Raw genomic sequence first — 45,866 nt, 5'->3', positions numbered from 1 at the left:
CCTCCGACCGCTCGGTTCGTAGCCGAGTACTCTATCCAGCTGAGCTACGGATGCAAAAATGGCGGTGAGGCGGGGATTCGAACCCCGGATGCAGCTTTTGACCGCATACTCCCTTAGCAGGGGAGCGCCTTCAGCCTCTCGGCCACCTCACCACACAACGCCTCTTTCGAGTGCTTCGAGTAACTTGTTGAAAGCTTCTCGTCGCTGCGTGGCGCATATATTACTTTCTGGGACTTATAAGTCAAACAATTTTCCACGAGCTTTTATCGTTTGCACAAATCACAGGCAATTCGCATGTAAAAGCTGCAAAGAGGGTGTTTTATAAGCGGATTTTGCAGGGTTCTGCGCAGTAATGTTGAGAACGAAAGGTGGTATTGCGATGAGAAAAGACAAAGAGAGTGACGAAAAAGCGCGCGATTGAAATCGAATGGTAACTTTATGCAGGAAGAATGTCGGGAGGGTTGCGTCTCGCAGAGCGCGAGACGCGATAATATCAGTAACTGGACTGCTGGGATTTTTCAGCCTGGATACGCTGGTAGATCTCTTCACGATGGACAGAGACTTCTTTAGGGGCGTTTACGCCGATGCGTACCTGGTTGCCCTTCACCCCTAAAACTGTCACGGTGACCTCATCCCCAATCATGAGGGTCTCACCAACTCGACGAGTCAGAATCAGCATTCTTTGCTCCTTGAAAGATTAAAAGAGTCGGGTCTCTTGTATCCCGGCATTATCCATCATATAACGCCAAAAAGTAAGCGATGACAAACACGTAAAGTGTAAGCAGTCACGGCATCACATTCTGTTAAACGTAAGTTTAGCCGATATACACAAACTCAACCTGACTTTATCGTTATCGATAGCGCAGTGAACAAGACGCCATAACGTTACCGCTATGGCGTCTGCTTGTGCTTTGTTGTTATTACAGTTTCGCGCTTACCCAGCTTTCAACGCTGGCTAATGCTGCTGGAAGCGCCGCCGCATCCGTACCGCCGGCTTGCGCCATGTCAGGACGACCACCACCTTTGCCCCCCACCTGCTGGGCAACCATGCCAATCAGTTCCCCTGCTTTTACGCGATCGGTCACATCCTTAGAGACCCCCGCAATCAGAGAAACCTTACCCTCTGCTACCGTCGCCAGAACGATAACCGTTGAACCGAGCTGGTTCTTCAGATCGTCGACCATAGTACGCAGCATCTTAGGCTCAACGCCAGCCAGGTCGCTGACAAGCAGTTTGACGCCCTTAATCTCTACCGCTTTGCTGGAAAGGTTTGCACTTTCCTGCGCGGCGGCCTGTTCTTTCAGCTGTTGCAGCTCTTTTTCCAGAGCGCGGGTACGATCCAGCGCGACGCGCACTTTCTCACCCAGGTTCTGGCTATCGCCTTTCAGCAGCTGGGCGATATCGTGCAGCTGATCGCTTTGTGCGTGCAGGCTGGCGATTGCGCCTTCGCCGGTAACGGCTTCGATACGACGAACGCCTGACGCCGTACCCGATTCAGAAACGATGCGGAACAGACCGATGTCACCGGTGCGCGAGGCGTGAGTGCCGCCGCACAGTTCGGTAGAGAAATCGCCCATGCTCAGCACGCGAACACGTTCGTCATATTTCTCGCCAAACAGCGCCATAGCGCCCTTCTGCTTCGCTGCCTCAAGATCCATGATATGGGTTTCGATTGGCAGGTTACGACGGATCTGCGCGTTCACCAGATCTTCCACCGCGCGGATTTCAGACGGTTTCATCGCTTCAAAATGCGAGAAGTCGAAACGCAGCACTTTATCGTTAACCAGAGAGCCTTTCTGCGCAACGTGCGTACCCAGAACTTCACGCAGTGCAGCATGCATCAGGTGCGTTGCGGAGTGGTTCAGACGGATGCGCGCGCGGCGTGCTTCATCAACGTTAGCCTGAACACCCTCGCCCACTTTCAGAGAACCGGAAACCAGTTTGCCCTGGTGACCAATTGCCTGGCCGTATTTCTGGGTGTCGCTGACGCTGAAGCTGAAACCGTTGCCTTTCAGTTCGCCTTTATCGCCAACCTGGCCGCCGGATTCTGCGTAGAACGGCGTTTTGTCCAGAATCACAACCGCTTCCTGACCCGCGCTGATGCTGTCTACGGATTTACCGTCAACAAACAGAGCCGTCACGTTACCGGTCAGTTCCAGTTCTTCGTAACCTTTGAATTCTGATGCGCTATCAACACGGATCATCGCGTTGTAGTCTGCGCCAAAACCGCTGGATTCACGCGCGCGACGGCGCTGTTCTTCCATTGCGGCTTCGAAGCCTGCTTCGTCAACTTTGATGTTGCGCTCGCGGCAAACGTCTGCCGTCAGGTCAACCGGGAAGCCGTAGGTGTCGTACAGACGGAACGCGGTTTCACCATCCAGCGTATCGCCTTCCAGTTTACCCAGCTCTTCGTCCAGCAGCGCCAGACCGCGCTCCAGAGTACGTGCAAACTGCTCTTCTTCGGTTTTCAGAACCTGCTCTACCTGCGCCTGCTGGCGTTTCAGTTCGTCGCCCGCAGAGCCCATTACGCCAATCAGTGGACCCACCAGCTTATAGAAGAAGGTGTCCTTCGCGCCCAGCATGTTGCCGTGACGGACGGCACGACGAATGATACGACGCAGCACGTAGCCACGGTTTTCATTCGACGGGATCACGCCGTCAGCAATCAGGAAAGCACAGGAACGAATGTGGTCTGCGATAACGCGCAGAGATTTGTTGCTAAGATCGGTCGCACCGGTCACTTCCGCGACGGACTGGATCAGCGTGCGGAACAGGTCGATGTCGTAGTTGGAGTTAACGTGTTGCAGCACAGCGGCAATACGCTCCAGACCCATACCGGTATCCACAGACGGCTTCGGCAGCGGTTCCATGGTGCCGTCGGCCTGACGGTTGAACTGCATGAAGACGATGTTCCAGATCTCAATGTAGCGATCGCCATCTTCTTCCGCGCTGCCCGGAGGGCCGCCCCAGATGTGGTCGCCGTGATCGTAGAAGATTTCAGTACATGGGCCGCAAGGACCGGTGTCGCCCATCTGCCAGAAGTTGTCAGACGCGTACGGTGCGCCTTTATTGTCGCCGATGCGGATAATGCGCTCGCGAGGAATACCAACCTCTTTTTCCCAGATTTCGAACGCTTCGTCATCGGTTTCATATACGGTGACCCACAGACGCTCTTTCGGCAGGTTGAACCAGTTTTCACCGGTCAGCAGTTCCCACGCGAACTGGATAGCGTCGTGTTTGAAGTAGTCGCCGAAGCTGAAGTTACCCAGCATTTCAAAGAAGGTGTGGTGGCGCGCGGTGTAACCGACGTTTTCCAGGTCGTTATGTTTACCGCCCGCACGTACGCAACGCTGTGACGTGGTTGCGCGGGAATAATTACGCTTGTCGAGACCAAGGAAAACATCCTTGAACTGGTTCATCCCGGCGTTGGTAAACAGTAAAGTCGGGTCGTTATTCGGTACCAGGGAGCTGCTGGCAACAACCTGGTGTCCCTTACTATGGAAAAAATCGAGAAACGCCTGACGGATCTCAGCGGTGCTCTTGCTCATAATTATCCTGAAATCAAGCTAACGAAATGTCGCAGCCAGCCTGTACCTCTAAACAGTTGGACAGACCAGCTACTGGAAAAAGTGGGAATAAGATAAGTTTTCTTGGGAGGGAAGTAAAATCCAGGATGCGTTCAATCCGTAAAATTGCGCCAGATATCCTGAATATCCTCCATCAGAAAGCCGCGGTAGAGCAAAAAGCGCTGGATTTTAACTTTTTCTGAAAATTCACGCGGTAAGGGTTCACCGTATTTGCGCACCACCTGATCTTTCGCGATGTCACACCAGTCAATGTTGCATTCGCGCATCGCTTTTTCTGTCGCTTCGCGCGCGATGCCCTTTTGGTTCAGCTCCTGGCGAATACGCGCGGGGCCATAACCTTTACGGCTGCGGCTGGCGATAAACCGCGAGACAAAGCGTTCATCATCCAGATACTGATGTTCATAGCACCAGGCCACAACGCGGTCATAATCTTCCGCGGTGGCGTCGATCTCTTCCGGCCCATTTTTGCTCATGACGGGCGCGGCGAGCTTACGTCTTAGCTCCTGTTCGCTGTGATCGCGAACGGCCAGAATGCGCACCGCGCGATCCAGTAAACGCGCGTATGCCGGGCGACGAGAGGTGGATTCGGACATATAAAACCTGCTGATTCAGAAATGCAAAAAGGGCCGCATTCGCAGCCCTTCATTTTTAAACGAGAGAATTAAAAGTCTTCGTTGGTTTCTTCAGCATCAGCGCCGTCAACCACGAAATCCGGTTTGGAGTCCTGGTTGTTCAGCAGAAGCTCACGCACTTTCTTCTCAATTTCTTTCGCCGCAGCCGGGTTATCTTTCAGCCAGGAGATCGCATTCGCTTTACCCTGACCAATCTTGTCGCCGTTGTAGCTGTACCATGCGCCCGCTTTTTCAATCAGCTTCTCTTTCACGCCCAGGTCAACCAGCTCGCCGAAGAAGTTAATCCCTTCGCCGTAGAGGATCTGGAATTCAGCCTGTTTGAACGGTGCAGCGATTTTGTTTTTCACCACTTTAACGCGGGTTTCGCTACCGATGACGGTATCGCCCTCTTTCACCGCACCGATACGGCGGATATCAAGACGTACAGAGGCGTAGAATTTCAGCGCGTTACCACCGGTGGTGGTTTCCGGGTTACCGAACATCACGCCAATTTTCATACGGATCTGGTTGATGAAGATCAGCAGGGTGTTGGACTGTTTCAGGTTACCGGCCAGCTTACGCATCGCCTGGCTCATCATACGTGCCGCGAGGCCCATGTGAGAGTCACCGATTTCGCCTTCGATTTCCGCTTTTGGCGTCAGCGCAGCCACGGAGTCGACAACGATAACGTCAACCGCACCCGAGCGTGCCAGCGCGTCACAGATTTCCAGCGCCTGCTCACCGGTGTCCGGCTGAGAACACAGCAGGTTGTCGATATCAACGCCCAGCTTGCGAGCATAAACCGGGTCAAGCGCGTGCTCGGCATCGATAAACGCACAGGTTTTGCCTTCGCGCTGAGCGGCGGCGATAACCTGCAACGTCAGGGTTGTTTTACCGGAAGATTCTGGACCGTAGATCTCTACGACACGACCCATTGGCAGGCCGCCCGCACCCAGTGCGATATCCAGAGAAAGCGAACCGGTGGAGATAGTTTCCACGTCCATGGAACGGTCTTCACCCAGGCGCATGATGGAGCCTTTACCGAATTGTTTTTCGATTTGGCCCAGTGCTGCCGCCAACGCTTTCTGTTTGTTTTCGTCGATAGCCATTATTACTCCTGTCATACGGTAAATACGTTACGTATTTACTGGGGTGAATTCTGTTCTGTTGAAGCAATTATACTGTATGGTCATACAGTATCAAGTGTTTTGTAGAAAATGTTGCCAGAGCGTTTTTAACGCATATTCCGTTGCCTGACGGCGCACGCTTTCGCGGTCACCGCTAAAGCACTCCCGGCGGGTGATGCCTTCGCCTTTTGAGGTCGCAAAGCCAAACCAGACGGTGCCAACGGGCTTCACGTCGCTGCCGCCATCAGGCCCTGCGATGCCGCTAATGGAGATGGCATAATCCGCGCGCGCCGCTTTGAGCGCGCCGATAGCCATTTCAATCACCACGGGTTCACTGACCGCGCCGTGCTGCTCAAGGGTGGATTCATGCACGCCAATCATCTGCGCTTTTGCTTCATTACTGTAGGTGACAAAGCTGCGCTCAAACCAGGCGGAACTGCCCGCGATGTCCGTTATCACTTTGGCAACCCAGCCGCCCGTACAGGACTCGGCGGTGGTGAGGGTCGCACCGCGCTGCTTTAACGCCAGCCCTACCACTTCGCTAAGTTGCATCAATTCATGGTCAGTCATTCTTGCCCCCGGCTTCGGAAAACGTGCTGCACAAGATAGCACTTTCTCGTCAGATATGGGGATGAGGTGCAGCTTTTACGAGGCTGCTTCAGAAAAAAGCCGACGCGGGTGCGTCGGCTGTTATTTCAGGGGGTTATTTCATGCTCTGCGCGAGAGTCTGGACGTTATGACGGAAGGCTTTTACATAGGTATCGGCCACGCCGCCTTTGGCCGATAAGGCCTCAGGATAAAGCTCGCCTCCCGGCTGCGCGCCCGTGGCGCTGGCGATCTGCTTAACCAGCCGCGGGTCAAGCTGGTTTTCCACAAACCAGGTTTTCACGCCGTCGGCTTTAATTTGATTGATGATCTCAGCCACCTGCGCCGCGCTCGCTTCGCTCTCCGAAGAGAGCCCCTGCGGAGCCATAAAGGTCACGCCGTAGGCGCGGCTGAAATAACCGAAGGCGTCATGGCTGGTCAGCACCTTGCGCTTATCCTGCGGGATCTGGCTAAAGCGGGTTTTCGCCCAGCTGTCCAGCCCGGTAAGCTGCGCGATGTAAGGTTTGCCGGAAGCCTCCAGCGCGGCTTTGTCCTGCGGATCGGCCTTTACCAGCCCCGCGAGAATATTTTGCGCATACAGCGCACCGTTGGCCGCGCTGTTCCAGGCGTGAGGATCGGTCACGGTTTTGCCATCCTCTTCCAGGGTGTGGGTTTTCACCCCTTCTGATGCCACGACCAGCTGGCCTTTAAAACCGGACGCTTTCACCAGCCGGTCAAGCCAGCCCTCCAGGCCCAGGCCGTTCACCACCACCACATCGGCCTTGCTCAGCGCCGCGCTGTCTTTCGGCGAAGGCTCAAAGGTATGCGGGTCGCCGTCTGGCCCCACCAGCGTGGTCACCTTCACATGCTCGCCGCCGACCTCCTGGGTAATGTCGCCCAGTATTGAAAAGCTGGTCACCACGTTGAGCGTTTTTGCCAGGACGCCCTGCGACATGAATCCGAGCGCGAGAGCGATCGCTAATCCTGTACGTTTCATTATTTTCCCCTTGCGTTAAAAAAGCGCACGCAGGCTGCCAGCCAGCCTGCTGCGCGTGCCAAATAAAATAGAAATAAAGAACAGCGCGCTGGCGGTCAGCACGATAGAGGGACCCGCAGGCAGGCTTACCGCCCAGGAGAGGCTTAGCCCCAGCCACGCGCAGAAAATACCGCTGATGCCTGCCATCAGGAGCAGGCCGGGTAAGGTACGCACCCAGCACCGGGCCGCCACGGCCGGGAGCATCATCAGCCCAACCGCCATCAGCGTGCCCAGCACCTGAAAACCGGCCACAAGATTGAGCACCAGCAGGGCGAGAAACAGACCGTGCAGTAGACCCGGCAGCCAGCGGGCGTTTACCTGCAACCACGCGGTATCAAAGGCCTCGGTGACCAGCCCGCGATAGAAAATCGCCAGCGTGAGGAGCGTAAAGACACACACGCCGGCCACAAACAGTGCCGCGTCGTTGTCCACCGCGAGAATGGAGCCAAAAAGCAGATGCAGGAGGTCGACGTTCGAGCCGCGCAGCGACACCAGCGTGACGCCCAGCGCCAGCGATCCGAGGTAAAACCCGGCAAAGCTGGCATCCTCTTTAAGCGGCGTACGACGACTGACCAGCCCGGCCACCAGCGCCACGGCGATCCCGGCGATAAATCCGCCGATGCTCATCGCCAGCAGGGACATTCCGCTCAGGAGATAGCCCACGGCGACGCCGGGCAAAATGGCGTGCGAGAGCGCATCCCCCATCAGGCTCATCCGGCGCAGCAGCAGGAAGACTCCAAGCGCCGTAGTGCTGACGGAAAGCGCCAGGCAGACCACCAGCGCGCGGCGCATAAAGCCGTATTCGATAAACGGCTGGAAAAAGAGATGCCAGATCATGCCACCCTCACCCGGTCGGTTTTCCAGTGCACCACGTCCGCGTCCAGCCGCAGGGTCTGCGGGAAGTGGCGCGCCACGCGTTCGCTGTCGTGCAGCACCGCCAGCACCGTTTGCCCTTGCAGATACATCTCCAGCATCAGCTCCATCAGGACGTTACTGGTTGATTCATCAACGCCGGTGAAAGGCTCGTCGAGCATCACCAGCGGAGCCTGCTGCACTAACACGCGGGCAAACAACATGCGCTGAAACTGGCCGCCGGAGAGTTCATCGATGGTTGAGCGCGCCATTGACGCCAGCCCTACGCGCTCAAGGGCGCTGGCAACGCGCAGACGAGCGTCCCGGCGCAATCCTGCCAGCAGCGACACGCGTGGCCAGCATCCCATGCTCACCACGTCCTGCACGGTGAGCGGAAACTGCGCTTCAAGGGCGTGGCGCTGCGCCAGCCAGCCGAGGGTCGGGCGTTTGCCCTGCCAGCGGAAATTGCCGCTCACCGGGGGAATAAACCCGGCGAGGGTTTTCAGCAGCGTGGATTTACCGCATCCGTTCGCGCCGATGATGGCGGTCATGCTGCCGCGTTCGATGACGCCAGAAATGGCGCGGGTGACGGGCTGGCGATCGTAACCGGCGATCAGCTGATTCATGACGATCATGGCAGCATCACCGCCCAGCGCACGGCCAGCCCGATCAGAAGAGTAAGCGCCAGCGCCAGTAAAAAGCGCTTCAGCGCGGAAAGCGAGAAAAGGGAAGTTGACATCCGAACACCATATTAAATGTTATAACATAACAATAATGAAAGGCGATGCGGATGTAAATGGACGCGAGGAAATGGGAGTGTGGCGAAATGTTTCTGAGAAACCGGGACGGGCGCACATGCCCTCCCCCACTGGGAGAGGGCTGAATAAAACGGCTTACTGGCTAAACGGTGACGCCGCGGGAACGCGCGCCTGAGACACCGCCAGGCCAAGCTGCCACACGGCCATCGCATAGTGGGTGCTGTGGTTATAGCGGGTGATGGTGTAGAAGTTCGGCATGCCGTACCAGTACTGATAGCCCGTACCAACGTCCAGGCGCAGAAGGCTCACCTGATCCACATTGCCCAGCGGCTGGGTCGGCGTTAATCCTGCCGCCGTCAGCTGCGCAACGCTGTATTTGGTTTTGAAGCCATTTTCCAGACCGAACGCGTCGCCGTTTGCCTGCACCGCAACTTGTCCACCCGGCGTCCAGCCGTGGGCTTTGAAGTAGTTCGCCACGCTGCCGATGGCATCGACCGGATCCCACAGGTTGATGTGCCCGTCGCCGTTAAAGTCGACGGCGTACTGTTTATAGGAAGACGGCATAAACTGGCCGTAACCCATCGCCCCGGCAAACGAGCCTTTCAGATCCAGCGGATCGTCCTGTTCGTTACGCGCCATCAGCAGGAAGGTTTCGAGCTCGGAGGAGAAGTATTCCGCGCGACGCGGATAGTTAAAGGAGAGCGTCGCCAGCGCGTCGAGGATGCGGGTTTTACCCATCACCCGGCCCCAGCGGGTTTCAACGCCAATAATCCCGACGATAATTTCCGGCGGCACGCCGTATACCTGCCACGCGCGGTTCAGGGCGTCTTCATATTGATTCCAGAACGCCACGCCGTTTTGCACGTTGTCCGGGGTAATAAACTGTTTGCGATAGCGCAGCCATGCGCCGTTTGGCCCGCTCGGCACCTGCGCCGTGGGTGCCTGTCGGTCCATCAGGCGCAGCACGTAGTCCAGACGTTTTGCCTGCGAGAGGATCTCGTGAAGCTGCTGTCTGTCAAAACCGTGTTTGCTGACCATTTTATCGATGAACTGCTCGGCAGCCGGGTTATTCGCAAAGTCGCCGCCCATCTGCATCATGTTGTGCTGAGGCTCCAGCAGGAATCCCCCTGACGGCGCGCCCGCAGTGGGCTGTGCGGTTTCAGATTTCGGTTTGCTACTACAGGCTGAAAGCAGAATAAGTGCAGGGAGTAACGCTGCATAACGACGCTTGAACATGAGACATCCATTTAACGAGTTCGGGAAGAACCCATTATGGTAAAGCATCCTTCACACCACAAGGAAGCGGTAGTCGCCACCACCGCAAAATCTTTACGCGCCCTCTCGCAAACCCGCCCTTTTATTAACCGGTGCGGCAATGGCTAGCCTTTCAGACCCAGACGTTTCGCCAGCCGGTGCAGGTTGGCGACGTCCATCTCCAGCGCCCGGGCGCACGCCGCCCAGCTGCGGTTATTCTGCTCCAGCGCGCGGACGATACGCTGGCGCTGAAATTCTTCCGTCGCCTCGCGCAGGTTTTCGTTCACAACAGCAGGCGCTTCCTGAACCATCGCGGGCGCGGCGTCATCGTGCAGGGCGAAATGGCGGGCGTGGATCACCACCTCATCGCCGGAACGCGTCGCCCGCGCCAGCACTACCGCCCGGTGAATGGCGTGTTCCAGCTCGCGCACGTTCCCCGGCCAGCCGTAGCTCAGCAGATGCGTTCTTGCGCCGGGGCTGAGCACCACACGGGACAGCCCCATTTTGAGCCGGCACTGCTCGCAGAAATAGCCCGCCAGCAGAATCACATCCTCACCGCGCTCGCGCAGGGGCGGCACGGTGAGCGGAAACACGCTCAGGCGATGGAACAGGTCGGCGCGGAAGTTCCCGGCCAGCACCTCTTCGCGCAGGTCGCGGTTGGTCGCCGCCAGCACGCGCACGTCGACCCGCAGGCTGCGATCGTCTCCTACGCGCTGAATATCGCCGTACTGCAACACGCGCAGCAGTTTGGCCTGCAACGAAAGAGACAGCTCGCCGATTTCATCGAGAAACAGCGTGCCGTTGTCCGCCATTTCAAACTTGCCGCTGCGGTTGCTGATGGCCCCGGTGAAGGCGCCTTTGACGTGCCCGAACAGCTCGCTCTCCGCCACGCTCTCCGGCAGCGCGGCGCAGTTGAGGTACACCAGCGGGTTCACCGCGCGCGGCGAGGCTTCGTGAATGGATTTCGCCACCAGCTCTTTACCGGTCCCGGTTTCCCCGAAGATCAGCACGTTGAGATCCGATGCCGCCACGATGTCGATCTCTTTTTTGAGCTGCTCCATCCCCGGCGACAGGCCGATTATTTCGGTGTGCGCCACCTGCTCAAACGCCGCCGGGTTGCCGGGAAGGATATTCTGGCTCTCAAGCTGCTCAATCAGCAGCGCATTGTTCAGCGCCCCGGCGGCCAGCGCCGCAATCAGCCGCAGCTCTTCGTCGCTGAAGGTATCGAACTGATCCGGCGACATGCCGTCCAGCGTTAACGCCCCAATCAGGTTTTGCCCGGCAAATAGCGGCAGGCCGATGCAGGCGTGGACCTTCAGGCTCTCCTGACCGGGGATCAGGCCGTCGTACGGGTCGGGCAGATCGCTGTCCGCCGGGAAGCGCACCACGTCCCCCGCGCGGGCGATGGTTTCGAGGCGCGGATGGCCCTCAAGGGTAAAGCGCCGCCCGAGGACGTCCTGCGCCAGCCCGTCGATAGCCAGCGGAATAAACTGCCGTCCTTCATAGCGCAGCAGCGCCGAGGCGTCGCACGCCAGCACGTGGCGCAGCGTGGAGATCAGACGCTGGAAGCGGTCCTGATGCCCGATACCGGTTTGCAGTTCAATGGCGATTTTCGCCAGCACGTCTACGGAAAAGCTCATCTTCGCCTCACTGTCATTTTGACAATGCATACTGTCATATAGACAACAAACAGCATAGTCATAATGACTACCCATTACGGAGCATAATTTTAAATACAGATAAAAATCAATAAGTTAAAAACTGGCACGCAACTTGATATAGCTAACCCATCTTGTTTTGAAACGCAGTAAAAAATTGAGGTTGCTATGTCTATTCTGGTTAAAAATAACATTCATTGGGTTGGCCAACGTGACTGGGAAGTGCGTGATTTCCACGGGACGGAATACAAAACGCTGCGCGGCAGCAGCTACAACAGCTATCTCATCCGTGAAGGGAAAAACGTGCTGATCGATACCGTCGATCACAAGTTTAGCCGCGAGTTTGTGCAGAACCTGCGTAGCGAAATCGATCTGGACGCTATCGACTACATCATCATCAACCATGCGGAAGAGGATCACGCCGGGGCGCTGACCGAGCTGATGTCTTACATCCCGAACACGCCGATTTACTGCACGACTAACGCCATCGACTCCATTAACGGCCATCACCACCATCCGGAGTGGAATTTCCACACCGTTAAGACCGGCGACTCGCTGGATATCGGCAACGGCAAACGGCTAATCTTCGTTGAAACCCCGATGCTCCACTGGCCGGACAGCATGATGACCTACATGACCGGCGACGCGGTGCTGTTCAGCAACGACGCCTTCGGCCAGCACTACTGCGACGAGCGTCTGTTCAACGACGAAGTGGATCAGACTGAACTGTTCGAGCAGTGCCAGCGCTACTACGCCAACATCCTGACCCCGTTCAGCCGTCTGGTGACGCCAAAAATCACCGAGATCCTCGGCTTTAACCTGCCGGTAGATATGATTGCCACCTCTCACGGCGTGGTGTGGCGGGAAAATCCAACGCAGATCGTTGAGCTGTACCTGAAGTGGGCGGCAGATTATCAGGAAGATCGCATTACGATTTTCTACGACACCATGTCCAACAACACCCGCATGATGGCGGACGCGATTGCCCAGGGCATTAACGAAGTCGACCCGAACGTGGCGGTGAAAATCTTCAACGTGGCGCGCAGCGATAAAAACGAAATCCTCACCAACGTTTTCCGCTCCAAAGGGGTGCTGGTGGGCACGTCCACCATGAACAACGTGATGATGCCGAAAATTGCCGGTCTGGTAGAGGAGATGACCGGCCTGCGCTTCCGTAACAAACGCGCCAGCGCCTTTGGCTCTCACGGCTGGAGCGGCGGCGCGGTGGATCGCCTGTCTACCCGTTTGCAGGACGCCGGCTTTGAGATGTCCATGAGCCTGAAGGCCAAATGGCGCCCGGATATCGACGCGCTGGAAATCTGCCGCCAGCACGGGCGTGATATTGCACGTCAGTGGGCGCTCGCTCCGCTTCCAGAGGCGGCCCCCGCCGCAGCCCCAGCGCCTGAAGCTACCGCCTGTGGTTCTGCCGCCGCCGATCTCGGCCCGCGTATGCAGTGCAGCGTCTGTCAGTGGATTTACGATCCTGAACTGGGCGAGCCGTTGCAGGACGTGGCGCCAGGCACGCCGTGGAGCGAGGTGCCGGATAACTTCCTCTGCCCGGAATGTTCGCTTGGCAAAGACGTCTTCGACGAACTGGGCACGGAGGCAAAATGAATAACGGTATCGTTATCATCGGCTCGGGCTTTGCGGCCCGCCAGCTGGTAAAAAATATCCGCAAGCAGGACGCGAACGTGCCGCTGACGCTGATCGCCGCCGACAGCATGGACGAATACAACAAGCCGGATTTGAGCCACGTCATCAGCCAGAATCAGCGCGCCGACGATCTCACCCGCCAGACGGCGGGGGAGTTTGCCGAACAGTTTAATTTGCGCCTGTTTCCCTACACCTGTGTGACGGATATCGACGCCGCCGCCCGTGTGGTGAAGGCAAAAGAGAAAAGCTGGCAGTACGACAGGCTGGTGCTGGCAACGGGTGCCGCCGCGTTTGTGCCGCCGGTTGAGGGACGCGAGCTGATGGTGACGCTCAACAGCCAGCAGGAGTATCAGGCCAGCGAAACCCTGCTACGCGATGCCGCCAGAGTCATGATTGTGGGCGGCGGGCTGATTGGCACCGAGCTGGCGATGGACTTTTGCCGCGCCGGAAAAGCGGTCACGCTGGTGGATCACGCGGCGAGCATCCTTTCCGCGCTGATGCCCGCAGAAGTAAGCAGTCGCTTACAGCATCGCCTGACCGATATGGGCGTGCATTTGCTGCTGAAATCGCAGCTGCAAAGCCTGAGCAAAACCGACGGCGGCATTCGCGCCTCGCTTGACGGCAACCGCAGCGTTGAGGTCGACGTGGTGATTGCCGCCACAGGCCTGCGCCCGGAAACGGCCCTCGCCCAGCGTGCGGGTGCCGAGGTTAACCGTGGCGTGAAGGTCGACAGCTATCTGCAAACCAGCCAGCCGGACGTTTACGCCCTGGGCGACTGCGCGGAGATTAACGGCCAGGTGCTGCCGTTCCTGCAACCTATTCAGCTTAGCGCCATGTATCTGGCGAAAAATCTGCTCGGCAGCAGCGCGCCGCTTAAACTGCCCGCCATGCTGGTGAAGGTGAAAACGCCGGCGCTTCCGCTGCACCTGGCAGGCGAAACCCAGCGTCAGGATCTGAACTGGCAGCTGACGATTGAGCCGCAGGGAATGGTAGCGCGCGGTTCCGATGCTGACGGCCAGCTCCGCGCCTTTGTCGTTAGCGAAGACCGGATGAAGGAGGCTTTCGCGCTGCTGAAGTCGCTTCCCGTTTAACCCGTAGTCCCTTACCACGCTTACTTAACCTTAGGATTTTATTATCCGCAGCCCCGATGTCCCGGGGCTTTTTTTTACGGATCTTATTCACCACATAAATACAGAAAAGATAAATCATTATATTAATCCTTTAATTATAACCTTCATCAATATTTAAATACGGAACAGCTGAAAAACCGCACCCTGTTTTATTCCCCGTTCCCGGCCTACCCTAAAAAGCATATTCATCCGCCGGAGAAAATCCATGACCGCATTCAGCAAAGAACTCAACGACCTTTACGCTTATTTCAAACAGGTAAAGAGTAAAGAGCGCGTTTTATTCCGCTGGCTCTACCTCAGCCCGGAGGCCCGTATTGAGCGCCTGCGCGAACTCATGATGCCGGTGAGCGACACGAAAAAATGACAACCACGCATCCGGCAAAAAAACGGCATTCACGCCGTTTTTTATTGTGCGAAAACCGGAACGATTGACTTATTACATCATTGTTTAAATGCATAACAATTCGCTGACTGAATATAAATAAAATTTATTTATTGCGCATCACATTTTTATTCAGCGCACTTTCGCGAAAAAATAAAAGGTGTTATTTTTCGCCGTGAATTAAGTCATCTTCGGAATCAAACCATGAACGCATTTAGCTATTTACAGCGTCTGGGCAAAGCCCTGATGTTGCCTATCGCGACCTTACCGGTGGCGGCGATATTATTACGTCTGGGCCAGCCCGACGTGTTCAACATTCCTTTCATCGCCAGCGCCGGGGGCGGTATTTTTGATAGCCTGCCGCTATTGTTTGCGCTGGGTATCGCCATTGGTCTGGCAAAAGATAACGCCGGGGCGGCAGCGCTGGCCGGGGCCGTCGGCTTCCTGGTACTGACCAAAGCCACGGCGGTGATCAACTCGTCGATTAACATGTCGTTTTTTGCCGGGATCATCGCCGGCGTGGTCGCGGGCCACTGCTACAACCGCTTCTCAAACACTAAACTGCCTGACTTCCTCGCCTTCTTCGCGGGCAAGCGTCTGGTGCCGATTATGACCGGGCTTATCTGCCTGTTCATCGCCTGGATTTGCGGCTACGTGTGGCCTTCCGTGCAGCACGGCATTGATACCTTCAGCCTGCTGGTGTCGCGCAGCGGCGAGCCGGGCTGGTTTATCTACGGCGTGCTCAACCGCGCGTTGATTCCGTTTGGCCTGCATTACATTCTGCACTCGGTCTTCTGGTTTAGCCTCGGGGACTGCCTCAAAGTCACCTACGATGCCGCCAGCGCCGTTCACAACATCTGCCTGGCGCCGGACGTGGTGAAGGGGCTGGTGGTAGGCGGTGCGGTGCCGGGCATTGAGGGCTCCAGCATTACCCAGATTGCTGCCGACCTGACCCGTGGCGATTTGAACCGCTTCTTCGCCGGCGATCCGCATGCGGGCGTGTACATGGCGTGGGCCTATCCGATCTTTATGGGCGGTCTGCCGGGCGCTGCGCTGGCGATGTATTTCGCTGCGCCGAAAGCCCGTCGCGCGGCCGTAGGCGGGATGCTGCTCTCGGTTGCCCTGACGGCGTTCCTGACCGGAATCACCGAGCCAATCGAGTTCTCCTTCCTGTTCCTGGCCCCTGCCCTGTATGCCCTTCATGCGGTGCTGGCGGGCGTGAGCATGGTGATTGCGAACAGCCTGGGCGTGCTGCACGGCTTTGGCTTCTCGGCGGGTCTTATCGACTTTGTACTGAACTGGGGCCTTGCCACGAAGCCCTGGATCCTTATCCCGCTGATTGCCCTGTTCTTCGTGATTTACTTTGTGGTATTCAGCGTTGCTATTCGGGTCTTTAAACTCAAAACGCCGGGCCGTGAGGACGACGACACGGTGACCGGCGAGTCTGACGATCAGAGCGAAGCCATTGCGCAGTACATCGCCGCGCTGGGCGGTAAGGAAAACCTGAAGATTGTCGATGCGTGTATCACCCGCCTGCGTTTAACGCTCGCGGATAATAGCGTGCTGGATGAACCGGCGCTGAAGGCGCTGGGCGCAAAAGGGATCCTGAGAATGGGGCCCCAGAATGCGCAGGTGATCCTGGGGCCGCAGGCGGAGAGTATTGCGCTGAAGATCAGGGCGCAGCTTGATAGCCGATCCCTGTAAAGCGATCTAAATATTCGCATCAGATTACAAGAGTTTCAGCGACGCCCTGGTCCGGCTGTAAATCGCCGAAGCGTTTCCGTAGGGCCGGGGCGAGGCGCAGGGAGGCGGCGGTGAGCCTCCCTGACACGTTCACAAGTAGTGTGGTGACAGAAAAGCAAGGAACCTGAGGTGAACAGAAGGACCACCAGAGCCGTATGTTCCCCTCACCCTGACCCTCTCCCACAGGGAGAGGGAATGGTTCCGTGCCAGCCTTTAGCATGCAAGAAAGCCAAAAACCGGAACACATCCCTCAACCCACCCTTATTTATTCCGCAAAACGCCTTACACTCTCAGCATCCTTTTCCGAACGGACTGCTCCCATGCGCCAGCTGCAAAAAATCCGCCAGTATCAACGGCTTTACCAGCACTACGGTGCCGACCCCAAACTCACCACCATTGCCGAGGTCGCCGAGGTGGCGCTGTGCAGCGAACGCCATGCGCGTACTCTGCTGCGCCAGCTTGCCCAGAGCGGATGGCTCAGCTGGAGCGCGCAGCCGGGGCGCGGGCATCGCGCTACCCTGCACTGTATCGCCACTACCAGCGAGCTCAGCGCACCGCTGATGCACAGCTGTCTGGAGAAAGGAGATTACCAGAGCGCGTTGCAGCTGGCGGATGGCGATCCGGCGAGCCTGCATCACATCATCACCCCTTTTCTCGGCGGTAAGTGGCTCAAACACCAGCCGACCCTGCGTATTCCCTGGTATCGACCGCTGACCTCGCTTCACCCGGCGTTGCAGCGTCGTCGCGCCGAACAGCATATTATCTGCGCGGTACACGCCGGGCTGACGCGCTACGTGCCGGGTGAACCGCAGCCTGTACCGGATCTGGCGCACCACTGGGAGGCCAGCGATAACAACCTCCGCTGGCGGTTTTATCTGCGCAGCGGCGCGCACTGGCACAACGGCCAGGCCATCAGCGATGAAGATATTCTGACGGCGCTCCAGCAGGTGCTGGCCGATCCGGCGCGTAACGCCGGGCTGAAGCATGTTCGTCAGGCGTCGCTTGTCGCCCCCTGGTGTCTGGAAATCGCCTTAGACACGCCGGATGCCATGCTGGCGCATCGTCTGGCGCACCATGTCTGCCGCCTTCCCCATCCGCAGCTGCCGGAAATCGGCGCCGGGCCGTTTGCCATCGCCCGCCACCATTCGCACTACCTGCGCCTGGAGCGTCAGCCGTGGTACTTTGCCGCGCACCCGCTTTTACACGCGATAGAGTTCTGGCGCACCCGCGCGGAGGCGCATAAACCGGCCTGGATCACCGTCGGCAAAGGAAAAAACGCGCAGGAAGCGGTGACCTCAACCAGCGGCGGCTTCGCGTGGCTGATGGTCAGCGCCGCGCTCTCCCGGCCTCTGGCCGCCTGGCTGCGTCAGGAGATTGCCCAAACCTGCACTCGCTACTTTTCACACCGCGACGATCTGCACACGCGGACCGAAGTGCTTCCCGGCCTGAAGACGCCGCCTCTCCCCGCCGCTGCCCCGGTTGCGCTGCCCGACGCGCTGACGCTGGTCTGTTGCCACACCTCTGAGCTGCGCGAGCTGGCCGACCTGTTGCAGACCACGCTCAAAAAGCAGGGCTGCGAGCTGACAATCGAGTGGAAAGATCGCGACGAATGGCACGCGCCCGGCGCGCTGGCGCAGGCGGATCTGCTGCTGGGGGATTACGTGGCGGGCGAGCTGCCGGGCTTTGCGCTGGCGGAGTGGTTTAGCGACGAACCGGCGTGGGCGAGCGCGTTAGGCGACGCGCTCTGGCAGAAAGAGAAGCAGACGCTGATGGCGTATTGCGCCAGCGAAGCGAGCCTGAACCAGAGTCTGTCCCCCTTCTTTCAGCGGCTGCTTGAGCGCGGCGCGTGTACGCCGCTCTTTCACTATCGCTATCGGATTAACACCGTGGAAAACGTGCAGGATATCGTCCTGACCGCAGGCGGCTGGCTCGATTTCACCCGCGCCTGGCTACCGGCTCAGGCGCGCACCACCAGCGCGTCGTAGCCACGCCAGCGGTAGTTGATCATTGAGATCAGCCAGCAGGCGACAAACAGCCCGACCACCACAAAACCGGCGTTGCCGAGGTTGTCGTTTACCGCGCCAATCACGTCCCAGACGCCGCCGCTGAGGGCGAATTTATCCATCAGCAGCCCCAGCGCTTCCAGCCCGCCGATAAACAGGGCCACCACCACAGAGGTGCCGGTGATGGTCATGTTGTAATAGAGCTTGCGCTGCGGTTTGTTGAACGCCCAGCCGTAAGCGCCCACCATCAGCAGGTTATCCAGGGTATCGACCAGCGCCATGCCGCTGGCGAACAGGGCCGGGAAGATCATGATCGACCACACCGACATGCCGCTGGAGGCGCTGGCGGCGGAGATCCCCAGCACGCCGATTTCGGTCGCGGTATCAAACCCGAGGCCAAACAGGAAACCGACCAGGTACATCTGCCAGCTTTTGTTGACCAGGCGGAAGGTGGTGCCAAACAGCCAGTTCATCACCCCGCCCTGTACCGGAAGATCCACCTCCGCGTTCGCCGCGCGGCCCTTTTTCAGCGCCTGAAAATTACGCCAGACGCCGCGCAAAATCACCATGTTGACCAGCGCCATCGCCAGCAGGAAGGTGGCGGAAACCGCCGTGCCGATCAGGCTGCCGGTTTCATGAAACCACGCCATGTTCTTCTGAAACGCGGTCGCGGTGGCGGCAATCGCGACGGAGGCCAGCACCACGATGGTGGAGTGTCCGAGCGAGAACCACGCCCCCACGCCGGACGGCCGTTTTCCCTGCTGCATCATTTTTCGCGTCACGGTATCGATGGCCGCAATGTGGTCGGCGTCGACCGCGTGGCGCAGCCCGTAGCACCAGGCCAGCAGGCTTGCCGCCATCAGCGCCGTACTGCCGCTGAAGGTTTGCCACGCCCAGCCCCAGGCGAGCAGGTTTGCCATTACCAGAGCCAGCAGCAACAGCGCTGCACGAGGTTCATTGCGTAAGAGTCGTAACATTTTAAGTCCTTTGTGAACATGACCGGGCGGCAGCCACAACCGCCTGCCCGAAGGAGATAGCCCCGTCGCCCGCGGGCAGGCGAGAGGGAAAAAGAAGGATGAAATCAGAAAGATAATGACCGAGGCGCGCGCGCAGCAGGCGGTTATGCATCACGCCGCCGCTACAGCACACCGTCGTCATCGATAAGCGCCGAGCGTGGCGGGCGGCAAGTTCAGCAAGCCCTTTTGCCAGCGCGTCATGAAACGCCCAGGCGCGCTCGGCGGGGGTCGCCCGCCAGTCCAGCCACTGCTGCCAGAACAGCGCGAGGTTCTCCACCGACAGCGTGACCGGATGGTCAACGCCCGCGCACTGCGCCGCCAGCGCCTCAAGCCGACAGGCCGCTTCGCCTTCATAGCCCTGCGCGTCCGGGCAGAGATCCAGCGCGCAGGCCACCGCGTCGAACAGCCGTCCGCAGGAGGAGGCCAGCGGCGCGTTAAGCCCGCGCGACACCGCCGTCGCCAGCAGTTGCCAGGGCTTACTCTGCACGGACTGCGCGTCGGGGCGCTGCTGCCAGTCAGGGACAAAGGCCAGGCAGTGGGCGAGCAGGTTGCGCCACGGCTGCGTTGCCGCCAGATCGCCGCCCGGCAGCGCCACGGCGGGCAGGCCGCCGAGGTGCTCGCAGTCGCGATAGCTGACCCGCAGGCACTCCCCGCCCCACAACGCGCCGTTTTCGCCCATGCCGATCCCGTCCAGCGTCAGGGCGATAACCTCGCCGCCGTCGAGCGGCCAGCCGTTTTCCGCCATACAGGCCGCCGCGTGGGCGTGGTGATGCAGCACTGTCTGCACGGGGAGCGCCTGCTGTGCCGCCCACTCACGGGCGCGGTAGCCCGGATGGGCATCGCACACAACGCTTTCAGGCGTGAAGGCATAGATCTGCTGCATCACCGCCAGCGCGCCGCGCCACTGCTGCTCGACCCCGTCATCGCTTAAATCACCAAAATGCTGGCTCAGCACCGCCTTATCGCCCCGCACCAGGCAGAAGGTGTTTTTCATCTCGGCGCCCAGACACAGCATGGCGGGGATATCGCGAAATCCGGGCGGCAGCGCGATGGCGTCCGGAACAAAACCCCGGGCGCGGCGCAGCATCGCCCCATTTTCCTCGACAACGGAATCGTCCATGCGCTGCACGATATCGCGGTTATGCAGCAAGAAACCGTCGGCGATATCCCGCAGCTCCGCCAGCGCCTGCGCGTTGGTGAGGGCGGGCGGTTTGCCGCTGAGATTGCCGGAGGTCATCACCAGCGGGCGCTGAACGTCGTCCATAAGCAGGTGCTGCAACGGGTTCGCCGGGAGCATCACGCCGATGCGATCCAGACCCGGCGCAATGGCGTCCGGCAGCGCGGGCAGCCAGGCTTTCGGCGTGAGCACCACCGGTGCCGCAGGGGATCGCAGCAGTTTATTAATCGCCTCCGGCAGGCCGTCGGCATCTGAAAGCATCACCGCCAGCGGTTTTGTCGGGCGTCGTTTTCGCTCTCGCAGACGCGCCACCGCGAGCGGGTTTTGCGCGTCGCAGGCCAGGTGAAAACCGCCAAGGCCTTTGATGGCGACAATGCCGCCTTTTTGCAGCATCGTCACCGCCTCGCGCAGCGCCGCCTCCCCCGCGGAATGAACCTCACCCGCAATCCACGTCAGCCGTGGCCCGCAGTCCGGGCAGGCCACGGGCTGGGCGTGAAAACGGCGATCGGCAGGGTTCCGGTATTCCGTATCGCAGGGCTGGCAAAGCGGGAACGGCGCCATTGAGGTCGCCGGGCGGTCATAGGGCATGGCGCGAATGATGGTAAAGCGCGGGCCGCAGTGGGTGCAGTTGATAAACGGATAGCGGTAGCGGCGCTCGCGCGGGTCGCGCATCTCCGCCAGGCACGCCGGACAGGTGGCGGCGTCGGGCACAATCTGGGTGTCCATCGCCCCGCCCGCGCTGTGGCGAATGGTGAAATCGTTCGGCAGCGTCGCCCAGGTGAACGGCGTGGTTTCAACGTCGTCAATGCGTGCCAGAGGTGGGCAGTCCTGGCGCAGCCTTGCGGTAAAACGCTCCCCATCACCCGCAAGGCGCACCAGCACGCCCTGACCGTCATTGCAGACATCGCCCGTTAACCCAAGCCTGTGCGCCAGCTGCCAGACGAAGGGACGAAACCCCACGCCCTGCACCTTGCCGCGCACCCGCAGCTGCACCCCGTGACCGCTCATCAGTCAGAACAGCATGGATGACGAAGTGTCGAACGCCGCACGACGACGTTTTTCGGCGCTCATCTGTTCGAGCTTATCGCGATCCACGCACACCAGCGCGTGCGTCGGACAGGCGTCCATGCAGGCCGGGCCGGATTCGCGGTGATAGCAGAGGTCGCACTTGTTGGCTTCGGCCTTTTCCGCCCGCACGCTCAGCCCCATGCCGCTTTGACGAACAACCGGGCGAACCACGACCTCCATCGCGCCGTAGGGGCAGGCCACCACGCAGGTTTTGCAGCCGATGCAGCGCTCCTGCATGACGTGCACGAAGCCTTTTTCGCGCTTGATGGCTCCGTTAGGACAGACGTTGGCGCACGGTGCGTCTTCGCACTGGCGGCAAATGGCGGCGGTAGAGATATTCACGCCCTTGATGACGTGAATGCGCGGCAGGAAGGAGTCCGGGGTGAGCGAGGCGCAATCCTGCTCGGCCTGATGGGACACCACGCACGCCACTTCACAGGTACGGCAACCAATGCACTTACTGGCATCGGCCATAATAAAACGGTTCATCTGCTTCTCCAGCATAACAGTCATGCGCGGAGACATTCATAAACCGTGCCAGTTTTTAACTGATTGATTTAACGAAGATTACAGAATGATGCAGCGCTGTCATCGACAGAAGTGACGATGACAGCTGTCGACGTCAACGGTGCGGGCCGTCAACGACCGAGTCGCGCAGGATCAGCTCGCCGGAGAAGGTCTGCTGATATTTGAACTCGCCGCCGTCGAGCATAAAGATCAGGCGGCTGATGGTCTCTTTGATCATCTCCGTCACCGGCACGCGCACGCTGGAGAGCGACGGCACCATGTACGGGGCGATGGCGACATCGTCAAATCCCACCACCGACACCGCATCCGGCGTGGCGATGCCGCTCTCGTGAAGCTGCTTCATCGCGCCAATCGCCATGTCGTCATTACTCGCCACCAGCGCCGTAAAGGTTTCGCCGCGCGACAGCAGCTCCGTCACCGCCGCCGCGCCGCTGGCCGGGTTCCATTTCCCCTGGGCGATCAGTTCCTCGCGCAGCGGGATGCCGTGCCGCGCCAGCGCCGCCTTGTAGCCGGAAAGACGTTCGATGCCGGTCGGGGAATCGAGCGAGCCGGTGATAAAGGCGATATCGCGATGGCCTTTGGCGATCAGCTGCTCCACCGCCGCCATGCAGGAGGCGTTATGATCGGACCAGACGCTGTGGCTGCCGTTTTTGCGCAGGCGGCGGTTGAGCACCATGATCGGCTGCTCGCACTTTTCGACGATCTCGTCCATCTCCTCCACGCTCAGAAAACGCGGATAGATGATCACCGCGTCGCAGCGCATGTCGAGCAGATACTGGATCGCCTCGCGCTCCTCGTCGGCGCTGTGCTTGCCGTCCGCGAGGATCAGCTGCCGCCCTTTTTCTTCCGTCATCCGCGCGGCGTGGAACAGCAGTTCGCTGAAGTACACCCCGTGATAGAGGGTGTTGGTCACCACCAGCCCGAGGGTCTGGGTGCGTTTGGTCGCCAGGTTACGCGCCAGCAAATTGGGCCGATAGCCGCTCTCTTCAATCGCCTGATAAACCCGGTCTTTGGTTTCCTGGCTCACGTAACCATTTCCCGACAGCACCCGGGACACCGTCGCTTTCGAGACGCCCGCGCGCTTCGCCACTTCCAGCATCGTGGTCATGTTGTTATTCCCTCTGAATCTGATGGAGCGCAGTGTACTGCACCGCAGAAAAATTGTCCTCGCGGCGATATCACGCTTTGAATGGCCCTGAGCGATCGCCATCACACTTCTGAAAAATGCCTAAAAATCCATCTTGTTTCACTCATAGAAACTCATGATGATTATGTGGAACCGGTTTCCTACATATTCTCACAACGACAACAGGTACACTCCGATGGCCAAAAATTATGCCGCGCTGGCGAACGACGTTGTCAGCGCGCTGGGCGGTAAAGACAACATCGTCGCCGTCACCCACTGCATGACGCGTCTGCGCTTCGTCCTGAAAGACGAAAGCCTGACCGACGCTCCGCGCCTGAAAAGCATCAGCGGCGTGCTCGGCGTGGTGCGTAACGACAACCAGTGCCAGGTGATTATTGGCAATACCGTGTCCCAGGCGTATCGCGAGGTGGTAAGCCTGCTGCCTGCAAACCTGCAACCTGCCGTACCGGAAGGCCCGCAGAAGCTGACGCTGCGCCGCATCGGCGCGGGGATCCTGGACGCGCTGATCGGCACCATGTCCCCGCTGATCCCGGCGATCATCGGCGGCTCGATGGTCAAGCTGCTGGCGATGATCCTGGAGATGACCGGGGTGCTGGAAAAAGGCGCGCCGACGCTCACCATTCTGACGGTCATTGGCGACGGGGCGTTCTTCTTCCTGCCGCTGATGGTGGCGGCCTCGGCGGCGGTGAAATTCAAAACCAACATGTCGCTGGCGATTGCCATTGCGGGCGTGCTGGTGCATCCGAGCTTTATCGAGCTGATGGCGAAAGCCGCTCAGGGCGAGCACGTTGAGTTCGCCTTTATTCCGGTCACCGCCGTGAAATACACCTACACGGTGATCCCGGCCCTGGTGATGACCTGGTGCCTGTCTTATATCGAGCGCTGGGTCGATAAGATCACGCCTGCCGTGACCAAAAACTTCCTGAAGCCGATGCTGATCGTGCTGATTGCCGCCCCGCTCGCCATCGTGCTGATCGGGCCGCTGGGGATCTGGATCGGTAGCGCTATCTCCGCGCTGGTTTACACCATTCACGGCTATCTGGGCTGGCTCTCGGTCGCCATCATGGGCGCGCTGTGGCCGCTGCTGGTGATGACCGGGATGCACCGCGTCTTTACGCCGACCATCATCCAGACCATTGCCGAGACCGGCAAAGAGGGGATGGTGATGCCGTCAGAAATCGGCGCCAACCTGTCGCTCGGCGGCTCGTCGCTGGCGGTGGCGTGGAAAACCAAAAACCCGGAGCTGCGCCAGACGGCGCTCGCGGCGGCGGCCTCTGCCATCATGGCGGGGATCTCTGAACCGGCGCTCTACGGCGTGGCGGTGCGTCTGAAGCGACCGCTCATCGCAAGTCTTATCAGCGGCTTTATCTGCGGCGCGGTGGCCGGGATTGCGGGCCTTGCCAGCCATTCGATGGCGGCACCGGGGCTGTTTACCAGCGTGCAGTTCTTCGACCCGGCTAATCCGATGACCATCGTCTGGGTGTTTGGCGTGATGGCGCTGGCGGTGGTGCTGTCGTTTGTTCTGACGCTGATACTCGGATTTGAAGATATCCCTGTTGAGGACGATGCTGAAAAGGCCCGCGCTCTGCACACCGCGCCGGTTCAGGCCAACGCCGCACAAGCATAAATTTTATAGCGAGGTAAACATGTCTGTTTTTCCACAAGGATTTTTATGGGGCGGCGCGCTTGCCGCTAACCAGAGTGAAGGCGCATACCGCGAGGGCGGCAAAGGGCTGACGACGGTCGACATGATCCCCCACGGCGCAAACCGTCTGGCGGTGAAGCTCGGTAAGGAAAAACGTTTTGCGCTGCGCGACGACGAGTTTTACCCAAGCCACGAGGCGATTGATTTTTACCATCGCTATAAAGAAGACATCGCCCTGATGGCGGAGATGGGCCTTACGGTGTTCCGCACCTCGATTGCCTGGAGCCGCCTCTACCCGAACGGCGACGAGCCGCTGCCGAATAAAGAAGGCATCGCCTTTTATCGCGCGGTGTTCGAGGAGTGCAAAAAGTACAATATCGAGCCGCTGGTGACGCTGTGCCACTTCGACGTGCCGATGCATCTGGTGACCGAGTACGGCTCGTGGCGCAACCGCAGGATGGTCGACTTCTTCGCCCGCTACGCCCGCACCTGCTTTGAGGAATTTGACGGGCTGGTGAAATACTGGCTGACCTTCAACGAGATCAACATCATGCTGCATAGCCCGTTCTCGGGCGCCGGGCTGGTGTTCGAAGAGGGCGAGAACGAGGATCAGGTGAAGTATCAGGCCGCGCACCACGAGCTGGTGGCAAGCGCGCTGGCGACCAAAATCGCCCACGAGGTGAACCCGGAAAACCAGGTCGGCTGTATGCTGGCGGGCGGCAATTTTTACCCCTACTCCTGCAAGCCGGAAGACGTGTGGATGGCGCTGGAGAAAGATCGCGAGAACCTGTTCTTTATCGACGTGCAGGCGCGCGGCCGCTACCCGGCCTACTCCGCCCGCGTGTTCCGCGAGAAAGGCGTGGTGATTGTGAAAGATCCCGGCGACGATGAGCTGCTAAAAAATACCGTCGATTTTGTCTCGTTCAGCTATTACGCCTCGCGCTGCGCCTCGGCGGATATGAACGCGGGCAACACCAGCGCGGCGAATATCGTGAAGTCCCTGCGTAACCCGCACATTCAGGTGAGCGAATGGGGCTGGGGGATTGACCCGCTCGGCCTGCGCATCACCATGAACATGATGTACGACCGCTACCAGAAGCCGCTGTTCCTGGTGGAAAACGGGCTCGGCGCGAAGGACGTTGTTGAAGCCAACGGCGAGATCAACGACGACTACCGCATCAGCTATCTGCGCGAGCATATCCGCGCGATGGGCGATGCGATCGAAGACGGCGTGCCGCTGATGGGCTACACCACCTGGGGCTGCATTGACCTGGTGGCGGCCTCAACGGGTGAGATGAGCAAGCGCTACGGCTTTGTGTACGTCGACCGCGACGACGCGGGGAACGGGACGCTGGATCGCAAACGCAAGAAATCGTTCTGGTGGTATAAGAAGGTGATTGCGAGTAACGGGGGGGACCTCGAGTAGCCTGTTGCCCGGTGGCGCTACGCTTACCGGGCCTACGGTTTTGTAGGCCGGGTAAGGCAAAGCCGCCACCCGGCACTGCTCAGAGTTGCGAAAATCCCCCGTCCCCCACCCATCCCGCAAGCCGTGAATAGACCACCTCCACCGCCTCTTTGACCGGCGGCGTCATCGGGTAATAAAACCCAACGATGTCCGGCTGAATGCCCAAAAACAGCACCTCGCCCACGTCGTCCCTGATCTGATCCACAAGGTAGTTCAGCGGCATGTTGTGGGTGGTCATCATAAACATCTCGGCGATGTCGTCCGGGTCGATCAGGCGGATCTCGCCGGGGTTAAGCCCCATGTCGGTGGCATCGACAATCAGCAGCCGGTCCGGGCGCAGCTCGCGAATGGCGACCACGTCGTTTTCCGGCGCGCTGCCGCCATCAATTACTACCCAATTTCCCTGCGGGTTCGCGGCGCACATCTCTGCCAGCAGCGGGCCCGCGCCGTCGTCGCCCATCATGCTGTTGCCGACACACAGTAAAACGTCAGTCACGTAATCTCCTCACCATCAGGTAGATGGCGCTCTCCTGATGAATATCGTGCAGCATGGAGAGCAGGGTTTTGCTCCACGCCTGCTGCTCGGGGGTTTGTCTGCTAAGAGCCGCATCAAAGGCGTTAGCCAGCATCGCAATGTGGTTGGCGTCGATAACGATCTCGCCGTATTTCGGCACCCCCTCCATTTTGCGCCGCGCGGTGCTGCCCTCCTCCAGCGTGCCAATCCACGCCAGATACGCGTCCCACGGGCAGCTTAACGCCGCCTCCAGGCAGTCGATGACGCCGAGGTGGTGCCCAATCGCCAGGCTGTAATAAACCACCTGCTGCGCCGCATCAGGCGTGGCGTCGTTCTCGTCAATAAACTTACGGCTCAGCTGGCTGAACACCACCGTTTCACTCATCGGATACGCGCCTCGTCTACCACCTGATTCAGGTTCGCCACAATCTCGTTCAGACGCGGATCGTTTTCCGCCTCCAGCCAGCGGGCGACCTGATGATCGCCCTGGCTCAGCAGGCGCAGATAATCGTCGGCTATCTGACGACCATAGCGATAGCCCGCCAGCCTGCGCGCCATCCGGTCGACCTTCACGCGCAGCGGCTGCACCATGTCCGGATGCAAAATGGTGGCGGGCTGGCTGTCGATTTCCGACGGCTCGCGGGCGTGGATTTTCTGCTCCAGCAGGCCAAGCGCCATCGCAAAGCCGTACAGCGTGGCGGCAGGCGTTGGCGGGCAGCCCGGAATATAGACGTCCACCGGGACGATTTTATCGGTGCCGCCCCAGACGCAGTACAGATCGTGGAAGATGCCGCCGCTGTTGCCGCACGCCCCGTAGGAGATGCAGATTTTCGGATCCGGCGCAGACTGCCAGGCGCGCAGCGCGGGGGAGCGCATCGCGCGAGTGACCGCGCCGGTAAACAGCAGAATGTCCGCGTGACGCGGGGACGGCACCACCTTGATGCCGAAGCGTTCGGCGTCGAACAGCGGCGACAGGGTAGCGAAGATCTCGATTTCGCAGCCGTTACAACCGCCGCAGTCCACGCGGTAGACGTAGGCCGAACGTTTGATTTTTTTCAGCAGCGACGCCTTCATGCTGGCGATGGATTCGTCCACCGTCATCGGCACCGGAATGCCCCGCTCGTCGCGCGGCCCGAGTAAGTTTTCCATCAGCTGGCCTCTCTCATATGGCGGGTTAAGTCGATGCGGTCAGACGGCAGCAGGCATTTCTGACGCTTGCACTCCGGGCAGGTTTCGAAGCTTTCCCGGTGGTGCTCCGCCCGCACGTCGCCGTTGTGTTTCAGCAGCGCGATGGCGTAGTCGATCTCTTTTTGCACGGCGAAAGGCCGCTGGCAGACGCGGCAGTGGCAGATGTCAAAGCGCGACTGTTGCAGGAAGTCTTCTTTCTTCCACACCGCCAGCTCAAACTCCTGGGACAGACGGATCGCCGCCGCCGGGCAGACCTCTTCGCAGCGGCCGCAAAAGATGCAGCGCCCGAGGTTGAACTGCCAGCCGAGCGTCCCGGTCGCCAGATCGGTTTCCACCGTCAGGGCGTTCGACGGGCAGGCATTTACGCAGGCCGCGCAGCCGATGCACTGCTGCGGATTATGCTCCGGCTTGCCGCGAAAGTTTTTGTCCACCGGCATTGGCTCCAGCGGATAGCTGCTGGTGGGTGTGCCGGTTTTGATCACTTTTTTGATAAAGGTAAACATGTTTACTCCTGCTTTCGTGCGGTTCTCTGACCCTCACCCTAGCCCTCTCCCTGAAAGGGAGAGGGAACCGTTCGCCCCCTCGCCCCTTTGGGGAGAGGGTCGGGGTGAGGGGTTACATACCGCACAACATCAACTATTTCAGCGGCGAGTTCTTGCGCTCGATGCTGTAGCGTTCAAGCTCTTTGTACGGCACCACCTGGCTTTTCTTCTTGCGCACGTCCACCACGGTCATGCGGTCGGTGCAGGAGTAGCACGGGTCGAGGCTGCCGATGATCAGCGGCGCGTCCGACACGGTGTTGCCGCGCAGCATGTAGCGCAGCGTCGGCCAGTTGGCGTAGGTCGCCGCACGGCAGCGCCAGCGGTAGAGCTTCTGGTTGTCGCCGGTCATGCTCCAGTGGATGTCGTCCCCGCGCGGCGCTTCGGCAAAGCCGAGGGCGAAGCGGTTCGGAATGTAGGTAAAGCCTTCCACCATCAGCGGGCCGCCCGGCAGGTTGTCCAGACCAAAGTCGATCATGTTGAGCGCGGTAAAGACCTCGTTGATACGCACCTTGAGGCGGGAAATGACGTCGCAGCCCTGCTCGCTGTGTACCGTCATCGGCAGCAGGCCGTAGCCGACGAACGGGTGATCGGCGCGGGTATCGCGGGCGTGGCCGCTGGCGCGCACCATCGGGCCGACGTTGCTGAAGTCGCGGGCGATCTGCGGATCAAGACGGCCGATCCCCACGGTGCGCTGCTCGATGTTTGGCGTGCTCAGCAGCATGTCCACCAGCTCCTGCACGTCGCGGCGCATCTGCTGCGCCAGCAGGCGGGTCTGGATCATGTCGTCTTTCAGCAGGTCGCGACGGATCCCGCCGATCAGGTTCAGGCCGTAGGTTTTACGCGCCCCGGTGAGGATCTCCGCCATCTTCATGGAGGCTTCACGCACGCGGAAGAACTGCATAAACCCGGAGTCAAAGCCGACGAAGTGGCAGGCCAGGCCGAGGTTCAGCAGGTGCGAGTGCAGGCGTTCCACTTCAAGGAGAATGGCGCGGATCATCTGCGCGCGCTCCGGCACCACGATCCCCATGCCGTTTTCCACCGAGGTGGTGTAGGCGGTGCTGTGGGCAAAGCCACAGATGCCGCACACGCGGTCGGACAGGAAGGTGACTTCGTTGTAGCCCATGCGGGTTTCCGCCAGCTTTTCCATGCCGCGATGGACGTAGAACAGGCGGTAGTCGGCGTCGATAATGTTTTCGCCGTCAACGAACAGGCGGAAGTGGCCCGGCTCATCGGAGGTGACGTGCAGCGGGCCAATCGGCACCACGTTGTTCTTCTTGCTGCCCAGCTCGTTGATGAACTCGTAGGTTTCGCTGTCGGTGGTCGGCGCCGGGCGCTGACGGTAGTCCATGCTGTCTTTACGCAGCGGATAGAGTTCGTCCGGCCAGTCGTCCGGCAGCACCAGACGTCGCTCGTCCGGCAGGCCGACCGGCACCAGGCCGTACATGTCGCGCACTTCACGCTCGCCCCACACGGCGGCAGGCACGCGCGGCGTCACGGACGGGTATTCCGGCTTGTTCGGATCCACCTCTACGCGCACCGTGAGCCAGCACTTCTCGCTCTGCTCCATCGACATCACGTAGTAGACCGCGTAATTGCCGCACAGCTGGCGCTCGTCGTTACCGAACAGCACCGACAGCCAGCCGCCCTGCTGGTAGTAAAGAAACTCCACCACTTCCGGCAGGTAGTTCACCTTCACGGTGATCGTTATCTGGTCTTTGGTTTGCCAGGACTCGTCCAGCACCACGCCGGGAAACGCCTGATGTAACGCGGCAAGATACTGCTGACCTTTCTTTTCTTCAGACATAAAAACTCTCTTCAATCACGCAACCAGCAAGGAGACAAACGCTAAAAATGCAAACCCGAAACCGGCCCAGGTGATGCGCGAGGTGGCTGCAAAGCGCAGGCGCGCCATGCTGTTTTCAAACAGGGCGATGACCAGCACGCCAATAAGCAGTTTCAGGACGGCAACGACCACCGCCAGCAGCAGGCCGCCCACGGAGAAGTGCAGCATCTGCCCCCACGGGAAGAAGACGCCGACGAACATCTGCAACACCACCAGCTGCTTGAGGCTGATGCCCCACTTCAGCACCGCAAAGCCGTAGCCGCTGTATTCGGTCAGCGGCCCTTCCTGTAATTCCTGCTCCGCTTCCGCGAGGTCAAACGGCAGTTTGCCCATCTCGATAAAGGTGGCGAACGCGCAGGCGCACAGGGCCAGCACCAGCGGAATGGAGCGGGCAACCGGCCAGTGATAAAGGGTGTCGGTGATATAGCTGATGTGGGTCGAGCCCGCGACCTGTGCGGCAACCCACAGTCCCAGCAGCAGGATGGGCTCCACCAGCACACCAAGCATCGCCTCGCGGCTGGCGCCGATCCCGGTGAACGGGCTACCGGTATCCAGCCCCGCAATCGCAAAGAAGAAACGGGCGATGGCGAAGAGGTAAATCAGCGTAATCAGATCGCCGAGCACCGGCAGCGGCGAGCCGACGGTCACCACCGGCAGCGCGGTAGCGATGGTCAGCATCACGCCCACCATCACGAACGGCGTGAGGCGGAAGACCCAGCCTGCCGCATCCGGGGCGACGCTCTGGCGCGAGAGCAGCTTGAACAGGTCGCGGTACTCCTGAAGCACGCCAGGCCCGCGACGGTTATGCATCCGGGCGCGCGCCACGCGCGTGATGCCCGAAAGCAGCGGCGCGGCGGCGAATAACACCAGCGCCTGAAGTATTGCCAGTAACAGACTCATGTCAGGCTCCTCGTGAAATCACAATCACTACCAGCACCGCCAGCTCGATCAGCGCCAGGCGGCGGAACAGCACGGGGGCGGCAGCGCTCTGCCAGCCCGGCACCCAGCCCACCGGGTTCAGCCAGTGGCGCAGCTTCAGCACGGCGGCAAAGTTCTCTTTCACCGGCATGGCGAAGCCGTGGGCGGTAATCACCATCGACTGTTCATGCTCGTAGCCGCAGGCCCACGCCGCGCCGCGCGAGCGGGAGGCAAGGCGGTCGCGTTTGAAGAACAGCATCAGGATGAACGGCAGCAGCGGCGCGCCAATCAGCAGCAGGGTCATCATCGGCTGCGACACCACGGTATGCGCGGTAACAAGCGGCAGCGGGATCGCATGGCCGAGCAGCGGCAGCAGCCACGGGGCCGCCACGCCGCCCGCAATGCAGCACAGCGCCATCGCCACCACGCTCGTCGCCATCAGCACCGGGGCGCAGCAGGCCTTTTCCGCCTCCCGCGTGCGCGGCGCGCCGAGGAAGGTAACGCCGTAGACTTTTGCCATACACATCACCGCCAGCGCCCCGGTAATCGCCAGCCCCACCGCCAGCAGCGGCCCTAACAGGCGGGCAATAAAGACGTTGCTCTGACCGAGCGCGAAGAAGGACTGGTAAATCACCCACTCCCCGGCAAAACCGTTGAGCGGCGGGAGCGCGGCCATCGCCATCAGCCCCACCAGCATGGCGAGCGAGATAAGCGGCATTTTTTTGCCAATGCCGCCGAGCTTTTCGATATCCCGATGCCCGGTGCGGTACCAGACGCTGCCTGCACCCAGGAACAGGGTGCTTTTAAACAGGCTATGGTTAACGAGGTGATACAGGCCACCGATAAACCCGGCGGCGATCAGCGCAGGCTGGTTGAGCGCCAGCCCGGTCACGCCCGCCCCAAGGCCCAGCAGGATGATGCCGATGTTCTCCAGGGTGTGATAGGCCAGCAGCCGCTGGATGTTATGCTCCATCAGGGCGTACAGGCCGCCGACGAAGGCGGTAACCATTCCCGCCACCAGCAGCACCACGCCCCACCACAGCGGCGGCTGGCCGCCGGTCAGGGTGAGCGCAAGAATGCCGTACAGCCCCACCTTCATCACCACGGTCGAAAACAGCGCCGCCGCAGGGGCTGAGGCGTTAGCGTGCGCCTGCGGCACCCAGCCGTGTAGCGGAATGATGCCCGCCAGCAGGCCAAAGCCCGCCACGCCCAGCAGCCAGACGTCGTTGCCAAGCGCTCGACCATTCAACGCCGCAAAGTCCAGGGTGCCGAAGCGCTGCCACACCAGCCAGCAGGCCAGCGCCAGCAGCAGCGTGCCGAGGCGGCCCAGCGCAAACCACAGCTTGCCGGAGGCGCTACAGCCGGTCAGGAACACGCCGCACAGGGCCATAATTTCCGCCATCACCACCAGCGCACCCAGGTTGCTGGCGATCGTCGTACACACGGCGGCGGCCATCAGCAGGTTGACCAGCAGGCCGTTGGCTTTGGTCTTCTCATGGCGGTGCCAGTCGATATTAAACAGGCTGATAAACAGCCCGCACAGGCCGAAGGTCACCAGCCAGATGGCGTTCAGCGGCGTCAGTAATACCGCGTGGCGCACCAGCGGCATGACCGCGTCGACGGACTGCCCGTCGAGCAGCACGACCCCGCCTGCGGCGAGGGTCATCAGGCTGCCAACCGCCCCGCCAATCCCGGCAATCCAGCCGCTCAGGGTTTTATGAAAAGAGAAGATTAGCGCCAGAACGGCGGCGGCAACAAAGTACGCCACGGCGCTGTTAATCATCGTCACAGCGTTCATTTCGCCCCCTCCTGATGTGCCTGAAGCAGCGACAGATCGCCAAAATCGGTATTGATGGTCAGTTCGCGCTTGCGTCTGCTGGTGCGGGCGATATCGCGAATATTTACCAGAATCAGCGCTTTGGTCGGGCAGGTGCGCACGCAGGCCGGGCCTTCTTCATCGAAGCTGCACAGGTCGCACTTCACGGCGATGGCGCGCACGCCCGGCACCCAGTCCAGCAGGGAGCTGACGCGTGCCGGAGCCGGTGGCGCGGGCGGTGCTTTCGGGGTGTTGGCGTTAGCCGGAATATGCAGCGGACGGCTGCCGGAAAACTCAATGGCCCCGAACGGGCAGGCGATGGCGCACAGCTTGCAGCTCACGCACAAGCTTTCATTAAGCTGTACCGCGCCATCGACGCGGGTGATGGCGTTCACCGGACAGACGCCCGCGCACGGGGCATCTTCACAGTGGTGGCAGAGCTGCGGGGCAGACTCTTTTTCGTTACGCATAACGCGCAGACGCGGCATTGACTGCAACCCGTGCAGGCGATGGGTTTCCGAACACGCCGCCTCACAGGTGCGACAGCCAATACAGACCGTCGAGTCAGCAATTACAAAACGGTTCACCGGGCAATCCTCTGGTGATGGTCATTTTTGACGAAAAACTGTCTTATCGACACTTCTCGACACGCACACATCAGGCAACGTTGGCCGACGCTTTTTCGCTTACCAGCTGGCGCAGATTGACCGGCAGGTCGTGTTCCACGGCGGTATACAGGCCGTTGTAAACCGGCGCGATTTTTTCCAGATAATGTTCCAGCACCTGCTGGCGATCGCGGTTGCTGACGTGGCCATCCACCATGCCGTCGGCCATCAGTTCTGCCTGCGCAATGCGTTGTTTTTCGCCGTCTTTTGTCTCGACGTAGTACTCAATGGTGTGGCTGTTAAAGCTGTCTGCCAGGGTGACGTAAATCGTAAAGTGGCCGAACAGCACGAAGCGCATGTCCCCCTGCGCCGCACAGCTCATGGCGTGGTGCAGACGGGCCTTCGACAGGGTGATCCCCTGTACCAGAGAGTTACAGTACAGGTGCCACTGCTCCTGGAGCTGCTGATGCCGTTGCGCGATGTAGTCTGCTTTTTCGCTGATTTCCCAAATAGTCATGTCAGGGTTCCGGTTGATGGAGATAGCCCTGTTAAGCAGATTCCATGCCAATTTTTAATTAATTGATTTCACAAGGTTTTACTTTTCACACTGCTGTCGTGGCGGCACTGTCGACGTGTCATTTCGACAGCATTGACATCGTCACGCCCTGACAAAAACCAAGCTGGCATCGTTATTGCATTAATGGGCCAATTCATTGAGGAGGCGTCATGCACGAAATCACCCTCTGCCAGCGGGCCCTGGAACTTATTGAGCAGCAGGCAGTACAGAACAGCGCAACGCGCGTGACCGGGGTCTGGCTAAAAGTCGGGGCATTTTCCTGCGTCGAAACCAGCGCCCTCACCTTTTGCTTTGAGCTGGTGTGCCGCGGCACGCTGGCGGAAGGCTGCGAGCTGCATATTGAAGAGCAGCAGGCGGAGTGCTGGTGCGAGCAGTGTCAGGAGTACGTCACGCTGCTGTCGTCTAAGGTTCAGCGCTGTCCGCAGTGCCAGAGCACCGGGCTTCGCATCGTGGCGGATGACGGAATGCAAATTCAACGTCTCGAAATCGAGAGGAATTAACTATGTGCAGTACCTGCGGTTGCGCTGAAGGCAACCTCTATATAGAAGGGGACGAGCATCGTCCTCACTCGGCGTTTCGCTCCGCCCCGTTCTCCCCTGCCCCGCGTCCGGCGGCGGCCTTAACCGGCATCAGCTTTGCGCCGCAACGATCGGATGCAGGCGATCTGCATTACGGCCACGGCGAAGCGGGCACCCACGCGCCGGGCATCAGCCAGCGCCAGATGCTGGAGGTGGAAATCAACGTGCTGGATAAAAACAACCAAATTGCCGCCCGCAACCGCGCCCGTTTCGCCGCGCGTAACCAGCTGGTGCTGAACCTGGTTTCCAGCCCCGGTTCCGGCAAAACCACCCTGCTGACCGAAACGCTTAAGCGGCTCAACGCACGGGTCTCCTGCGCTGTCATTGAAGGAGACCAGCAGACGGTCAACGACGCCGCGCGCATTCGCGAAACCGGCACCCCGGCGATCCAGGTTAATACCGGCAAGGGCTGCCACCTGGACGCGCAGATGATTGCCGAGGCCGCCCCGCGTCTTCCCGTGGAAGATAACGGCATTCTGTTTATTGAAAACGTCGGCAACCTGGTCTGCCCGGCGAGCTTTGACCTGGGGGAACGGCATAAGGTGGCGGTGCTTTCCGTCACCGAAGGCGAGGACAAACCGCTCAAATATCCGCATATGTTTGCCGCCGCCTCCATCATGCTGCTGAACAAGGTCGACCTGCTGCCGTACCTGAATTTCGACGTGGAGAAGTGCCTGGCCTGCGCCCGGGAGGTCAACCCGGACATTCAGATCCTGCTGGTTTCCGCCACCCGCGGCGACGGCATGGAGGCCTGGCTGAACTGGCTGGAGAGCGAACGATGTGCATAGGCGTACCGGGTCAAATCCAGTCCATTGAGGGCAATCAGGCCAGGGTTGAGGTGTGCGGCGTGCTGCGCGACGTCGACCTGACGCTGGTGGGCAGCGTGGACGAAAGCGGCGCGCCGCGCATCGGCCAGTGGGTGCTGGTCCACGTCGGCTTTGCGATGAGCGTGATTAACGAAGCCGAAGCCCGCGACACCCTTGAGGCGCTGCAAAACATGTTTGAGGTGGAGCCCGACGTCGGTGCCCTGCTGTACGGTGAGGAGCGATAGCCCATGCGTTACGTTGACGAATACCGCGCCCCGGAACAGGTAATGCAGCTAATCGATCACCTGAAATCCCGCGCGCGGCTTCTGGACTACACCGCCGAAAAACCGCTGCGCATCATGGAGGTGTGCGGCGGCCATACCCACGCCATCTTCAAATTTGGCCTCGACCAGCTGCTGCCCGCGAACATCGAGTTTATCCACGGCCCCGGCTGCCCGGTGTGCGTGCTGCCGATGGGGCGCATCGACAGCTGTATTGAAATTGCCGGCCAGCCTGACGTCATCTTTTGTACCTTCGGCGACGCGATGCGCGTGCCGGGAAAAAATGGCTCGCTGTTGCAGGCCAGAGCGCGCGGGGCGGACGTGCGCATCGTCTACTCGCCGATGGATGCCTTAACGCTGGCGGCGGATAACCCGGATCGCAAGGTGGTGTTTTTCGGCCTGGGATTCGAGACCACCATGCCCGCCACCGCCATCACTCTTCAGCAGGCAAAAGCGCGAAACATCGACAACTTTTTCTTCTTTTGTCAGCACATTACGCTTATCCCGACCCTGCGCAGCCTGCTCGACGAGCCGGACAACGGCATTGACGCCTTTCTGGCGCCGGGGCACGTCAGCATGGTCATTGGTACGGCGGCGTACGGTTTTATCGCCGATCGGTACAATCGCCCATTAGTGGTGGCTGGTTTCGAACCACTTGATCTACTGCAAGGCGTGACCATGCTGGTTGAGCAGAAAATAGCGTCCCTGAGCACGGTCGAAAATCAGTATCGCCGCGTGGTGCCGGACGCGGGTAATGCGCTTGCACAGCATGCGATTGCCGAGGTCTTTTGCGTCGAGGGCGACAGCGAATGGCGCGGTCTGGGGCTGATTGCCGAATCCGGCGTGCGCCTGACCCCGGCGTATCACGCGTTCGACGCCGAAGCGCATTTCCACCCGCAGCCGCAACAAGTTTGCGACGACCCGCGCGCCCGCTGCGGCGAGGTGCTCACCGGTAAATGTAAACCACATCAATGCCCGTTATTTGGCAACACCTGTAACCCGCAAACGGCTTTTGGCGCACTGATGGTGTCGTCGGAAGGGGCGTGCGCCGCGTGGTATCAGTATCGCAACCAGGAGTGTGAAGTATGAACAGGGTTGAAATGGCGCACGGCAGCGGCGGTCAGGCCATGCAGCAGCTGATTAACCGGCTGTTTATGGAGGCGTTCAACAACCCCTGGCTGGCCGAGCAGGAGGATCAGGCGCGTATCGATCTCGCCACCCTCACCGCCCAGGGCGACAGGCTGGCGTTTTCCACCGACAGCTACGTGATCGATCCGCTGTTCTTCCCCGGCGGCGATATCGGCAAGCTGGCGGTGTGCGGAACGGCAAACGACGTGGCGGTCAGCGGGGCGATCCCGCGCTTCCTCTCCTGCGGGTTTATCCTTGAAGAGGGGCTGCCGATGGAAACGCTGCAAACCGTGGTGAACAGCATGGCGCACACCGCGCGCGAGGCGGGGATTGCCATCGTCACCGGTGATACCAAAGTGGTGCAGCGCGGCGCGGCGGATAAGATGTTCATCAACACCGCCGGAATGGGCGCTATCCCGGCGGATGTTCACTGGGGCGCGCAGCGGCTCGGCGTGGGGGACGTGCTGATCGTCAGCGGCACCCTCGGCTGCCACGGGGCGACGATCCTGAATTTGCGTGAAGGCTTAGGGCTGGACGGAGAGCTGCAAAGCGACTGCGCGGTGCTGACGCCGCTTATCCAGACCCTGCGCGACGTGCCGGGCGTGAAGGCCCTGCGCGACGCCACGCGCGGCGGCGTGAATGCCGTGGTGCATGAGTTCGCGGCAAGCTGCGGCTGCGGAATCGAACTGACCGAGCGCGGGCTGCCGGTGAAACCCGCCGTGCGCGGGCTGTGCGAGCTGCTTGGCCTCGATCCGCTAAACTTTGCTAACGAGGGCAAGCTAGTGATTGGCGTGGCGCGTGACGCCGCCGACGCGGTGCTGGCGCAGTTACGGGCGCATCCGTCAGGAAAAGACGCCGCCATCATCGGTGAAGTGGTCGAGCGCAAAGGGGTGCGCCTGACCGGGCTGTACGGCGTGAAGCGCACGCTGGATCTGCCGCACGCCGAACCCTTACCCCGGATCTGCTAGAGCCGCGCCAAAAGCGGTCAGCAGCGAATTTCTCTTTTTGCCAGTTTCAATTGGAAAGCAATGATGCCGTATACACCGATGAGCGATCTTGGACAGCAGGGCCTGTTTGACATCACGCGCACTCTTTTACAGCAGCCCGATCTCGGCGCGCTCAGCGATGCCCTGACCCGGCTGGTCAGGCAGTCCGCGCTGGCCGACAGCGCCGCGATTGTGCTCTGGCATGGCGGGAATCATCGCGCGAGCTATTTTTCCGCCCGGGATAACGGCAAACCCTTTGAATACGAGGATGAAACCATTCTGGCGAACGGCCCGGTACGCCGCATCCTCTCGCGCCCGGAAGCCCTGCATTGCAGCTATGACGAATTTCAACAGGCCTGGCCGATGCTGGCGCAGAGCACGCTTTATCAGCCTTTCGGCCACTACTGCCTGCTGCCGCTGGCGGCGGAAGGGCGTATTTTTGGCGGCTGCGAGTTTATCCGTCAGGCCGATCAGCCCTGGAGCGAGGCGGAGTATGAGCGCCTGCACACCTTCACCCAGATTGTCGGCGTGGTGGCAGAGCAGATCCAGAGCCGGGTGACCAATAACGTCGACTACGACCTGCTGAGCCGCGAGCGCGACAACTTCCGCATTCTGGTGGCGATCACCAACGCCGTCCTGTCGCGCCTCGACATGGATGAGCTGGTCAGCGAAGTGTCGAAAGAGATCCACCACTACTTCAAAATCGATGCGATAAGCATCGCGCTGCGCAGCAACCGCAAGGGCAAGCTCAACCTCTACTCCACGCACTATATTGACGAAGCCAATCCGGCCCACGAGCAGAGCGAGGTGGACGAAGCGGGTACCCTCTCCGAGCGGGTATTCAAAAGCAAAGAGATCCTGCTGCTCAACCTCAACGAACGCGATGCGCTGGCCCCCTATGAACGGATGCTGTTCAACGCCTGGGGCACTAAAATTCAGACCCTGTGCCTGCTGCCGCTGATGTCCGGCAACACCATGCTCGGCGTGCTGAAGCTGGCCCAGTGTGAAGAAGGCGTCTTCACCACCGCCAACCTGAAGCTGCTGCGCCAGATCGCCGAACGTATCTCTATCGCGCTGGATAACGCCCTGGCCTATCAGGAGATCCATCGCCTCAAAGAGCGGCTGGTGGATGAAAACCTGGCGCTGACCGAGCAGCTTAACAACGTCGACAGCGAGTTCGGCGAAATCATCGGTCGCAGCGACGCGATGTACAGCGTGCTCAAGCAGGTTGAGATGGTGGCGCAAAGCGACAGCACGGTGCTGATTCTGGGCGAAACCGGCACCGGCAAAGAGCTGATTGCCCGGGCAATCCACAACCTCAGCAACCGCAACAGCCGCCGGATGGTGAAGATGAACTGCGCCGCCATGCCCGCCGGACTGCTGGAAAGCGACCTCTTCGGCCACGAGCGCGGGGCGTTTACCGGGGCCAGCAGCCAGCGTCTGGGGCGCTTTGAACTGGCGGATAAAAGCTCGCTGTTCCTGGATGAAGTGGGGGATATGCCGCTGGAGCTCCAGCCTAAACTGCTGCGCGTGTTGCAGGAACAGGAGTTCGAACGCCTCGGCAGCAACAAGCTTATTCAGACCGACGTGCGCCTGATTGCCGCCACCAACCGCGACCTCAAAAAAATGGTTGCCGACCGCGAGTTCCGCAGCGACCTGTACTATCGCCTGAACGTCTTCCCGATCTGCCTGCCGCCGCTGCGCGAGCGTCCGGAAGATATTCCGCTGCTGGTCAAAGCCTTCACCGCTAAAATTGCGCGCCGCATGGGGCGGAACATCGACAGTATTCCGGCCGAAACCTTACGCACGCTCTCTTCAATGGAGTGGCCGGGCAACGTGCGCGAGCTGGAAAACGTGATTGAGCGCGCGGTGCTGTTAACGCGCGGCAGCGTGCTGCAACTCTCCCTGCCCGAAGTGACGCTGCCGGACGAACCCCGCGTTGCCGCAGAGGTGGCGCAGGAGGGCGAGGATGAATACCAGCTCATTATGCGGGTGCTGAAAGAGACGAACGGCGTGGTCGCCGGGCCGAAAGGGGCGGCGCAGCGCCTGGGACTGAAGCGCACCACCCTGCTCTCGCGCATGAAGCGGCTGGGCATTGATAAAGAGCGCCTGGCGTAAGCGCTATTTTTTAGGGCGGTACTTTTCCGGCAGTTCGGGGACCGGACGGCGATCGTCAATCAGATGGCGGATCGTCAGGATCGGGTGACGCCATAACATGCGCGGCCCGGCCCAGCGCATCACCTGTTTCATCTCTTCCCGTCGGGCAGGCTGATAGCAGTGTACCGGACATTGTTTGCAGGCGGGTTTTTCCTCACCAAACACGCACTTATCCAGGCGCTTATCCGCGTAAGCGTTAAGCGCCTGATAGTGCCCCTCTTCGCGCGACGCCTGCGGACACCGCTGCTCATACAGGGCGATCATTTTCGCGATGGTCTCTTTTTCTCGGGTAATGCGTTTTCCAGACATAGCGGGATACCGAACAATAAAGTGCATTTATAATACCATTTTGTTCATGCGGTTTCAGTCGTTGCATTTCGTTTGCTGAAGATGCCTTCCAGTTTTATACCTTCCCCTCCCGATTTTTACTGGTATTTTATACAGGCAATACGGACGCAGCCATCGGAGACCCTATGCCACAAATCGTGATATCCAGACCGCTTCGCCACCTGAAGGTGGGCTATTTCAGAAAGCGCCATGAGAACCGCCGAACCAAAATCCCGACGCGCTACAGCGTTCACGCGGCGCTTAGCCTGAAAGGCGACTGGCTTGAAGAGGCCGGATTTACCACCAATTCGCAGGTCAGAGTGGGCGTTCAGCACGGAAAAATCGTCATTGAGCTAATGCCGGAAGGCGTCTCGTAAAGGCGCGACATTTTGCTGCGCCGCGCCATTTTTTCATGCGACAATAGAGGGAACTAACGACCAGCGAGTCGCTCAAAACGCATTATTATCAAAGAAATGGATATCAGCACTCCATGACCACAATCGACAATTTCGACGCGCATACCCCCATGATGCAGCAGTACCTGAAGCTTAAAGCTCAGCATCCGGAAATCCTGCTGTTCTATCGTATGGGCGATTTTTACGAGCTTTTTTATGACGATGCCAAACGCGCATCGCAGCTGCTCGACATCTCCCTGACCAAACGCGGTGCCTCTGCGGGCGAGCCGATCCCGATGGCGGGCATTCCGCATCACGCGGTAGAAAACTACCTGGCGAAGCTGGTCAATCAGGGCGAATCCGTGGCGATTTGCGAGCAGATTGGCGATCCGGCGACCTCGAAAGGCCCGGTGGAGCGCAAAGTGGTGCGCATCGTGACGCCCGGCACCATCAGTGATGAAGCCCTGTTGCAGGAGCGCCAGGATAACCTGCTGGCCGCCCTCTGGCAGGACAGCAAGGGCTTTGGTTACGCCACGCTGGATATCAGCTCCGGGCGTTTTCGCCTGAGCGAACCGGCCGATCGCGAAACCATGGCCGCCGAGCTGCAACGCACTAACCCGGCCGAGCTGCTATACGCCGAAGATTTTGCCGAAACCTCGCTGATTGAAGGCCGTCGCGGCCTGCGCCGTCGTCCGCTGTGGGAGTTTGAAATTGATACCGCGCGCCAGCAGTTGAATCTGCAATTCGGCACGCGCGACCTGATTGGGTTTGGCGTGGAAAACGCCTCGCGCGGCCTGTGCGCCGCCGGTTGTCTGCTGCAATACGTGAAAGACACTCAGCGCACGTCCCTGCCGCACATCCGTTCCATCACCATGGAGCGCCAGCAGGACAGCATCATTATGGATGCCGCCACCCGCCGTAACCTGGAGATCACCCTGAATCTGGCGGGCGGCGTGGAAAATACCCTCGCCTCCGTACTCGACAGCACCGTAACGCCGATGGGCAGCCGTATGCTCAAGCGCTGGCTGCACATGCCGATTCGTAATACCGAAACGCTAATCAGCCGCCAGCAGACGATCGCCGCCTTGCAGGACCGCTCCACGGAGCTGCAACCGGTGCTGCGTCAGGTGGGCGATCTGGAGCGTATCCTGGCGCGTCTGGCGCTGCGTACCGCGCGCCCCCGCGACCTCGCCCGGATGCGTCATGCCTTCCAGCAGCTTCCTGAACTGCGCGCTCAGCTAGCCGACGTTGACAGCGCACCGGTGCAGAAGCTGCGCGACACCATGGGCGAGTTTAGCGAACTGCGCGAGCTGCTTGAGCGCGCCATCATCGACGCCCCACCGGTTCTGGTGCGCGATGGGGGCGTCATTGCCCCGGGCTATAACGAAGAGCTGGACGAGTGGCGTGCGCTGGCCGATGGCGCAACGGACTACCTCGACAAGCTGGAGATCCGCGAGCGTGAGCGCCTGGGTCTCGACACCCTGAAAGTGGGCTACAACGCGGTTCACGGGTACTACATTCAGATCAGCCGTGGGCAGAGCCATCTGGCGCCTATCCACTACGTGCGCCGTCAGACGCTGAAAAACGCCGAGCGCTACATCATTCCTGAGCTGAAAGAGTACGAAGACAAAGTTCTGACCTCGAAAGGCAAAGCGCTGGCGCTGGAAAAACAGCTGTATGACGAGCTGTTCGACATGCTGATGCCGCATCTTGCCGATCTGCAATCAAGCGCCAGCGCGCTGGCGGAGCTGGACGTGCTGGTGAACCTCGCGGAACGTGCTGACGCCCTGAACTACACCTGTCCGACCTTTACCGACAAGCCCGGCATTCGCATTACCGAAGGCCGCCATCCGGTGGTGGAGCAGGTGCTGAACGAACCGTTTATCGCCAACCCGCTGAGCCTGTCGCCGCAGAGAAGAATGCTGATCATTACCGGCCCGAACATGGGCGGTAAAAGTACCTATATGCGCCAGACCGCGCTTATCGCGCTGCTGGCCTATATCGGCAGCTACGTGCCCGCGCAAAAGGTAGAGATTGGCCCTATCGACCGCATCTTCACCCGCGTGGGCGCGGCGGATGATCTGGCCAGCGGGCGTTCAACCTTCATGGTGGAAATGACCGAAACCGCCAATATTCTGCATAACGCCACCGAACACAGCCTGGTGCTGATGGACGAAGTTGGACGCGGAACCTCCACCTACGACGGTCTGTCGCTGGCGTGGGCCTGCGCTGAGAATCTGGCTAATAAAATCAAGGCGATGACGCTGTTTGCCACGCACTATTTCGAGCTGACGCAGCTGCCGGAGAAAATGGAAGGCGTGGCAAACGTCCACCTCGACGCGCTGGAGCACGGCGATACCATCGCCTTTATGCATACGGTGCAGGAAGGTGCGGCAAGCAAGAGCTATGGACTGGCGGTCGCCGCGCTGGCGGGCGTGCCAAAAGAGGTGATTAAACGCGCGCGTCAAAAGCTGCGCGAGCTGGAAAGCTTGTCGCCAAACGCTGCGGCAACCCAGGTCGACGGCACGCAGATGTCGCTGCTGATGCCTGCGGAAGAGACGTCGCCTGCGGTTGAAGCACTGGAAAATCTCGACCCGGATTCGCTGACGCCACGTCAGGCGCTGGAGTGGATTTACCGGTTGAAGAGTCTGGTTTAGTTTTCTGCGGTCTGTTTTGTCGGGTGGCGGCTTCGCCTTACCCGACCTACAAAACCCGTAGGCCCGGTAAGCGCAGCGCCACCGGGCTTTTTTTAAAGCAATGGCGGGATCGTTGGTACCTGCGGCGCATCATCAATATCCTTCTGCGTCATGCGAAACGCTTCGGGATAATGCTCGCGGCTGGTACGGCGCAGCGGTTCGGTATCGCGCCAGGTATACAGGCAGTGCTGGCACTGATACACGGTCCAGACACCTTTCACCGGTGATGTCGCCATCACTTCAATATGCTCATCGGCACAACGTGGACAAATCATAATCCCCTCCTTATTTACGTGCGGCCAGCATGGCGGTCAGTTTTTCAGCCCAGGCCTTGGTTTCAGGCAGATCCTGTACCGGCTGGCTATAGTGGCCCCGGTTGTCCGGCGCGACAGGGGTGGTAGCATCGATGATCAGCTTGTCGGTGATCCCTGCCGGGCTGGAACCCGGATCAAGCTCCAGCACCGACATGTTCGGTAGCTGCACCAGATCGCCCGCCGGGTTCACTTTCGAGGACAGCGCCCACATCACCTGCGGCAGGTTGAACGGGTCAACGTCTTCATCCACCATAATGACCATCTTCACGTAGCCCAGACCGTGCGGTGTGGTCATGGCGCGTAAACCGACCGCGCGGGCAAAGCCGCCGTAGCGTTTTTTGGTGGAGATAATCGCCAGCAGACCGTGGGTGTACATCGCGTTCACCGCCTGCACTTCCGGGAACTCGGCCTTAAGCTGCTGATACAGCGGCACGCAGGTCGCAGGCCCCATCAGATAGTCAATTTCCGTCCACGGCATCCCCAGATAGAGGGATTCGAAAATGGGTTTGGTGCGGTAAGAGACTTTATCGATACGCACCACGGTCATGTTACGCCCGCCCGAGTAGTGGCCGGTAAACTCGCCGAACGGCCCTTCGATTTCGCGCTTGCGTCCTTCAATCACCCCTTCGAGGATCACTTCCGAGCCCCAGGGCACATCGAAACCGGTCAGCGGCGCGGTGGCAATCGGATACGGGCTCTCGCGCAGCGCGCCGGCCATCTCGTATTCGGACTGATCGTATTTCAGCGGCGTGGCGCCCATCAGCGTAATGATCGGATCGTTACCCAGGGTGATCGCAATCGGCAGATCTTCGCCCCGCTCTTCCGCTTTATGCAGGTGCAGCGCAATATCGTGCATCGGCACGGGTTGCAGCCCCAGCTTACGTTTGCCCTTCACCTCCATGCGGTAGATGCCGACGTTCTGCTTACCGAAGTGGTCCGGGTCGAGCGGATCGCGGGACACCACGCAGGCTTTATCGAGGTAAAAACCGCCGTCGCCGTCGTTGAGTCGAAACAGCGGCAGGATGTCGAACAGGTTAATGTCTTCTCCGTCGACGGTATTTTCGGCCCAAGCCGGGTTCGCGCGACGTTCAGGTGCAACAGGGAATTTGTCCCAGCGGCGGATAAACTCGTCAATCTGGCCCTTCACCGGCGTATTGGCTGGCAGCCCCAGCGAAATCGCGTGGTTTTGCCACGAGCCGATGGTGTTCATCACCACGCGGGCGTCGGTAAAGCCGCGAATATTATCGAACCACAGCGCGGGCGCGCCGTCGCCAATTCGCCCGGTGGCGTTAGCCGCTGCCGCCAGATCCGGCTCGGCGTTGACCTCTTCGTCAATTTTCAGCAGTTGCCCTTGCTCATCGAGCGCCTGTAAGAAGCTTCTCAAATCATCAAATGCCATCTTTTTTCTCCTGTGAAAAATGTTTCGCCGCCTGCAAACCGTTCCAGCGACGCGCTTTTTTATGCTCCAGACCGAACTGGTCGAGCACGCGGGTCACGATATGTTGGGTGATGTCATCAGCGGTTTGCGGGTGGTTGTAATACGCAGGCATCGGCGGCACCATCGCCACGCCCAGGCGGGAAAGCGCAAGCATGTTCTCCAGATGGATGGTGCTGAGCGGGGTTTCGCGCGGCACGAGCACCAGCTTGCGCCCCTCTTTCAGCACCACGTCAGCCGCGCGGCCCACCAGCCCTTCGGCATAGCCCGCGCGGATCCCCGCCAGCGTTTTCATGCTGCATGGGATAACAATCATGCCGTCGGTGCGAAACGAG

The 45,866-nt window shown here is 59.9% G+C and carries 42 protein-coding genes and 1 tRNA gene (1 of these 43 running past the window's edge); 15 read left to right on the top strand and 28 right to left on the bottom strand.

The window, feature by feature from the left end:
• Nucleotides 1-59 precede the first annotated feature (59 nt).
• The 11 genes from ACSVHP_RS08625 to norR form a co-directional block, all read right to left on the bottom strand.
• Nucleotides 60-152: transfer RNA gene (locus ACSVHP_RS08625), tRNA-Ser, on the bottom strand.
• 341 nt (nt 153-493) lie between these two features.
• Nucleotides 494-679, bottom strand: coding sequence for a carbon storage regulator CsrA (gene csrA / locus ACSVHP_RS08620; RefSeq protein ID WP_000906486.1), 186 nt, complete (start codon nt 677-679; stop codon nt 494-496).
• 241 nt (nt 680-920) lie between these two features.
• Nucleotides 921-3,548, bottom strand: coding sequence for an alanine--tRNA ligase (gene alaS, locus ACSVHP_RS08615; RefSeq protein ID WP_447551653.1), 2,628 nt, complete (start codon nt 3,546-3,548; stop codon nt 921-923).
• 131 nt (nt 3,549-3,679) lie between these two features.
• Nucleotides 3,680-4,180 (bottom strand): recombination regulator RecX, encoded by a 501-nt coding sequence (gene recX, locus ACSVHP_RS08610; RefSeq protein ID WP_447551652.1) that lies wholly within the window; start codon nt 4,178-4,180, stop codon nt 3,680-3,682.
• 68 nt (nt 4,181-4,248) lie between these two features.
• Nucleotides 4,249-5,307, bottom strand: a complete 1,059-nt coding sequence (gene recA, locus ACSVHP_RS08605) for a recombinase RecA (protein WP_234676351.1) — start codon at nt 5,305-5,307, stop codon at nt 4,249-4,251.
• Nucleotides 5,308-5,397: 90 nt separating this feature from the next.
• Complete coding sequence (gene pncC / locus ACSVHP_RS08600) at nt 5,398-5,895, bottom strand: nicotinamide-nucleotide amidase (protein WP_234676353.1); 498 nt, start codon at nt 5,893-5,895, stop codon at nt 5,398-5,400.
• 133 nt (nt 5,896-6,028) lie between these two features.
• Nucleotides 6,029-6,907: a metal ABC transporter substrate-binding protein gene (locus ACSVHP_RS08595; RefSeq protein ID WP_234676354.1), complete on the bottom strand. Its 879-nt coding sequence runs from the start codon at nt 6,905-6,907 to the stop codon at nt 6,029-6,031.
• Between the two features lie 15 nt (nt 6,908-6,922).
• Nucleotides 6,923-7,783: a metal ABC transporter permease gene (locus tag ACSVHP_RS08590; protein ID WP_447551651.1), complete on the bottom strand. Its 861-nt coding sequence runs from the start codon at nt 7,781-7,783 to the stop codon at nt 6,923-6,925.
• The gene (locus ACSVHP_RS08585; protein ID WP_447551650.1) at nt 7,780-8,433 is read right to left on the bottom strand and encodes a metal ABC transporter ATP-binding protein; all 654 of its coding nucleotides are present in this window, start codon (nt 8,431-8,433) and stop codon (nt 7,780-7,782) included. The genes ACSVHP_RS08590 and ACSVHP_RS08585 overlap by 4 nt, the downstream gene beginning before the upstream one ends.
• A 258-nt stretch (nt 8,434-8,691) precedes the next feature.
• Nucleotides 8,692-9,792: a lytic murein transglycosylase B gene (gene mltB, locus ACSVHP_RS08580; protein WP_234676360.1), complete on the bottom strand. Its 1,101-nt coding sequence runs from the start codon at nt 9,790-9,792 to the stop codon at nt 8,692-8,694.
• 143 nt (nt 9,793-9,935) lie between these two features.
• The gene (gene norR / locus ACSVHP_RS08575; RefSeq protein WP_447551649.1) at nt 9,936-11,450 is read right to left on the bottom strand and encodes a nitric oxide reductase transcriptional regulator NorR; all 1,515 of its coding nucleotides are present in this window, start codon (nt 11,448-11,450) and stop codon (nt 9,936-9,938) included.
• A gap of 186 nt (nt 11,451-11,636) precedes the next feature.
• On the opposite strand from norR, the gene norV reads away from it, so the two are divergent.
• The 5 genes from norV to ACSVHP_RS08550 all read left to right on the top strand — a co-directional run bounded on the left by norV (nt 11,637) and on the right by ACSVHP_RS08550 (nt 18,361).
• Nucleotides 11,637-13,082, top strand: a complete 1,446-nt coding sequence (gene norV, locus ACSVHP_RS08570; protein ID WP_234676363.1) for an anaerobic nitric oxide reductase flavorubredoxin — start codon at nt 11,637-11,639, stop codon at nt 13,080-13,082.
• A complete protein-coding gene (gene norW / locus ACSVHP_RS08565) occupies nt 13,079-14,212 on the top strand; it encodes an NADH:flavorubredoxin reductase NorW (RefSeq protein ID WP_447551648.1) in 1,134 nt (377 codons plus the stop codon). Before norV ends, norW begins: the two co-directional genes overlap by 4 nt.
• 244 nt (nt 14,213-14,456) lie before the next feature.
• Nucleotides 14,457-14,615: a hypothetical protein gene (locus ACSVHP_RS08560; RefSeq protein WP_234676625.1), complete on the top strand. Its 159-nt coding sequence runs from the start codon at nt 14,457-14,459 to the stop codon at nt 14,613-14,615.
• Between the two features lie 222 nt (nt 14,616-14,837).
• The gene (gene nagE, locus ACSVHP_RS08555) at nt 14,838-16,337 is read left to right on the top strand and encodes an N-acetylglucosamine-specific PTS transporter subunit IIBC (protein WP_447551647.1); all 1,500 of its coding nucleotides are present in this window, start codon (nt 14,838-14,840) and stop codon (nt 16,335-16,337) included.
• A 359-nt stretch (nt 16,338-16,696) separates the two neighbouring features.
• On the top strand, nt 16,697-18,361 hold the full coding sequence (locus tag ACSVHP_RS08550; protein ID WP_447551646.1) for an SgrR family transcriptional regulator: 1,665 nt from the start codon (nt 16,697-16,699) through the stop codon (nt 18,359-18,361).
• Here ACSVHP_RS08550 and ACSVHP_RS08545 read toward each other — a convergent pair.
• The 4 genes from ACSVHP_RS08545 to ACSVHP_RS08530 all read right to left on the bottom strand — a co-directional run bounded on the left by ACSVHP_RS08545 (nt 18,334) and on the right by ACSVHP_RS08530 (nt 23,276).
• Nucleotides 18,334-19,356, bottom strand: a complete 1,023-nt coding sequence (locus tag ACSVHP_RS08545) for a HoxN/HupN/NixA family nickel/cobalt transporter (protein ID WP_447551645.1) — start codon at nt 19,354-19,356, stop codon at nt 18,334-18,336. The genes ACSVHP_RS08550 and ACSVHP_RS08545 overlap by 28 nt on opposite strands.
• Before the next feature lies 1 nt (nt 19,357).
• The gene (gene hypF, locus ACSVHP_RS08540; RefSeq protein WP_447551644.1) at nt 19,358-21,580 is read right to left on the bottom strand and encodes a carbamoyltransferase HypF; all 2,223 of its coding nucleotides are present in this window, start codon (nt 21,578-21,580) and stop codon (nt 19,358-19,360) included.
• A gap of 3 nt (nt 21,581-21,583) precedes the next feature.
• On the bottom strand, nt 21,584-22,129 hold the full coding sequence (gene hydN / locus ACSVHP_RS08535) for an electron transport protein HydN (RefSeq protein WP_447551643.1): 546 nt from the start codon (nt 22,127-22,129) through the stop codon (nt 21,584-21,586).
• 133 nt (nt 22,130-22,262) lie between these two features.
• Nucleotides 22,263-23,276: a LacI family DNA-binding transcriptional regulator gene (locus ACSVHP_RS08530; RefSeq protein WP_447551642.1), complete on the bottom strand. Its 1,014-nt coding sequence runs from the start codon at nt 23,274-23,276 to the stop codon at nt 22,263-22,265.
• Nucleotides 23,277-23,490: 214 nt separating this feature from the next.
• Here ACSVHP_RS08530 and ascF point away from each other — a divergent pair, with 214 nt between their 5' ends.
• Nucleotides 23,491-24,942 (top strand): PTS cellobiose/arbutin/salicin transporter subunit IIBC, encoded by a 1,452-nt coding sequence (ascF, locus tag ACSVHP_RS08525; protein ID WP_447551641.1) that lies wholly within the window; start codon nt 23,491-23,493, stop codon nt 24,940-24,942.
• 19 nt (nt 24,943-24,961) lie between these two features.
• Nucleotides 24,962-26,386 carry a 6-phospho-beta-glucosidase gene (locus ACSVHP_RS08520; protein WP_447551640.1) on the top strand — a complete coding sequence of 475 codons (1,425 nt, stop codon included), beginning with the start codon at nt 24,962-24,964 and terminating at the stop codon, nt 26,384-26,386.
• 79 nt (nt 26,387-26,465) lie between these two features.
• On the opposite strand, the gene hycI is transcribed toward ACSVHP_RS08520, so the two are convergent.
• The 9 genes from hycI to hycA form a co-directional block, all read right to left on the bottom strand.
• Nucleotides 26,466-26,921, bottom strand: a complete 456-nt coding sequence (gene hycI / locus ACSVHP_RS08515; protein ID WP_447551639.1) for a hydrogenase maturation peptidase HycI — start codon at nt 26,919-26,921, stop codon at nt 26,466-26,468.
• On the bottom strand, nt 26,914-27,324 hold the full coding sequence (locus tag ACSVHP_RS08510; RefSeq protein ID WP_417316366.1) for a formate hydrogenlyase maturation HycH family protein: 411 nt from the start codon (nt 27,322-27,324) through the stop codon (nt 26,914-26,916). Before ACSVHP_RS08510 ends, hycI begins: the two co-directional genes overlap by 8 nt.
• Nucleotides 27,321-28,088, bottom strand: a complete 768-nt coding sequence (locus ACSVHP_RS08505; RefSeq protein ID WP_447551638.1) for an NADH-quinone oxidoreductase subunit B family protein — start codon at nt 28,086-28,088, stop codon at nt 27,321-27,323. Before ACSVHP_RS08505 ends, ACSVHP_RS08510 begins: the two co-directional genes overlap by 4 nt.
• Nucleotides 28,088-28,630 carry a formate hydrogenlyase complex iron-sulfur subunit gene (locus ACSVHP_RS08500; protein ID WP_447551637.1) on the bottom strand — a complete coding sequence of 181 codons (543 nt, stop codon included), beginning with the start codon at nt 28,628-28,630 and terminating at the stop codon, nt 28,088-28,090. Before ACSVHP_RS08500 ends, ACSVHP_RS08505 begins: the two co-directional genes overlap by 1 nt.
• A gap of 133 nt (nt 28,631-28,763) precedes the next feature.
• Complete coding sequence (locus ACSVHP_RS08495) at nt 28,764-30,473, bottom strand: hydrogenase large subunit (protein ID WP_447551636.1); 1,710 nt, start codon at nt 30,471-30,473, stop codon at nt 28,764-28,766.
• A 15-nt stretch (nt 30,474-30,488) separates the two neighbouring features.
• The gene (locus tag ACSVHP_RS08490; protein ID WP_417316372.1) at nt 30,489-31,412 is read right to left on the bottom strand and encodes a respiratory chain complex I subunit 1 family protein; all 924 of its coding nucleotides are present in this window, start codon (nt 31,410-31,412) and stop codon (nt 30,489-30,491) included.
• Between the two features lies 1 nt (nt 31,413).
• Nucleotides 31,414-33,228 carry a formate hydrogenlyase subunit 3 gene (gene hycC, locus ACSVHP_RS08485; protein ID WP_447551635.1) on the bottom strand — a complete coding sequence of 605 codons (1,815 nt, stop codon included), beginning with the start codon at nt 33,226-33,228 and terminating at the stop codon, nt 31,414-31,416.
• Complete coding sequence (locus ACSVHP_RS08480) at nt 33,225-33,833, bottom strand: 4Fe-4S dicluster domain-containing protein (RefSeq protein WP_417316376.1); 609 nt, start codon at nt 33,831-33,833, stop codon at nt 33,225-33,227. The genes hycC and ACSVHP_RS08480 overlap by 4 nt, the downstream gene beginning before the upstream one ends.
• Before the next feature lie 70 nt (nt 33,834-33,903).
• Entirely contained in the window at nt 33,904-34,368 is a 465-nt protein-coding gene (gene hycA / locus ACSVHP_RS08475) for a formate hydrogenlyase regulator HycA (protein ID WP_234676320.1), read from the bottom strand.
• 209 nt (nt 34,369-34,577) lie between these two features.
• Here hycA and hypA point away from each other — a divergent pair, with 209 nt between their 5' ends.
• The 6 genes from hypA (at nt 34,578) to flhA (ending at nt 40,325) form a co-directional block, all read left to right on the top strand.
• On the top strand, nt 34,578-34,928 hold the full coding sequence (hypA, locus tag ACSVHP_RS08470; protein WP_234676322.1) for a hydrogenase maturation nickel metallochaperone HypA: 351 nt from the start codon (nt 34,578-34,580) through the stop codon (nt 34,926-34,928).
• A gap of 2 nt (nt 34,929-34,930) precedes the next feature.
• Nucleotides 34,931-35,794, top strand: coding sequence for a hydrogenase nickel incorporation protein HypB (gene hypB / locus ACSVHP_RS08465; RefSeq protein WP_447551634.1), 864 nt, complete (start codon nt 34,931-34,933; stop codon nt 35,792-35,794).
• Nucleotides 35,785-36,057 carry a HypC/HybG/HupF family hydrogenase formation chaperone gene (locus ACSVHP_RS08460; protein WP_234676326.1) on the top strand — a complete coding sequence of 91 codons (273 nt, stop codon included), beginning with the start codon at nt 35,785-35,787 and terminating at the stop codon, nt 36,055-36,057. The genes hypB and ACSVHP_RS08460 overlap by 10 nt, the downstream gene beginning before the upstream one ends.
• 3 nt (nt 36,058-36,060) lie before the next feature.
• Nucleotides 36,061-37,182, top strand: coding sequence for a hydrogenase formation protein HypD (hypD, locus tag ACSVHP_RS08455; RefSeq protein ID WP_447551633.1), 1,122 nt, complete (start codon nt 36,061-36,063; stop codon nt 37,180-37,182).
• Nucleotides 37,179-38,189, top strand: coding sequence for a hydrogenase expression/formation protein HypE (hypE, locus tag ACSVHP_RS08450; RefSeq protein ID WP_447551632.1), 1,011 nt, complete (start codon nt 37,179-37,181; stop codon nt 38,187-38,189). Before hypD ends, hypE begins: the two co-directional genes overlap by 4 nt.
• A 63-nt stretch (nt 38,190-38,252) precedes the next feature.
• The gene (gene flhA / locus ACSVHP_RS08445; RefSeq protein ID WP_447551657.1) at nt 38,253-40,325 is read left to right on the top strand and encodes a formate hydrogenlyase transcriptional activator FlhA; all 2,073 of its coding nucleotides are present in this window, start codon (nt 38,253-38,255) and stop codon (nt 40,323-40,325) included.
• Between the two features lie 3 nt (nt 40,326-40,328).
• On the opposite strand, the gene ACSVHP_RS08440 is transcribed toward flhA, so the two are convergent.
• Nucleotides 40,329-40,673 carry a nitrous oxide-stimulated promoter family protein gene (locus tag ACSVHP_RS08440; RefSeq protein WP_234676232.1) on the bottom strand — a complete coding sequence of 115 codons (345 nt, stop codon included), beginning with the start codon at nt 40,671-40,673 and terminating at the stop codon, nt 40,329-40,331.
• A 164-nt stretch (nt 40,674-40,837) separates the two neighbouring features.
• Here ACSVHP_RS08440 and ACSVHP_RS08435 point away from each other — a divergent pair, with 164 nt between their 5' ends.
• Both ACSVHP_RS08435 and mutS read left to right on the top strand, forming a co-directional pair.
• Nucleotides 40,838-41,068 (top strand): SymE family type I addiction module toxin, encoded by a 231-nt coding sequence (locus ACSVHP_RS08435; RefSeq protein WP_447551631.1) that lies wholly within the window; start codon nt 40,838-40,840, stop codon nt 41,066-41,068.
• 113 nt (nt 41,069-41,181) lie between these two features.
• Entirely contained in the window at nt 41,182-43,743 is a 2,562-nt protein-coding gene (gene mutS, locus ACSVHP_RS08430) for a DNA mismatch repair protein MutS (RefSeq protein ID WP_417315803.1), read from the top strand.
• A gap of 92 nt (nt 43,744-43,835) precedes the next feature.
• On the opposite strand, the gene ACSVHP_RS08425 is transcribed toward mutS, so the two are convergent.
• The 3 genes in view from ACSVHP_RS08425 to ACSVHP_RS08415 are tightly spaced (at most 10 nt apart) and all read right to left on the bottom strand, a layout consistent with a single transcriptional unit that may run on beyond the window.
• Nucleotides 43,836-44,057, bottom strand: a complete 222-nt coding sequence (locus ACSVHP_RS08425) for a non-oxidative hydroxyarylic acid decarboxylases subunit D (protein ID WP_045261241.1) — start codon at nt 44,055-44,057, stop codon at nt 43,836-43,838.
• Nucleotides 44,058-44,067: 10 nt separating this feature from the next.
• On the bottom strand, nt 44,068-45,495 hold the full coding sequence (locus tag ACSVHP_RS08420; protein WP_417315800.1) for a non-oxidative hydroxyarylic acid decarboxylases subunit C: 1,428 nt from the start codon (nt 45,493-45,495) through the stop codon (nt 44,068-44,070).
• A protein-coding gene (locus tag ACSVHP_RS08415) for a non-oxidative hydroxyarylic acid decarboxylases subunit B (protein WP_234676224.1) crosses the window boundary here: on the bottom strand, nt 45,485-45,866 show its 3' portion. It continues 221 nt past the right edge of the window; 382 of the gene's 603 nt are visible here — the last part of the coding sequence; its start codon lies off the right edge, out of view; its stop codon occupies nt 45,485-45,487. The genes ACSVHP_RS08420 and ACSVHP_RS08415 overlap by 11 nt, the downstream gene beginning before the upstream one ends.

It is taken from the genome of Enterobacter sp. 186315 (assembly GCF_053290175.1).
This window is presented reverse-complemented; position numbering and strand designations above follow the sequence as displayed.

Coding starts and splice junctions, on each gene's coding strand:
- csrA (WP_000906486.1), bottom strand. CDS start 679: ATGCTGATTCTGACTCGTCGAGTTGGTGAGACCCTCATGATTGGGGAT.
- alaS (WP_447551653.1), bottom strand. CDS start 3,548: ATGAGCAAGAGCACCGCTGAGATCCGTCAGGCGTTTCTCGATTTTTTC.
- recX (WP_447551652.1), bottom strand. CDS start 4,180: ATGTCCGAATCCACCTCTCGTCGCCCGGCATACGCGCGTTTACTGGAT.
- recA (WP_234676351.1), bottom strand. CDS start 5,307: ATGGCTATCGACGAAAACAAACAGAAAGCGTTGGCGGCAGCACTGGGC.
- pncC (WP_234676353.1), bottom strand. CDS start 5,895: ATGACTGACCATGAATTGATGCAACTTAGCGAAGTGGTAGGGCTGGCG.
- ACSVHP_RS08595 (WP_234676354.1), bottom strand. CDS start 6,907: ATGAAACGTACAGGATTAGCGATCGCTCTCGCGCTCGGATTCATGTCG.
- ACSVHP_RS08590 (WP_447551651.1), bottom strand. CDS start 7,783: ATGATCTGGCATCTCTTTTTCCAGCCGTTTATCGAATACGGCTTTATG.
- ACSVHP_RS08585 (WP_447551650.1), bottom strand. CDS start 8,433: ATGATCGTCATGAATCAGCTGATCGCCGGTTACGATCGCCAGCCCGTC.
- mltB (WP_234676360.1), bottom strand. CDS start 9,792: ATGTTCAAGCGTCGTTATGCAGCGTTACTCCCTGCACTTATTCTGCTT.
- norR (WP_447551649.1), bottom strand. CDS start 11,450: ATGAGCTTTTCCGTAGACGTGCTGGCGAAAATCGCCATTGAACTGCAA.
- norV (WP_234676363.1), top strand. CDS start 11,637: ATGTCTATTCTGGTTAAAAATAACATTCATTGGGTTGGCCAACGTGAC.
- norW (WP_447551648.1), top strand. CDS start 13,079: ATGAATAACGGTATCGTTATCATCGGCTCGGGCTTTGCGGCCCGCCAG.
- ACSVHP_RS08560 (WP_234676625.1), top strand. CDS start 14,457: ATGACCGCATTCAGCAAAGAACTCAACGACCTTTACGCTTATTTCAAA.
- nagE (WP_447551647.1), top strand. CDS start 14,838: ATGAACGCATTTAGCTATTTACAGCGTCTGGGCAAAGCCCTGATGTTG.
- ACSVHP_RS08550 (WP_447551646.1), top strand. CDS start 16,697: ATGCGCCAGCTGCAAAAAATCCGCCAGTATCAACGGCTTTACCAGCAC.
- ACSVHP_RS08545 (WP_447551645.1), bottom strand. CDS start 19,356: ATGTTACGACTCTTACGCAATGAACCTCGTGCAGCGCTGTTGCTGCTG.
- hypF (WP_447551644.1), bottom strand. CDS start 21,580: ATGAGCGGTCACGGGGTGCAGCTGCGGGTGCGCGGCAAGGTGCAGGGC.
- hydN (WP_447551643.1), bottom strand. CDS start 22,129: ATGAACCGTTTTATTATGGCCGATGCCAGTAAGTGCATTGGTTGCCGT.
- ACSVHP_RS08530 (WP_447551642.1), bottom strand. CDS start 23,276: ATGACCACGATGCTGGAAGTGGCGAAGCGCGCGGGCGTCTCGAAAGCG.
- ascF (WP_447551641.1), top strand. CDS start 23,491: ATGGCCAAAAATTATGCCGCGCTGGCGAACGACGTTGTCAGCGCGCTG.
- ACSVHP_RS08520 (WP_447551640.1), top strand. CDS start 24,962: ATGTCTGTTTTTCCACAAGGATTTTTATGGGGCGGCGCGCTTGCCGCT.
- ACSVHP_RS08510 (WP_417316366.1), bottom strand. CDS start 27,324: ATGAGTGAAACGGTGGTGTTCAGCCAGCTGAGCCGTAAGTTTATTGAC.
- ACSVHP_RS08505 (WP_447551638.1), bottom strand. CDS start 28,088: ATGGAAAACTTACTCGGGCCGCGCGACGAGCGGGGCATTCCGGTGCCG.
- ACSVHP_RS08500 (WP_447551637.1), bottom strand. CDS start 28,630: ATGTTTACCTTTATCAAAAAAGTGATCAAAACCGGCACACCCACCAGC.
- ACSVHP_RS08495 (WP_447551636.1), bottom strand. CDS start 30,473: ATGTCTGAAGAAAAGAAAGGTCAGCAGTATCTTGCCGCGTTACATCAG.
- ACSVHP_RS08490 (WP_417316372.1), bottom strand. CDS start 31,412: ATGAGTCTGTTACTGGCAATACTTCAGGCGCTGGTGTTATTCGCCGCC.
- hycC (WP_447551635.1), bottom strand. CDS start 33,228: ATGAACGCTGTGACGATGATTAACAGCGCCGTGGCGTACTTTGTTGCC.
- hycA (WP_234676320.1), bottom strand. CDS start 34,368: ATGACTATTTGGGAAATCAGCGAAAAAGCAGACTACATCGCGCAACGG.
- hypA (WP_234676322.1), top strand. CDS start 34,578: ATGCACGAAATCACCCTCTGCCAGCGGGCCCTGGAACTTATTGAGCAG.
- hypB (WP_447551634.1), top strand. CDS start 34,931: ATGTGCAGTACCTGCGGTTGCGCTGAAGGCAACCTCTATATAGAAGGG.
- ACSVHP_RS08460 (WP_234676326.1), top strand. CDS start 35,785: ATGTGCATAGGCGTACCGGGTCAAATCCAGTCCATTGAGGGCAATCAG.
- hypD (WP_447551633.1), top strand. CDS start 36,061: ATGCGTTACGTTGACGAATACCGCGCCCCGGAACAGGTAATGCAGCTA.
- hypE (WP_447551632.1), top strand. CDS start 37,179: ATGAACAGGGTTGAAATGGCGCACGGCAGCGGCGGTCAGGCCATGCAG.
- flhA (WP_447551657.1), top strand. CDS start 38,253: ATGCCGTATACACCGATGAGCGATCTTGGACAGCAGGGCCTGTTTGAC.
- ACSVHP_RS08440 (WP_234676232.1), bottom strand. CDS start 40,673: ATGTCTGGAAAACGCATTACCCGAGAAAAAGAGACCATCGCGAAAATG.
- ACSVHP_RS08435 (WP_447551631.1), top strand. CDS start 40,838: ATGCCACAAATCGTGATATCCAGACCGCTTCGCCACCTGAAGGTGGGC.
- mutS (WP_417315803.1), top strand. CDS start 41,182: ATGACCACAATCGACAATTTCGACGCGCATACCCCCATGATGCAGCAG.
- ACSVHP_RS08425 (WP_045261241.1), bottom strand. CDS start 44,057: ATGATTTGTCCACGTTGTGCCGATGAGCATATTGAAGTGATGGCGACA.
- ACSVHP_RS08420 (WP_417315800.1), bottom strand. CDS start 45,495: ATGGCATTTGATGATTTGAGAAGCTTCTTACAGGCGCTCGATGAGCAA.